The following is a 50,140-nucleotide window of genomic DNA, read 5'->3' as shown; positions in this document are numbered from 1 at the left end:
AAAAAAATAAAACAAACACCAGTATAATCGAATTAAGCGAAGGCCAACAAATCATATTTAACGTGCCTGCTAATTCTGAACTAAAAACTCAAATGGATATGCTACATATTTCAAAGGAAGATTTACAAATTGTAAAAGTATTACAGCCATTTATTTATGAAGAAATAGATTGGATAACAGAAAAATTCTACACCAACATCACAAAACAACCTAATTTAATTGCTGTTATTGAACGCTACAGCTCTATTCCAAAATTAAAACAAACTTTAAAGACACATATTAAAGAATTGTTCAGCGGAAATATGAATGAAGATTTTATTGAACAACGTGTTAGAATCGCAAAAAGGCACGTACAAATTGGTTTACATAGAAAATGGTATACTGCTGCGTATCAAGAGTTATTCCGCTCCGTCATGAAGATTTTGCAAACGAAAATTTCAACGCTAGACGACTTTTCATATTCTATAAATGTAATAAATAAATTATTCACATTAGAACAAGAACTTGTTATTGCAGCTTATGAATCCGAATATGAAAGAATTCAAAAAGAACATGAAAAAGAAAAAGAACTGACCGCTATGACGATTACACATATTGCAACAGAACTAGCGGCAGTATCTGAAAAAACAAGCTCTTCTATTCAACAGTTAACATCTAAATCAGAAAGTATCGTAGGAATTGCAAAAACAGGTACATCATTAGCTACGACATCAGAAGAAAAGGCCAACAAAGGAAAAGAACAATTAAATCTGCAAAACAAACGAATGGAAAGTATTCAAACGAATATGGAAACTATTATTACTGATACTCGTGAACTTCTTGATATTTCTAACAAAATTAACGAAATCATTGATATTGTAAAATCAATCGCCGAGCAAACAAATTTACTAGCATTAAATGCTGCTATTGAGTCTGCACGTGCTGGCGAATTTGGTAAAGGTTTTTCAGTCGTGGCGGGCGAAATCCGAAAGTTATCAGAGCAAACGAAAGAATCCATTTTCAACGTTACAAAACTCGTTGGAAAAACGAATGAACAAATTATACACGTCTCTTCTTCCGTGGAACAAATAAGCTCTCTCGTATCTGAAGGGACAGATAGTATGCATGCGACAGATCAATATTTCCAAGAAATCGTAAAAGATATGTCTAACTCTAAAGAACAAAACAAAAAAATTGAAAATGAATTAGAAACTATTTCACAAGTAATGAAGAGTATTCAAGACGATTCCTCGAAAATGGCCTTAACAGCGGATAATTTACAACTAGAACTAAACCGATAGGCAAATCGATACAAAGTGGAGATTCTTCATCTCCACTTTGTATTCATCCTTATCACCCATCTACAAAAAAAGAACCCAAAATGGGTTCTTTTATTTTCTGAAAAAGATTTTTTGGCAATAAAAATAACTCATATAAACACCAAAGCTTTGTAAAATAAACAAAGCTGGCATAATAATATTATAATATGCCATATCAACTCGAAAGAGCCTTAACGATACATATCCGGTAATTAATAATACAAACAACATATATCCTTCATTTTGCTGTTTCTTAATTAGAAAATGTAATAAAGCTATGGCCATGAATAATGTCACCACTATATATATAAGCTTTTCACATTTAAAAATAATAGAATTTATTCCCTCATCTGAAAACTGGTTAATAACTGGTTTTAACAGTTTAAATCTTTCTACTTCCATTTCTTTTAACTCTTGATCAATGTGTTCTTTTACACTTTGATTTTTGGATGTTTTTTCTTCATTTTGACTTTTTCCAATTAAAACAGATTGAACATAAGTCTGATTAGAAATTGTATACTGTGACATTCCCATCATCTTAATACCATAGCTCACACCAAAATGAGTACTATAAAACAGAATAAGTATTCCTATCATTTTTAATAGTAATTTTTGTTTCGTTGCTGATTGAAATAATTCAATTAACAGCACATATACAGCTATAAAAATAGGTAAAAATAACCCCATCGGTAAAATCATATTGCTGAGCGCAAATAAAACGGCTGAAATTACCCACATATAAGGATGATCTAATCCTTTATATAAAAGTATGTAACAAGCACAATAAAATAAAAATATTGCGAGTGATTCTGCCGTTAATACAGAACTCATAAATATATTTGGAATATATAAAGCGTAAAACATTGACGCAATACGACCACACTCTTCCCCAAAGACCATTGAAGCAATGCGATAAATGAAAAATGCAGTTCCTGTACAAAATAAAATATTAAATAGTTGTAAAGCGAATACCGTATCACCAAATATACGGATGATGATCGATTCATAAATAATAAAAGGTAACTGTGCTACATTCTCTATATTATTACCAATTGCAATCTGCTTTGCAGACTCATACATAGCTTTCATATCACCTATCATGGGAGCATCTACAAATAGAACTGTGATAAACCTTACAACTATAGATATGCTTATAAGAAAAATAAGAAACTGTTTATCTGTAAAACGATATTGCAAAATTGATGCTACTAACAAAATAAGAATAACAAAAATCACTAATACGATTGTTATACTTGTTGTACTTCCCTCAAAAAATTGCTTACTTGCTTCAAAAGCCGACCAACAACTATAAACAAAAAATGCGAGCATCGCACCAATCATTATTTTACTGAAAAAAGATGAAAAATTTGTTTGTATATGATTCATATGTCCATTGCACCTCTATTTCCATTCATAACAAAACGATTCTATCATGAATAGGCACAAGGTTAATAGGGAATTTCTATGACAAATACATAGTCATTACTTTTTCACTTGCAATGTAAGCGAATCCTCTTTTACACTACATTTTATATACGATAAATTTTCTTTCAGTTACATGAATACAAATACAGAAATTTCAATAAAGTGAAACTTTAATCCGCGGGGGTTTTGTTCATCCTCCACTGACTATTAGCCCGCAAATAGCGGGATAATCCTCTTTTGGAACACTTTACTTCATTAAATATCTAATATGAGTACTCCACTTACACATGTCACTCTGATTGAAAACAGAAAATAGGGGCTGAATATATGGAAAAGAAATTCATGCGAGAATCAAAAGCAATTAAAACAACACGTGTTTTTCCTAACGATTTAAATAATCACCAAACACTTTTCGGGGGGAAATTATTAGCAGAAATTGATAGTATCGCTTCAATTGCAGCTGCAAGACATAGCCGCAAACATTGCGTAACAGCATCTATCGATTCCGTTGATTTTTTAACTCCAATTCACCAAGCAGATTCTGTTTGTTATGAAGCATTCGTATGTTATACAGGAAAATCTTCAATGGAAGTTTTCGTAAAAGTAATTGCGGAGGATCTACTAGCAGGCGAGCGTAGAATGGCCGCAACGTGTTTCATTACATTTGTTGCATTAAAAGACGGAAAACCTTCATCTGTACCACAAGTAATTCCTGAAACAGAGGAAGAACATTGGCTACATACAACTGGTTCAGAGCGTGCAGAAAATAGAAAAAAAGGGCGTTTGAAAAGTAAAGAAATGGCTGAAGTATTAACTTTAAGTAAGCCTTGGAATATGTAACATTAGGATTTTATCTTATACATGCACAGGTTTTTTCTTCCTTGCATGTATTTTTTATTATAATAAAGTGTTGCCTTAGCATTTTTATTCGATGCCTATTCCCTAAAATCACCCATCAGCTTTTCCTTTATTTTGTTATACTATTAATGGTATATTAAATAATGTTCGTTTAAAAATAACCATAATATAATTAAGTATATAAGGGATGGTGCGGTAATGTCTATTGAGGTACCAATTTCAATACCAAAAACGTTAATTATTATTCCAGCGTATAACGAGGAAGAAGCAATTGCAGATACATTAACAAGATTATTAGAACTAAAACAGCATTTTACAGCATTAAGCATTTGCGTTATTAATGATGGATCAAAAGATAAAACAGCTCAAATCGTAAAAGATTTCCCTGTTCATCTTGTTAATTTACCATATAATCTAGGTATCGGTTCAGCTGTACAAACTGGATATAAATACGCTTATGAGAACGGATATGATATTGCGATTCAGTTCGATGCTGATGGACAACATAATCCTGATGATTTATACAAAATTATAAAGCCAATTGCCGATGATCAATGCGATATGGTGCTGGGTTCACGTTTTACAGAAAAAACAGCATATAAAGGTAGTATTTCCCGAAGAATCGGTATTTTTTATTTTACCGCTCTATTGAAAGTACTAACAAAACAAACATTTATGGATCCAACTTCTGGATATCGTGCTATCAATCGAGAAGTAATCAAGATTTTTGCACACAATTATCCAAAAGATTATCCAGAACCAGAAGTCCTTATTCATTTAAAAAAGAAAAAACTTCGCATTAATGAAATATCTGTAAATATGCAAGAGCGACAAGGTGGACAATCTTCCATCACTCCCCTTAAATCTGCATATTACATGGTTAAGGTAAGTCTTGCTATATTGATGCAAAAAATTGTGAAAGGTTGATAATGAATGCATATAATTACCTTTTCATTCATCTTTATTTTATTACTATTCTTCTCAATTCTAAATTCCATTCGTCGTGGGAATTTAGAAACAAAATATGCCATTTTATGGATTTTCGTTTGTATTGCAATGGCTATTTTAAGTTCTACGGATAAAATTATAAATTGGATTGGAAAACTATTAAAAGTAGAATATCCTCCGTCCATTTTATTCTTATTCGGACTATTATTCTGTTTTATCTTAATTTTTGACCTGACGAGAAAAATCTCCAAATTACACCACCAACTTGTAACATTAACGCAAGATTATGCATTATTAAAACAAAAATTAAAGATAACAGATAAAGAATAACTTCCTAACTAAATACTAATATATTAAAGCTCCTGAATTTTGCTTGAAAAATTCAGGAGCTTTTATCATTTCAAATTATTTCTTTCTAAATTATACGAGGTACCACAATAGAAAGTTGATTTACAAAGTTTATATGCGGTAAACTTATACAGATGTTCTTGTAATCATCTTCCTTTTAAAAGGCTTATATATAAGTGTAAAACATAAAAAATTTGAGGAGATAATAATTATATGATGGAAAAAAAACAAATCGTTTCAGTTGTTATCCCGCTGTATAATGCGGAAAAATACATCGAAGAGACGATGGAATCAATACTAAATCAAACATATAAAAATATTGAAATTGTAATTGTAGATGACGGGAGTAAAGATCAATCATCTTCTATTGTAAAAAATCTTGAACAGAAATATCCGGGACAATTAAAATATGTCCCACAAGAAAATCAAGGCGTTTCAGTTGCTCGTAATACAGGAATTGAAAATGCTAGTGGAGAATATGTTGCTTTTCTTGATAGTGATGATTTATGGCATCCAACAAAAATAGAAAAACAAATTGAAAGCATGCATAAAAACAACATGAACGCTTGTTATTGTGGCTATATGAACTTTTACGAAGAGACTGGGGAAAAAGTTGAGCATACGACAAACTTTATTAAAGGTGATATGACAAAAGCTTTCTTAACACATCAAGTTGTTGCTCAAACGAGCACTTGGATTTTCAAAAGATCTATCGTGATGGATCATAACATTCGTTTCACACCAGGATGTAGCTGGGGAGAAGACTTAGAATTTCTATTTAAATTAATGAGTGTAACAAATGTATGCTATATAGATGAATATTTAACATATTATCGAATCTTATCAGAAGGAAATCTTTCTTCAAAGTATAAAGATTATGAATTAAAAACAACAAAAGAATTAGAAGTATTTAATCGAATGAAAGATTGGGTTCATAATAAATCAAAAGACTTAATCGTGAATGATTCTACAGAACTTATTGAAATCCTTGAAACTTATCTATTCCCCTATACAGTCATTAACAATGCTTGTATATACATTAAAGGAAGCTCTAAGTTAGATAAATCACAAGTTCAATTAATCAAGGGCGATATAAATAAATACTGTCGCAAAATTTATCCGAAAAATGGAAAACGAAGCAAAAAGCTATACGCGATGCTTTGGTTTGTACGAATAAAGTTTATGTTTTCTTAAATAAAGAATACGCTTTTAAACATACTTTCCGTAAACAAAGCAAATTTACAAATAGGACGAAGTGCGTCCTGAAAAATAGAAAGGTCTTGTTCCATGAAAACAAATAAAATCCTTAAAAACGCCTCCTACCTATTTGTAGGAAATATTACTGTTCGATTTGTACTTGCTATTGCGACCATTTTCTTTGCAAGATATGTTTCACCAAAGGAGTATGGGATGTTTACAACTGCTTTAGCAGTTTCCGCTGTTATTTGTTATTTTACAGATGCAGGTTTGACACATACATTTATGCGTGAAGGAACGAGAAGCAACGCTAACATTAGCGTACTAATTAGTAGTTATTTACGTATTCGTTTAGTATTAGCTATCGTAATTTCTGTGCTCTTCGCTATTTTCGCTCAGTTCTTCTATCCTGATGCTTACTTACGTGCGATGGTATATTGGGTTGTACTGCCGACAATGTTTGGAGCCACTTTACAAGGTGTTGGGATGGCTTACTTCCAAGTAACAGAACGCATGCAATTTACAGCGATTATTTCTGTAATACAAGGTGTAACAGCCGCAGCTGCTCTTCTACTAGGAATGTCCTTTAAATGGTCACTTATGATGGTCGCTGCCATGTACGGGATATCCAGTCTCGTAACAGGACTCATCGCCTTTATAATGGTAATTCGCCATACAACAGTTCATAAGGGCTGGGATAAAGGCATTTTAGATCAATTGCTCATTTTCACAATCAATGGCATTATCATTATGCTCTTACCACAGTTAGGGCCTATTATATTAGAAAAAGTCTCAACATATGAGCAAGTTGGATTCTTTGGCGCTGCTTCCAAAATACCTGCTGTACTTTATCAAATACCCGGCGTAATTGCAGCAGCCTTTTATCCAAAATTATTTGCTTTTGGAAATGAAAAGAATATTGATGAACATAGAAAACTATCTCAGTTCGAATTAAAACTTATGTCTTTCTTAGGAATGGGAATCTCCATTCCATTTATCGCTGATCCAAGCTTTTGGATTGTTACTTTATTAGGTGAAGAATATGCACCAGCTGGTGATGCTCTTGCAATTTTAGCCTTTATGGTCATTTTACAATCCATCAACTATCCACTTGCTGATAATTTAACAACAATTGGTCAACAGTGGAAGCGTGCGACAACGATGGGGATTGGATTAGCTGTTGCCATTATAAGTTACATCGCATTAGGTAGCCAATTTGGAATGATGGGCGCTGCTGTGGCTGCTATCATTACCGAGATTACATTATTAATTGGATTTACTTTATTCGTTCGTAAAGGCTTTACATTACTATTCAAAGGAATAATATTCAATACACTAGCATTTATAATCAGTTACGCGATATACCGCACAGTATTAATTAACTTACCACCATTGGTAGCTCTAACACTTACTGGTATATTATACGGTATTATTGGCCTTGCAATTGATCCACAAATACGCGGGTTAATTTTAGGATTTGTAAATAAAAAGCTAGGTAGATAAACAGTATAAAAGACAAGTTTCTCTTCCAAATTGTGAAGATGAACTTGTCTTTTTTTACTTATATACAATTTTCTTTTATGTGCACAATCGTTCTCTTTAATCCTTCATAATAGGAAGTTCTAGGCACAACTCCAATATACCTCTCATATTTCTCTCCGCTTAATACAACAGGATTTTCTATCAAATATAGCATTTCCACGAATTCTTTCATCTGCTTATCAAATAGTCCAATTAAATTTATCATACCTTTTTTTACTGTAATTACTGGTTTTGTATATCCCGTTAATTCTTGTATATGTTGAATCATCTCTTCACCTGTAATGACACCATAACCTGGTATGTTCCAATTTTGTCCATAGGCCTCATCACGTAAGGCTAATTCAATCATTGCTTTTGCACCATCTGGTGTGAAAATATATTCACGAGCAATCTTTTTATCTCCAACAAAGCTTGATAACTTATTTGCAAGTACCCCATTTAAAGTATGATGAACAAGTGTACTTTCTGCATTTGGACCATAAAAATCAGGAAAATGTGCAATAAACATTTGTACACGAGCCTGTTTTGCCATCATCTCTAATTGTAACCGAATTTTCCCTTTCTTCGTATGTGGTGCCTTTTTAACTTCTTCCACTACAGGTTCTTCCCCTTGCCTCCCATACGCATAAATATTATCAACTATCCCTAACTTACTGTCGTAATACCTTGCTACTTCTAATATATTTTTTAATAATTTTGGTTGCTTCTTCTCCCAATCTGAATATGGAATGTTTACAGCATGAAATATAATATCAACGCCTTTCGCAGCTTCCATTATATCCTCCTGTATAAATACATCTCCCGCTACAACTTTCACATTTTCTTCTCCAGAAAATAATATCTCTAATTTCTCTTTATTCCTCGCAAAGGCCACTACATGAATTCCTCTGCTACATAATTCTTTTACAATTGCATACCCCATTGATCCAGATGCTCCTAGCACTAAAGCTTTTTTCATTATATATCCCCCCTAAATTAATTAACCGATGTTCAATTAATATTAAAAAGAAAATCACTTACATAAGAAGTGATTTTGAAATAAACTCCACGTGTACTTTAGCTAATCCTTTTACTTCTTCAAATGTTTGACCATTCCCACAATAGTGTGCCACAAACCCATGTAATGATAGAAAAACAGACCATATTGTCATTACATTTACCTTCTCATTACACAAAGAAGATACAACAGTAGCAAACTTTTCATAACTAACATTTGGGCCATCTGCTAAACATTCTTTTAACTCATCATCTCTAATTAAAAACATGATTTCATAATGACTTTGATTTTGCAAACCAAATTCAATAAAACCAAATAAAACAGCTTTCAATTGTTCCTCTTGTGGTAAATTTTGATCATTAATCTCATCTAATTTTTGATTCAGCAATTGAAAATCTTGCTCTACCATCGCATAGAAAAGCTCTGCTTTATTTTTAAAATGATAATAGATGGCACCATGGCTATATCCTAGTTCTGTTGCAATTTTACGCATTGAAGTATGCTGATAACCTAATTTTATAAATAAGTCTCTTGCTACATTCATAATCATTTCTCTCGTTAATTCTTGTTTAACTGCCCTTCTTGGCGACATTTTTCATACCTCACAATTTAATTAACCACTGTTCAATTAATATTATAACCTTTTCCCCAAAAAATACAATGAGTTTCTTACAAAAAGATACATTTTGAAAGGATAGCATTATACGCAATAATTTAGTATCATGATTCAAGGTACTATTTCAAGTTGGACGGAGGATACTATGAGCTTATTAACAGTAGAAAAACTAGGCCATACATTTGGCGATCGCACATTATTTAAAGATGTATCCATGCGTTTACTAGCAGGAGAACATGTCGGATTAGTCGGTGCAAACGGTGTTGGTAAATCAACCTTTATGAATATTATTACTGGTCAACTTATCCATGATGAAGGCCGTGTAGAATGGACACCTGGTACAAATTACAGTTACTTAGACCAACATACAATTTTAACACCTGGTCGCACAATTCGTGATGTATTAGCTGACGCGTTTTTACCTTTATTTGAAAAAGAAAAAGCTTTAAATGAAGTTGCAGAAAAAATGGGAACGGCAACACCGGAAGAATTAGAGGACCTTCTTGAGCAGATGGCAGAAATCCAAGATGCTCTCGAAGCAGGTGGTTTCTATTTACTAGATATGAAAATCGAAGAGGCAGCAAGAGGTCTTGGAATTGATGCAATCGGTTTAGATCGTGATGTTTCAGCACTAAGTGGTGGACAACGTACAAAAGTATTACTTGCAAAGCTATTACTTGAGCAACCAGAAGTGTTATTACTCGATGAGCCTACTAACTATTTAGACGTTGAACATATTCATTGGTTAACGAATTATTTAAAAGAATATCCACATGCATTCTTATTAATTTCTCATGATACGGAATTTATGAACAAATGCGTTGATGTTATTTTCCATCTGGAATTTACAAAAATGACGCGCTATACAGCGACATACGAAAAATTCCTAGAGTTAGCCGAAATTAATAAAAATCAACATATAAATGCTTATGAAAAACAGAAAGAGTTTATTAAAAAGCAGGAAGACTTTATTGCAAAGAACAAAGCTCGTTATTCAACGACAGGTCGTGCAAAAAGTCGTCAAAAACAACTTGATCGCATGGAGCGTATTGATCGCCCGGAAACAGCAATTAAGCCAGAATTCTCATTTAAAGAGTGTCGTGCAAGTAGCCGTTTCGTCTTTGAAGGCGAAGATGTAGAAATCGGATATACACATCCATTACTACCAAAGCTAACAATGACAATTGAACGCGGTGAAAAAATTGCCATCGTTGGTTGTAATGGTGTTGGTAAATCAACATTACTAAAAACGATTTTAGGAAAAATTAAACCTTTAAGCGGTAAAACAAGTCTTGGTGACTTCTTAGAGCCTGCATACTTCGAGCAAGAAGTAAAAGCTGATAATATAACACCAATTGATGACGTTTGGAACACATTCCCTAGCATGGACCAACATCAAGTTCGTGCAATGTTAGCGAAATGCGGATTAAAAAATGAGCATATCTCTCGCCCGCTAAATCAATTAAGTGGTGGCGAACAAGCAAAAGTTCGTTTATGTAAGCTAATGGGTGAAGAAAGTAACTGGATCCTATTTGATGAGCCAACAAACCATCTTGATGTTACAGCAAAGGAAGAACTTCAAAAAGCTCTGAAGGCATATAAAGGGACAATCCTTCTTGTATGTCACGAACCAGAATTTTATGAAGGCTGGATTACAAAAACTTGGAATGTTGAAGAATGGTCACAAAACAAAAATTAATATCTATGGGATAATTAGCCATATTTTTATGATATAATATACTTTGCGTGACGACACCTTATTCTGTTGTCACGCTTTTTATAGAAACAAGATTTTATTTATGCCGGAGGCAATAGTATGCTTTTTAATTCTTATGAATTCATGCTTTATTTCTTACCTGTAGCAGTAATTGGATATTTTATATTGCAAAAATTCAATCAAAATATTGCGAAATGTTTCTTAGTGGGCATGTCCCTCTATTTCTATGCATATTTTGAAGTGAAATATCTATTACTAATAGGAGTTTCATTATTTACAAACGCCTTTATAGGCCAACAAATCATACAAAAAACGAATGAAAAAACTCGAAAAATATTATTGACAGTTGGTTTATTGTTTAACATTTCATTACTAGTATATTTCAAATATTCCGATTTCTTCTTAGGCAATATAAATACTATATTTGGAACTGATATACCTTTATTAAAGTTGTTATTGCCTTTAGGGATTAGTTTTATCACCTTCCAAAAAATAGGGTTTTTAGTAGATTGTTATAAGAGAGAATTAACAAATTTTAACTTTATTGATTTTTGCTTATTCGTAACGTTTTTCCCGCAACTTATTGCAGGACCAATTGTTCATCATAGTAAGGTTCTTCCTCAATTCCAGGATGAGTCTAAGAGAAGACCTAATGTTGAAAATATTGCAAAAGGACTTTATATATTCGGGATCGGCCTTACTAAAAAAGTAGTAATTGCTGACTCACTAGCACAATGGGCCGATTTTGGCTTTAGCAATGTAAATCAACTATCTACGACTGATGCATGGATTTCATCGCTTGCATATACATTACAGCTGTATTTTGATTTTAGTGGATATTGTGATATGGCAATAGGTGCCGCGCTATTATTCAATATTACATTACCAATTAACTTCTTCTCTCCTTATAAATCTTTAAGTATTCAAGATTTTTGGAGACGTTGGCATATGACACTAGGGCGATTTTTCACTCAATATGTATATATTCCATTAGGTGGCAGTCGTAAGGGACAAGTTCGAACTTATGTAAATTTATTTACAATCTTCCTTATTAGTGGGATTTGGCATGGCGCTGGATGGACATTTGTTATTTGGGGTGTGTTACATGGATTGGCCATTGTAATACATCGATTATTTAAAAACTTAGGTGGAAAAATGCCTAAAGTGTTTGCATGGATTTTAACAATGGGATTTGTACATGTAACTTGGGTATTTTTCAGAGCAACTTCAGTAGCAGATGCATTAACCATGTTAAATCGCATGTTCAATGTAAATTACTTGCACATCCAAACAGCACTTATCCAGTTCCGTCCAGAAACATTAACCGGTGTTTCTACATTGGATAATTTAATTTATTCAATCGCTAATTTATTCCCATTCCAAGTAACTGGTAGTCAATTTAACTTCCAAACTATCTTATACCTGGCAATTGGAATGGCTATTGTATTATTTACGAAGAATTCTATAGAAAAATTAGAATCTTTTCGTCCCAAACCGATTTATGCTCTTGCATTAGCTAGCATGTTTATACTGTCTTTAATGTATTTAAATCGTGTAAGTTCATTCTTATACTTTAATTTCTAATAACCGTAGGTGAAAAATATGTATAAGCGTTTTATATGTTGGTTTATTATATTCCTATTCATTTTGTCTGGAATAGTTTGCTCTATTGTCTATAAGCTTGATCCATTATACGTATATAAATTTAAGAAAAACGATTATTTTTATGCTACTGAACGCTATCAAATGCCTGGACTTGTTAAAAATATGGATTATGATACTTTATTTGTAGGAACTTCTATGGGCAGAAATTTCCTTGAACCTGATGCTGATAAATTACTCCATACTACAAGCTTTAACGGCTCTCTTCCAGGTTCAACAGCCAGGGAGCAAAATATGACAGCTCAGTTAGCTACGCATTCAAAAACTGTTAAAACTATTATTTGGGAGCTTAATTTATATTCATTCTCTGGAAAACCTGAATGGGTATCAGAAGGAACTTCACCGTTCCCAACTTACATGTATGATACAAATAAATTGAATGATATCCAATATTTCCTTAGCCCATATTCTCGAAAAACAGCATTACAGAACATGAAATTAAAATTAGATCCAACAAAACTTCCACAGGATCCTCATTGGCTTTATAAATTTGGAGATGACGAGCCAAAATTCTCAGTAGATATAGCTAAAAAGGTTGTCGATGGAACACCTCCTCAACCAACCAGTGAGGGTTGGTATCATGAACAAATGCTTAAATCTTTTGATTCTAATATTATTGAACTTGTAAAACAAAACCCGGAAGTACAGTTTACATTTTTCTATGCGCCGTATCCAGTAACATATCACGTAGTTATGGATAAAAACGATCCAAAGCATACAGAAGAAAATATGTTATTTAAAAAAGAAGTATACAATAAATTAAAAGAACTAAAAAATGTAAAACTCTATGATTTCCAAGATCAAAAAGAAGTTACATATAATCTTTCTAATTATATGTCCGATCAAACGCACTATTACAGATATATAAATGATTGGATTGTAAAACAATTAGCGACAATTGAGCCTATTACTAATAAAAAAGATTATGACCAAAGGCTAACTGATTTCTCTAATGAAATAAAGAATTTCGATACTTCTAAACTAATAAATTCAGATGAAAGACCTAAATAATAAAAAGGGCCCATCACAAATGGTGCCCTTTTTATCTTAGAAATTTATTCCTATTTTAATTTCGTACATTGTAATACTCAGTCAACCTTAATCTAAAATCTGTTAGTTCGTCGTAACTTTTTAAATTAGCTAACATCCCTCTAATGACTGGAACCCTTGGATTTGGCAACCGCATTTCAGCCTCCAAAACATCTAGCGTAACAAGCAATTCATCATCTTCTAATTGATCCGCTAATGTACGCTTAAACACAATGATTTCTTTTAAAAAATGTTCTTTCACTTGTTCCTTAATAAGCTCTGATTTACAAAAAAACTCTCCAAGCCTTTCTTCATGTAAAACGGGTTCTTCCAAAGATTCTATGAGTCCATCTACTAAATGATCTACCCTTTTTAAAATAAACGTCGATACATAGGACAAATCAATTTCTAGTGTTTGTAAAATAATTAGTTCTAAATATCCACGACATATCCCTTCCACTATAATTACTAAATCCAATAAATATGGCATAACCCTGTCACCATAAATAGACAATAAACTATTCCGATAAAATGCATGAGATTCTAACTTCATCCGCACCATAAACTCTTCTACTTCTTTATTAAATGGAATCGCATTTTCTCTTGCATGCATAATAATAAATTCTTTATGTTTTTGCACATCAGTAAACTGAAAATATAATTGTTTTTCAAATTTTTCACGTGGTAATAACGACTCTTTTTCAATATCCAACATTTTCTTTTGGATTTTGTCATAATAATATCGAAGTGTTGCTAATAAAAGCTCATCTTTCGATTTAAAATACAAATAAAAAGCCCCTTTTGATATACCACAAGCTGTGACGATCTCTTGTACTGATGTTGCATTTACACCCTTAGTCGCAAATAACTTCATAGCCATCTCTATAATTAAGCGCTCTTTTTCTTTCATATCTTCTCTCCTAAACTTAATTTCGCATCTTATGTAAATTTAAATTCAATTTAATCTTATATTAGCAAGTAGCAAGACCCCTACCCAAAAATTTAACGGGACAAAAAAATTATTTTGAGGCCTATTATCTATATAGAAGCTCAATTAATAAAAGCTAATGATTCAGTAAGGAATAGTAAAAAATCTCCCCCCTTACAGTTTAACTTCATTATACCATCTCTTTTCATTGACTACTGACCGACCAGTCAGTTATATTATGTATTAGACTGACCAGTTGGTCAATACAATAAAAAGGGAGCGCAAACATGAACAAACTCATTAATTTCTCGTTAAAAAATAAGTTCGCGGTTTGGCTACTAACCATTATTGTTACCATTGCAGGCATTTATTCTGGGATGAATATGAAGTTAGAAACAATCCCTGATATTACAACGCCTATTGTAACAGTAACTACGGTTTATCCTGGTGCTACACCAGAAGAAGTAGCTGATAAAATTTCAAAACCAATGGAAGAGCAACTCCAAAATTTAAGCGGTGTAAACGTTGTTAGTTCATCATCTTATCAAAATGCATCTTCTATTCAGGTAGAATATGATTTTGATAAAAATATGGAAAAAGCCGAAACGGAAATTAAAGAATCGCTCGCAAACGTGAAACTGCCAGAAGGTGTGAAAGACCCGAAAGTCTCACGAGTAAACTTTAATGCCTTTCCTGTTATTTCATTAAGCGTAGCGAGTAAAAATGAATCTTTAGCTGCCTTAACAGAAAATGTAGAAAAAAATGTTGTTCCTGGATTAAAAGGACTTGATGGTGTCGCATCTGTTCAAATCGCAGGTCAACAAGTAGACGAAGTACAGCTTGTCTTCAAAAAAGATAAGATGAAAGAATTAGGTTTAAGTGAAGATACGGTAAAAAATATGATTAAAGGTTCGGACGTATCGTTACCACTTGGCTTATATACATTTAAAGATACGGAAAAATCAGTTGTTGTAGATGGTAACATTACAACAATTAAAGCATTAAAAGAATTAAAAATTCCAGCTATCCCTTCATCACCGAATGGTCAAGGTAATCAAAATGCTGATGCTGGAACACAAGCACCACAAATGAATCCAGCCACTATGAACGGCATACCAACGGTTACATTAGAAGACATTGCTGATATTAAAGAAGTCGGAAAAGCAGAGTCTATTTCTCGAACAAATGGAAAAGAAGCAATTGGAATTCAAATTGTGAAGGCTGCTGATGCGAATACAGTTGATGTTGTAAATGCAGTTAAAGATAAAGTAAAAGACCTTGAGAAAAAATATAAAGACTTAGAGATTATTTCAACATTCGATCAAGGTGCGCCTATTGAAAAATCAGTCGAAACAATGCTTAGCAAAGCAATCTTTGGTGCTATCTTTGCGATTGTTATTATTATGTTGTTCCTGCGAAACATTCGAACAACGCTAATCTCTGTCGTTTCTATACCACTTTCTCTATTAATTGCAGTTTTAGTCATAAAACAAATGGATATTACGCTTAACATTATGACACTTGGAGCAATGACAGTCGCTATCGGACGTGTCGTCGATGACTCCATTGTTGTTATTGAAAATATTTATCGACGTATGTCGTTATCAGAAGAAAAATTACGTGGAAAAGATTTAATTCGTGAAGCTACGAAAGAAATGTTTATCCCAATTATGTCTTCTACAATTGTAACAATCGCTGTATTCTTACCTCTTGGGCTTGTAAAGGGTATGATTGGTGAAATGTTCTTACCATTTGCTTTAACAATTGTTTTTGCCCTACTTGCTTCCTTACTTGTGGCAGTTACAATTGTGCCGATGCTAGCACATTCCTTATTTAAGAAGGAAAGCATGCGAGAAAAAGAAGTACATCATGAGGAAAAACCAAGCAAATTAGCAAACGGCTATAAACGTATACTTGAATGGGCTTTAAATCATAAAATCATCACATCAAGTATCGCTGTCCTTCTATTAGTTGGTAGTCTTGCACTTGTACCAATTATCGGTGTCAGCTTCTTACCATCTGAAGAAGAAAAAATGATTATCGCAACGTACAAACCTGAGCCAGGTCAAACGTTAGACGACGTTGAAAAAATTGCAACGAAAGCTGAAAAGCATTTCCAAGATAAAAAAGACGTCAAAACGATTCAATTCTCATTAGGCGGCGAAAACCCAATGAGCCCTGGTCAAACAAATCAAGCAATGTTCTTCGTTCAATATGATAACGATACGAAAAACTTTGAAAAAGAGAAAGAACAAGTCGTTAAAGATTTACAAAATATGTCTGGAAAAGGCGAATGGAAAAACCAAGATTTCGGAGCAAGTGGCGGTAGTAACGAAATTAAACTATACGTTTATGGAGATAGCTCTGAAGAAATTAAGCCTGTCGTGAAAGACATTCAAAATATCATGAAGAAAAATAAAGATTTAAAAGATATAGACTCTAGTGTTGCAAAAACATATGCAGAATATACTTTAGTCGCAGATCAAGAAAAGTTAAGTAAAATGGGGCTAACTGCTGCTCAAATTGGAATGGGACTTTCTAATCAACATGATCGCCCTGTTCTAACAACAATTAAAAAAGACGGTAAAGATATCAATGTATATGTCGAAGCTGAAAAACAAAATTATGAAACAATCGATGATTTAACAAATCGTAAAATTACAACACCACTTGGTAATGAAGTTGCTGTTAAAGATGTTATGACTGTAAAAGAAGGTGAAACTTCTAACACAGTAACACATCGTGATGGCCGTGTTTATGCGGCGGTGAGTGCAAAATTAACATCTGATGACGTTTCAAAAGCATCTGCCGCTGTTCAAAAAGAAGTAGATAAAATGGATCTTCCTTCTGGCGTAGATGTTTCTATGGGCGGTGTTACACAAGATATTCAAGAATCATTCAAACAACTTGGCTTAGCGATGTTAGCTGCGATCGCCATTGTATACTTCGTTCTTGTTGTTACATTTGGCGGTGCCCTTGCACCATTCGCAATTTTATTCTCGCTACCATTCACAATCATTGGTGCACTCGTTGCCTTATTAATCTCTGGCGAAACGTTAAGTGTATCTGCGATGATTGGGGCTCTTATGCTAATTGGTATCGTTGTAACGAACGCAATCGTGCTCATTGACCGTGTTATTCATAAAGAAAATGACGGCCTATCAACACGTGAAGCTTTATTAGAAGCTGGTACAACACGCCTGCGTCCTATCTTAATGACTGCAATTGCAACAATCGGGGCTCTTATCCCGCTTGCATTAGGATTTGAAGGTAGCGGCTTAATTTCTAAAGGACTTGGCGTAACAGTAATTGGTGGATTAACAAGTTCAACGTTATTAACACTTCTTATTGTTCCAATCGTTTATGAAGCACTAAGCAAATTTAAAAAGAAAAAAGTAAAATAAAAAAATAACCTCGCTGACTGCGAGGTTATTTTTTATTTCCGAACAAAATTAGGAAATCACCATATCCTTCTTTCTCTAAATCTTCTCTTGGAATAAAACGTAGCGCCGCTGAATTAATACAGTAACGAAGACCACTTGGTCCTGGGCCGTCTGGAAATACATGCCCTAGATGTGAATCTCCTTCCTTACTTCTCACTTCCGTACGCGTCATATTATGGCTAACATCCATTTTTTCTTTCACACTAGCTGACATAACTGGTTTCGTAAAACTCGGCCATCCACAGCCGCTATCGAACTTATCAAAAGAAGTAAATAATGGTTCACCCGAAACAATATCTACATAAAGCCCTTCTTCTTTGTGATTCCAATATTCATTTTGAAAGGGCGGTTCAGTTCCATTTTCCTGTGTTACATAAAACTGCATCTCGTTTAATCTTTCTTTTAAATGAGCATTATTCTTTGGCCAATGTTGTTTAATAAAAGCATCTCGCCCCGATCCTTTACGGTATAACTCATAGCGGAATGTGTTTTTATTATGATAGCCTTGATGATATTCTTCAGCCAGATAAAACGTAGTAGCTGGCAATATTTTTGTAGCAACCGGCTTCGAAAAACGTCCACTCTTCTCAAGCTCTTCTTTTGAAACCTCTGCCTTTTTATGTTGTTCTTCATTATGATAAAAAATCACTGTTTCATAAGACTGTCCACGGTCGTGGAATTGCCCCCCCATATCAGTCGGGTCAATCTGTCTCCAATATATATTTAACAACTCTTCATACGGCATTTTATTTGCATCAAATGTAATTTGTACTGCTTCATAATGCCCAGTTGTTTCCGAGCACACTTCTTTATACGTTGGATTCTCTTTATGGCCACCTGTATAGCCTGAAACAACCTGTATAATCCCTTCCATCTCTTCAAACGGCGAAACCATGCACCAGAAACACCCACCAGCAAATGTAGCTAATTCTATCTTTTCATTTACAGTCATTATTTCACCCCTATTCTATATTCTCCTTACAGTATGGCATAAGAAACACTTTGTTATAAAAGAAAAAGCATCGAATATCGATGCTTTTTCTTTACTCTATTGTTTTCCAACATCCTGATCCATTTCATCACTTGTCACATCTAAAACATCTAATAAGAAAATGAAGATTGGAATACCGATAATTAGTCCCCACACACCTAAAAAGTGTTCAGAGAAAATTAGTATCATAAACGTGTAGAAGATCGGTAAATTTGTTTTTTGTGACATAAATTTCGGGTTTAACACATAGCTTTCGAGCGCATGGATTACTGTTACGATAACTACGATATAAACGACATACATAATACCGCCGATATTGTAAGCAATCATACAAAGCGGGAATAACGAAATAATAACACCTGCCACTGGAATTAAACCAAGCAAGAAAATCATTAACCCTAAACCTAATAATTGCGGGAAGTCTAATATCCATAATGCGATAACAGATAAAACACAGTTAACAATTGCAATTAAAAATTGTGCTTCGATTACTTTTCCGAATGAACGTGCAAATTTCTTTCCGAAATACTCTATTTCGTTATAAAAAATTGCAAGTCGACTTTCTTTAAATTTCGAAGTAAAAGCAACAATACGTGCTTTTTCAAGTAAGAAAAATAAGCTTAAAATTACAGAAAGTAAAACTTGAAGGCCAAATTTCCCAACATTCGTAATAGATTTATACAAAATGTCTACGCCTTGCCCTACATATTTAGAAAGCTCCATATGATTCACAGCATTAACTGCATACTTAATTAATTCACTATCAGGTGGATTTCTTAAAAATACATTGAATTGATAAATCAATTGTGAAATTTGTATTGTTAATACCGGTAAATATTTAAATAGCGTAATGGCAATTCCTGCCACTAACATTACATATAAAAGCGCTATAATAATTTTCCGATTAATTGGCATGAAATGATCTAATTTACGAGAAATAAACTTTTGGAATCGATCCATTAAATACGTCAACATAAACGTAATTAAAATTAAATTTAACATACTTTGCATCCCATACAATATGAGAGCAAGTAATACTAATACGATTAACCTCTGAAATCCTTTGCTTTGAAACAGGTTTTTTATTTGCATAATCGACGAGTACTCTCTCCTGTCCTATAAAGTAAAACTTTAACAAGTAGCTCTCTCTCTATTCTCTACTTATAATTATCCTTTAATATTAAAGCCATTGCGAGCAATTTATCTTCAACCTTAACCGCTCGTTAATTGTGCTATATATTATGTTACTTCTTATTTTACAATACAATGACCTATTTCAAAACGCATTATGCACAGTATTAATGAAGATTTAAGGAAACTTTTATTCTTCAATAGGTCTTACCACTACTGTAACATAAAAAGCAAGCTATCAGTAGAAATCCGTCCTACAAATAGCTTGCTTTTATAATTTTTTAAGTAAGTTATATTACCCAATGAATGGCATAAACATCGGAATGACAACTACTGTTACAACCCCAACTACTGTTACAGCAATACTTGCCATAGCTGCCTCTACTTCACCCATTTCGATCCCTACAGCAACCCCTAATGCATGTCCCGCTGTTCCAAGAGCTAAACCTTTAGCAATCGGATGTTTAACTCTAAATGTTTTTAAGAATAAAGCTCCTAATGCGTATACGATAACTGCATTAAAGATAACTGCAAATGATGTAATTGCTGGAATACCACCGATACTTTCAGAGATTGGTAATGCAATTGCTGTTGTTGCTGCCTGCGGTAACATTGAGTTCATTACAGCTGTATCTAGACCAATTGCTTTTGCGACAATGAACACAACAACCACTGAACAAATAGATCCAACCACGATAGCCGATAAAATTTGCCACCAATATTTTTTTAACTTATCAACTTGTTTATATAATGGAATTGCAAATGCGATTGTTGCTGGTTCTAAGAAGAAACTAATCATCTTTCCGCCCGTATTATATTCCTCAAAGGTAAAGTTACCTACCTTTAAAAATACAATCCCTAATACCATTGCTACGAATAATGGTGTAAATAAGAAGAATCCTTTTGAGTGTTTGAATAAAAACGTTCCAATTCCGTATGCAATTAATGAAACGACGATCCCGAAATATGGAGTCATTGTGCTTGTCATGTTCATTACCTCCTAACCATGTATGGTCTAAAATAGTTACGCGACTTTTCCGTGTTTGCTTCCTTTGTTTACAACTTTCAACTCTTTTGTATCTTTTGTTTCTTTGTCATCTTTACCTAAAATCAATTGTGCAAATAAACCTGTTACAGCAAGTAAAATAATTGTTGCGACAACGATTACAGTTAAAATTTGTACGAAATATTGGCTCATTACACCAAGAGAGTTAATGACTGAAATACCTGATGGGACGAAAAGGAATCCGATAATACCTGTTAAAGCTGTTCCGAGTGATTCAACTTGCTCCAATTTAATAACCTTTAAACATAATAGACTAAATAAAACGACTAACCCGATTACTGATGAAGGCATCGGAATTGGTAAATGGGTTGAGATAATATTAGAAACTAACATAATAGCTGAAAAAACGAATATTTGTGATAGAAAACCATATACTTTTTTTGTGCTCATTTTGGCCACCTCTTTTGATTTGGTACCTTTATTTTATAGGATATAAAAATCAAAGCAAGCGTTTACATAACGGGATGTCAAATATATACAGCCAATTACAATAATCATACGGTGAAATACAAAAGCTGCTTCTTAAATACGAAGCAGCTTTTTAAGTTCTTTTGCATATGTACGGCTAACTGGGACTTTGGATCCCTCTTTCATAATTAAGTTATAAGTCGAATTAAACCACGGCTGTATTTCAGAAATATGATTAATATTAGCAACGAAACTACGATGAACACGCATAAAAATTGTTTGTGGTAATTTCTTTTCCAAAATGACAAGCGTATCATGTGTTACATATGTTTCTTTCATTGTTTTTACAGTTACTTTCCCATCTACAAGCCCCACATAAATAATATCTTCAATGTTAACAAGTACAATTGATTCCTCAATCGGTAATGCTAATTTATGCATTTCGGTCGTTACATCTACACTCTTTACATCTTGCTTTGTTTCTAATTTTATTTGCTTTTGTTTTTTATATTTCTTTAATGTCTGTACGATACGTTCTTCATCAAATGGCTTTAAAATGTAATCTAATGCATCTACTTCAAATGCTTGCAGCGCATATTGATCATATGCAGTAGCAAACACAATTGAAGGTGGATTTTTCATTTTCTTTAATATATTTGCGATTTCAAATCCGTTATCATCAGATAACTGAATATCTAGAAAAACAATATCTGGTTTGTTTTTCATTAATTCTTCTAATGCATCCTCTACACAATCCGCCTCACCAATTATCTCTACTTCTTTTGTTTGCTCTAATAAATATTTCAATTCATCCCGTGCTAACATTTCATCATCAACTACTAATACTTTTAACACTCCGTTTTTCCTCCTCTATTTTTTTCGGAATTACAAAGAGGATCTTTGTCCCTTGCTCCAATTCACTTTCAATTTGAAGCATTGTCTCTTTCCCAAATAACCCGATAAGTCGTTCATTAATATTATATAAAGCTGTTCCAGTCCCCTTCTTTGATGGAACTACCATTTTTCCTAATTGCTCTAGACGTTCAATCTTAATCCCTTGTCCATTATCCTTCACTTCAAAGTGAACCATTCCTTCTTTTTCAAACACATGTACCTCGACTTGGCACACTGGCTGCTTTTTCGGAAAAGCATGGCGCAATGCATTTTCAACTAATAACTGAAGCACAAATGGTGGAACTAAAGTCACCTTTAGTTCCTCTTCAATATACATCTTCACTTCATACTTATTTGGAAATCTCGCTTGCTCTAACGATAAATATGCATGTACATGATTCAACTCTTGTTCTAATGGAATAAGTAATTGTCGTGCCCCTTGCAAATTACAACGAAAATAAACGCTAAGCTGCAATAATAATTTTCTCGCCTTTTCTACATCTGTTCGGCATAAAGCTGATACTGTATTAATTGCATTAAATAAAAAATGCGGATTGATTTGTGCTTGCAGCGCTTTTATTTCAGCATCTTGCAATAACTTACTTTGTAACTCAGCTTCACCTAACTCAAGCTGTGTGGAGAATATTTTCGCCAGACCTTCCGCTAACTCTTCTTCAACACGACTTAATTGATTAGAGTTTTTAAAATAAAGTTTTAATGTTCCTATCGTATTTCCATGTGAAGTTAATGGAATAACAACTGCCGCTTGTAATGGACACCCTTCATGTTGACAATTAATAATCTCACGTGATTTTGCCTTCATTATTTCCCCTGTTTTTAATACTTCTTTTGATAAACCTGTTATTAAACTGTGTGAAGGAATATGATGATCTGATGCTAATCCAACGTGAGCTAAGATTTTCTCTGTATCTGTTAAGGATACCGCATCCGTTCCCGTAAAGCGGTGAATAATTTGTGCCACATGTTTACAAGACTCTTCTGTTAACCCTTGGCGGAAATATGGTAACGTCTTATCAGCAATTCGTAATACTTTATGCGTTTGCAAAGCTTTTGCGTTTTCTTCTTGTCGTAAAATGGCTAGTATCATCGAAAGTAAAATAAAACTGCCAAAACTATTTACAAGAATCATCGGTAGCGCAATTGTTTTCACAACACTAAGTCCATCTTCTATAATTAATAGAATCATAAGCATTTCTAAAGTAACGATAAAAACACTTAAAACCGCAGAAAATTTAGGTGTAATAGTACGGTTATATTTTTTGAAGATGTATCCAATATAACCTGTTATAATCCCAGCCAAAATTGATGAGATTGCACAACTTACTGCCGTGGTCCCGCCAAGCATATAACGATGAATACCCGCAATAGAACCTACTCCAATTCCGACGATAGGACCACCTAGCAACCCACTAATTCCCACACCCATAATTCGTGTATTCGCAATTGTGCTGGATGATGAAACACCTTGTAACCAATTTTCATTCATAATAGTATTTCCTGCTATTTCAATCCCTGTGTAATTGCTCACAATTGTAAACACTGAAAAAATACAAATAAGCTTAAACTTATCTACATATCCGTCTTGCTTATGAAGAAGACGCCGGAACGTTTTAATATGAGAAAGTAAAAATCCTAAAATAACAATAAGTCCGACGCGTTCAATCATCATAAGTACTAAATTTAGCATCTGTGATTCATTCCTTTTTATATTAGTTAGTTTTATTATGGGAAAATAATGAAGTGGGCGTCAAGAAGAATGAAATGTTTTTTGAAATATTTTACACATAACAATCTCCCCTTTATTTGACAATCTAACAGAAGAGTGCTAAAAATAAAGTAATATAATACAGTCCTTTAACCCAACCCCGTGAGGTTGAGAAGGAAGTCGGAATATAATATACGTATGTTCTTTTTTAAGGGATACGTATGCTTTTTTGGCCTTCTCATCATATCAGGTGAGAAGGCCTTTTGTTATTCTTCCATAGCGACTGTAGAAGAAAATAAGGAGGAGTAATAATGAACATTACTACTGATGTACAATCATCAACAGAGGAGACGAAAGAGAAAAGATATAAAACATTATTTGGTTCTGCGCTAGGATACGCTGCAGAAGGACTAGATATGTTGCTCTTATCTTTCGTACTTGTCTACATTCTAAAAGAATTTCACCTTAGCCCTGTCGAGGGAGGGAACTTAACATTAGCCACAACAATTGGGATGTTAATTGGTTCCTATTTATTCGGATTTATTGCTGATTTATTCGGTCGTATTCGTACAATGGCCTTTACAATCTTACTATTTTCACTAGCAACCGCACTTATTTATTTCGCAACAGATTATTGGCAATTATTAATTCTTCGCTTTTTAGTTGGAATGGGCGTTGGTGGTGAATTCGGGATTGGAATGGCCATCGTAACAGAAACATGGTCTAAAGAAATGCGCGCTAAAGCGACATCAGTTGTTGCACTTGGCTGGCAATTTGGCGTCCTAGTTGCTTCACTCCTTCCAGCATTTATCGTCCCGCATTTTGGATGGAGAGCTGTTTTCTTATTTGGACTAATTCCAGCTTTACTAGCTGTCTATGTACGTAAAAGTTTAAGTGAACCGAAAATATGGGAACAAAAACAACGCTACAAAAAGGAATTGTTACAAAAAGAAGATGAAGGTAATTTAACGACTACTGAAGCAGAACAACTAAAACAAATGAAAAAGTTCCCACTTCGAAAGTTATTTGCAAGTAAAAAAGTAACAATAACAACAATTGGTCTTATTATCATGTCATTTATCCAGAACTTCGGATATTATGGGATTTTCACATGGATGCCAACTATTTTAGCGAATAAATATAACTATACATTAGCAAAAGCAAGCGGTTGGATGTTCATTTCTACTATTGGTATGCTAATTGGAATTGCAACCTTTGGTATTCTAGCCGATAAAATTGGCCGCCGCAAAACATTTTCATTATATTATATTGGCGGTACTATATACTGCCTCATTTACTTCTTCCTATTCACAGATGCGACATCATTGTTATGGGGAAGTGCCCTACTTGGATTCTTTGCAAATGGAATGATGGGAGGATTCGGAGCGATTTTAGCTGAAAATTATCCTGCTGAAGCTCGCTCTACGGCAGAAAACTTTATTTTTGGCACAGGGCGTGGGTTAGCTGGATTTGGACCGGTTATTATTGGATTACTCGCTACGGGCGGCAATCTACTTGGAGCGTTGTCCCTAATTTTTATTATCTATCCAATCGGATTGATTACGATGCTATTATGTGTACCCGAAACAAAGGGAAAAGTGTTAGATTAAGCATAAAAGAGGAAGCATCTCACTTAAGATGCTTCCTCTTTTCAATGTTTGTTTATTATTTACTTTGATTTACTAGCTTTCTGGAATAAGAAAGCTGTTTTATCTTTTTCTTCTACAATTCCTTGCTTTAATGCTAATTCACCTGCAACTTTAGGTGCTAGCCACAGCATCGGGAATAATAGAATTGATACAGGAACAGCCGTCACTACAATAAAGGATTGTAGTGCATTAATACTTCCCTCACCCATATATAAAAGAATTGCTGCAACTGCGCCCATAATAAGCGACCAAAAAATTCGCAAGCTAATTCTAGGATCTCCATCTCCCGTCACTGCCATTGAAATGGAATAGGCCATTGAATCTCCTGTTGTCACTACAAATAAAATTGTTAATAAAAGAAATGCTGGTCCGATAATATTAGAAAGTGGTAATTGTTGCGTAATTGCAATCATAGCCGCAGGCATACCAGATTCACTTAATGCCACCGAGATAGAGCCTGGCTTCATTAACTCATAAAACACACCAGATCCACCCAGTATAGTAAACCAAAACGTTGTAATAATAGGTGCGATAATTCCAATTGCAACGATTATTTCTCGAATTGTTCTTCCTCTTGAAATTCGGCTCACTAAAATTGCCATCATCGGTCCATATCCAATAAACCATCCCCAGAAGAAGATTGTCCACGACCCTAACCAGCCTGTATCACCACGATATGTGCTTATTGGAATAAATTCATGTATATAAAATCCAAACGAAGAAACAAATGAATCAATAATAAATCCACCTGGTCCAAATAATAATACGAATGCCATTAATAAAATTGCTAGTCTAACATTTAAATCACTTATAATTTGAATCCCTTTATCAATTCCCGTTACCGCAGATATAGTAGAAACGGCCACTACACAAATAATAATTGCTAATTGAGTAGTAAACACATCAGGAATTCCAAACAATGCTTGTAAGCCATAACTTGCTTGTAGTCCTAAAAATCCGATTGGACCAATTGTTCCTGCAGCTACCGCAATAATTGCAAACACATCGATCATTGTTCCAAGCCAACTCTTTCGCAATTTCTCCCCAAAAATAGGATATAAAAGCGTTCGAGGTTTTAACGGCATACCTTTATGATAATGCCCATACATCATAACTACTGCACTAATTGTCCCTAAAATCGTCCATGCTAAGAAACCCCAGTGCATATAACTTTGTGCTAAAGCAGGCATGACTGCTTCTTGCGTTCCAGCGGATACACCTTCATGTATTGGCGGAACTGTCATAAAATGATACATCGGCTCTGCTGCTGCCCAGAAAACACCACCGCCAGCAAGTAGCGTAGCCATAATAATTGCTAACCATTTCGCCGTACTAATCTCAGGCTTATCTAGCCCCCCGAGTTTAACCCTCCCATATTTTGAAAAGGCCATACCCATCGCAACGACAAATGTACCAATTAATAAAACTTGCCAAAAAGCACCAAAATATTTAATTGAAGCTGTAAAACTGCTATTAATGACTCCCTCTACGTAACTTTTATTTAAAATAACTGCAATTACAAATAATAAAAGTGAGCCACCACTAATAAGAAATACAGGCCAATCAGTTTTTTGACTCTTCATCCTCATTTACCTTCCTCCTTCCTCAGCAATCTAAAAAAACAACTTCATTATGTTTTATTGTTTATATTCCACACACAATAATTATATAAGTATAATGTTTTAGTGATTTCACACACTTATGTTGTCCCTAAAAATATGCTAAATCCTTTATTTTAAAAGAATATCCTATTCCTCTTACATAAAAACGCAAAACAAAAGACCTTATATTTCTATAAGGTCTTCGAAACAGAAATTTGATTATAACACAAGGAAATGGCCGTTTCAAAAAAGGGCGTGCTAAAAGAGCTAGAAGTAAAGGCTTCCAACTGCTATCTAATAGGAATTAAAAAAAATTTAAATTTCACGATTGATACCTTTATATTACAAACTACTTATGGAAAAAATTAGGAGAGATAGTGTCATTTGGATACGGTTTATGATAAATATGAGTTGCAGCAGGTGATAACGGAGGAATTAACCATACCCAGTTGCCAGTTACAACCCGTCCACAAGCAACTTCTTGCTTCTCAAACTGCTGAAATTGCTGGGCGGCAGTATGGTGATCTACAATGCTAACCCCTTGTTTTTTGAAAGAATGTAAAACAGCTATATTTAACTCAATTAACGCTTTGTCTTTCCATAACGTACTATTTCTAGAAGTATCTAAATTCATCATCTCTGCAACTGCTGGAAGCAAATTATAACGGTCATGATCCGCTAAATTACGAGCACCAATTTCAGTCCCCATATACCATCCATTAAACGGGGCTGCTGTATAAGAAATACCACCAATTTCTAAACGCATGTCTGAAATCATCGGTACCCCATACCATTTTACTTCTAGTGATGAAATTGGGTACTCTGGATGTTCAATTGGTACCTCTTTCACTTCTTTTTTAGGAATTTCTTTATATACAGGATCCTTTCCATCAACAGAAAATACAAGCGGTAATACGTCAAAATGTGTACCTTCTCCTTGCCACCCAAGACCTTGACATAAATCAGTAAATGCGGCGGAGTGTGAGTCACCAATCACTCCCATTTCCGTTTTGTATCCTGCATATCGAATTAATTGATGATTATAAAGTCGTATATTATTCTCTTCACCTTGATATTGCTTAAAAATCGTAATTGTCGGTTTAACTTTCCCATCATTCGTCGCATATTTAATATGATGAATTAATGCATTATATACACCTTCCTCATCATTTACTTCACGCGCATCTAATATGTGCATCTTACTCCAAAATAATCTCCCAATGCATCTATTACTATTACGCCATGCCATTCGTGATCCATGAACAAGCTCTTCAAATGTATGCTCATACGTTCCAGTCTTTTCTATCTCTATTAAAATTTCGTTCATACGCTCTTTTATTAATTTCTCTTTATTAAGTTCCTTATAGCAAACGGTAATAAAATTACTTGCTTCCTCTATTAATTGTTTCGTTTTGCTCATAAACAATCTCCTTCTATCTCAACAAGACACTACTACTTTACAGTATAAGCAAAAAGGATACGAGTCACAAACGAAATCAAGAGTGTTACTTTTATCGTAATATTTTTCAGAAAATTTTTAGAATTTTTGTTGACTTCCGAAAAAAAAAAGTGTATTTTTTACTTAAGTAAACTATTTTTACCTAGACCAACTTTTTAGGTGGAAAGGAGGTAATTTCACGTCTTCATTTCAATTGCCCAATCTTTCATATGACTATGATGAACTAGATCCATACATTGGTGTGATACATTAGCATTCATCATACATGTAAGGTAAATTTGGTAATGTAAAACTAGTATTGTTGAAATCCTCCAGAATCCCCTGGATTGCCACCGGGGGATTTATGATTATTTCAGTATATTTATGTAATGCTGTAACACATTTTTGATTTCTGTATTTAATTCTCGGAACGGAAATCCTAATTCGCGAGCCTTTCTATTATGTAACGTACAATTAATTATTTCATTATAAGGTGCTATATTCTCTCCCGCTTCTTGAATAAGAGCTTTTGTCCCACTGTTGTCTTCTATGAAACGAATAACTTCTTCCATGGAAATCACTCCGTTACTACAAGCATTAATTGGACCTTCTATATTTTCCATTCCGCACCATGCTAAAAACTCTCCTGCTTCCTTTTCATGTATAAATGACAACTTTCCATCTACATGATCCACAAAGATAGACTCTTGTTTCATAACATGTTCAACGTAAAATTGTAATCTTTTCGTATAATCATTTTCTCCAATAACAACTGGAAAACGCACTGCAACGACTGGGAATGTTGCATGTTGAAACAACACTGCTTCCGCTAATTTCTTTCCCTCACTATAAGTGAAATTCCCTCTATCTCCATACGTAATCGAATATTCATACGGGTTGAACTCTTCTTCTTGCAAGTTTAATGCAGGCTCATATACCGCCATTGAGGATGTCATAACATATTTTTTCACTCTACCACGTAATACTTTACATATAATTTTCGCGGCGTTCGGGCTATAACATAAGTTATCGTATACAATATCATAACTTTTACCTTCTACGCGCTCTTCCAGTAATTTCTCGTCTTCTCTATCTACTACAATTCTTTTTACCGTATCCCCAAAAGAATCCTCCGTAAATCCTCGTGTTGCAATTGTTATATCGTGCCCCTCTTGTAAAAGCGCTTCTACTAATTGCTTACCAAAAAACCTTGTTCCCCCTAGAACCAACACTTTTTTCACTTTCATCATCCCCTTTTTTGTAAAATACTACCTTAATTATAAACATGAATATAAATAAAAGCATGGAATCATTATCAAGATTCCATGCTTTCTTACATATGATACTTTAACGTACTCGATATTTAAAAATACAATAGCAGCAATAGAAAATAGAAATTACTGATACATAAACCCATAGTTCATATACGAATCCCTCTCCCCATACTCCCATAAAATAAAAGAGTGAAGGCAACGTCAATGTTACCCATGATTGTACAAAAGCAATTCTGCCAAGATATTGATTGATATTCTTTTTTTGTGCATTTAACACAAAGAATAAATACCAAAGTAATGCCCACATAAACCATGTTAACGCATTAACAACATCGTGGAATTGAACAAATGAAACAACCATATAGAATAAAGCAATAATTGCTACCCAAATACAGAACCAGCCTAGTCCACTACTATCCATTCCTTTAATAAAAGTAACGCCTACATATAAATAAGTTAAACCAAATAAAAAAGTAGCTGCATACGAATATACCGTCCAATTACTTTGATCAGAAATCATAATCAAATAAAACGGAATGATAATTTGTAATGCCCCCACAAATAAATTAAAAACACCTGCGCTTTTCATCTCTACTTTGCCCAATATGACAAGACTATTTAAAAATAAAGCTGCACCTGAAAGTAATAATCCTACATAACCCATATATATTCGTGTGAAAGTCTTTCCCTTTCACACTTTTAACCTCCCCACAATATAAAGTGATCCTTTATTATTTTTCTTCCTATTTAAAACTACATACATAATTTTCAATCCAAATAAGTCAGACTTCCTACCTTAAAAAAGAACAGATTTAAAACGCTTTCAATAATAAATAACCCTATCAGAACATTAAATAGGATTCCTTGATTATAAACGTACTCTAACCATGATACAAGTATTGGAATTCTTTTCAATATTACGTTTTTTATTTCTATGAAAAATTAGTATGATGATGCATTTCCCCTACCTCACTCTACTAATTTTTAACATAGAATATTATAAAGTGAAACTTTAATCAGCCCTCACCAATCGGGCGTTTACGGGCAACCTAACTTCTTTGCTCCACCTGGACTTTGAGGTGGGAGTTTTACTGCTCACAAATAGCGGGATAAAATAGGCTGGTCAGTCATACATTCATCTTTATAAGACAATCGTATTACTGACCTAAACTGTCATAGTCAATCTTGATAGTCTCTTATTCCGAACAATTGCTATTTATCATAAATATCATTCGGATTGATTGTAGGAATAAATCCATTTATAGAACTATATTTTTTAGATACGTTATTTGGAGTAACAGTAAACGTTACAATTTTATTACTTTGTTGTTTAAAATAGCGCATCCAACTTTGACTCCATTCATCTTTCACAATAACTTGTTTATTGAAATCTTCCCACAATACACCATGTATAAAATTCAAGGATGTATTTTTGATTGTTTCAAATCCCCAATTCTGTATAAGAAGCAGGTTAGAATCAATACTTTTAATTTCTTTTAATAAATTTACATATGCTTCTCGAAATTTTCCTTGTGTAGCTGGCTGATCATAAAAATAGTCATCAATATCACCAGCTGTATCTAAAAACACCCCATTTATGCCTTTGCCAATAATTTGCTGTTTTACTTTATTAACAACAATCCCACGGTAATGTTCATCAGCTAAGTTCATAATATATGTATTCCACTGCTCAATCTTCATTTTCTTACCGTCTCTATAATAATAGTCTGATTCAACTACTTGCGATTTATGCCACGCTTCTAATTCTAAAACACTAACATAACCAAGGACTACCGTTCCTGATTTTTTTAATTGCTGAACCTGTTCTTTCGTAAATGCATATGGCTCTATAATAACCATGTCATACTTTGAAAGTCTCTCAATTACTTGCTCATTTGCTTCACCATAATAAATTTTATAACTTCGTACATTTTTTAAAGCTGGTTCCACAACATTTGCTTGTGCGGATGTACTTGAGGAAAAAATAAAAGAAAATATAGCTAAAAAGCATATAGAACGTTTCCACTCCATAGTAATATTACCCCCTATACAACTGTAATTTTCTATCGTTTTAAATTTTAACACCTTTAAATACTAATACAAACATAGTAATTCCATAACATTTTACATTTTTTTAAACTCGATATTTTTATGAAAATCCCAATAAATACAATTCATTAACAAAAATTAGGATTTATTTCACTTGAATTTACTACATCCCTGTTGATAAAATGATTTGGGCTTTATATATTATATATCTCAAAATAATTCTTTTAAATTATGTATTTTATTTCAGTGTACTATTCCTTAAAATTAAATTTGCAAATGAAAGAAGGAATTTATTTATGTACTATAAGCAATCCAATTCATTCCAAAAAATGATTGAACCTACAGTTTTATTTGTTGCACTATTTTTTCTCTCAATACTAACTGATTTTCTAACACCAACGTATGAATACTTCTTACTCTTATTTATTACATTAATTATTTCTAGCCGGTATGGCATATCTATTGCCCTTTTCGCCTTTCTGGAAGCAATGATTTATATTTTTATAAGCGGTATATATAAAGAAAATGATATATTACTGTACTTTTATTCATTAGATTACTGGATAAGTTGGATTTTCTTACTTGTTATTAGTTTATGTTGTGGACTAATGAGTACTGCACAAAAAGAACGTTATGAAGATGTACATATGATAAATAATGAGCTGAAAGCCGAAAATAAAGAATTAAAATATGTTGTGAAACAATTGGATGAAACACGTATTACACTACGTTCTCGTGTACTTGAATCAAATAACCACTTATCTAAAATGTATCATATGTTTAAAGCTTTAAATCATACACATCCTGAAATTGTACTCGATGAAGGAATAAATGTATTAAAGATGTACTTTGGAGCAAAAAAAATTGGTATCTATCACGTCGATAACAATAAACAATCGCTTCGTATTAAATTAAGATCAGAAACTGGTAAAAGTACATTATCTCAATCCATTTTTGTTAAAAACGCTTCGTTAGTCATCAAAAATGCTCTAGCACATAATCGACCTTTTTTCCGTACAGATGAAGATTTTCAAGATGCTCCACTTTTAGTTGGTCCCGTCCTATTCCAAGATGATGTACAATACGTCATTATATTAGACGAAATCGAGTTTTCAAAAGTAACTTCTGAGCAATTCGAACTTTTCACATGGTATTTACGCTGGATGGGTGATCGTTTACAGAACGCTTCTAATCTTTGGCTATCGAGTCAAGAGGATCGCACATTCCCTAAAACAAGCATTTATTATGAAGATGAATTTGAACATTTACTAAAAATAGAAAAAAAACGTTACGAAACATTATCTTATCCATATTCCTATTTTGAGTTCAATGCTCCGCAAGATTCTTTAGAAATGATAAATTCTATTTTAAAAGACCATTTACGTGATATTGATATATTCGGTTATAGTACGACCGGACAAAAAATTATGATTTTATTACCTGGCACTGAAGAAAAGTTTTTACTACAAGTTCAAACTCGTATACAAAATGCTCTTTCTTCTAAAGGAGTGATATTCTAATGATTTTACTCCTTCTTTATTTTATTTATGCTATTTTGGTTTTTCTTTTATTTCGATTTACGAAAAGTTTAATTGCTAAAGATAAAAAAGGAATTATTGAATTTTGCTTGATTATCTCTCTTCTTTTCCCGCTTATCGGACTTATTGTATCAGTAATCATGTTATTACTTAATATAAGACGATCAAAAACCGATTGGTTACAGCAATACTCTGAGTATGTTTCCTTTCAAGTTGATAATTACGAAGATATTTTAGAATCAGCAAAACAAGATATGGACTTAATTTCATTTTCTTCTGGATTAGAACTAGATAAGCCTGAATTACATAAACAACTCATTGTACAGTTAAGCTCCTCCTCTATTTCTAATGAAGGAGGCTTATTGAAAGAAGCAATTCACCATAAAGATCCTGAAACTGTACATTACGCAGCAACTACTATTAATTTACTAAATGAACGGTACGAAAAGCAGATCGAATACTTAAATAAGCAATTTCTACAAAATCCACAAAATGAAATTGCAAAAGAATTGGTTTCTAACTATTTAAGATATATAGACAGCGGTCTTCTTTCTAATCAGCAAAAAGAAAAAATAATCGATGAATTTATGAATTTTATTACACAAGGTGTAGAACTATTCCCTAACGAACCTCTTTACCCTTTCCATCTTGGAAATCTGTTTCTACACACAAAACAATATGCAAAGTCTGAAGAACAATTTTTAAATCTTATTCATTTCTATCCTGAATCATATTACGGCTATGTTGGATTACTTGAAATATATTATGAGCAACAGTTATGGGACGAGCTCTATAACTTAATTAATAATCTAACAGATGTAAAAAGAGTTCATATACTACCGCGTAAATATCAATTATTTGTAAGGCAGTTTGGAGGCGCACACATTGAAAAAGGGGATTAATATATATATCGGGATTATTAGTATCATTTTATTTCTCTTAATTTTATCCATCCTTATATATCGAACAGAAAATTTTCATCAAAAGTTTTCTGTTCCTAAAACTAAAGAAACAGATACTGTTAAAACACTCAAAGCAAAAGATGTAACTCAAAATGGACAAAAAATGCAATTATACGTTTTAAAAACGGATAATACATTAGGGCAACAAGTCGAATTTAATACGAAGAAGGCAATGGATTACGCACACCTACACTATAAAGATATTACAGCTAATGAAATTAAGGGACTTACTCCTTCTCCCTATACAGGGATTATTATTACAGGTGAAATAATGGAGCAACTTCCACAAGCTGATATTCAAAATTTTGTACAAATGGGCGGAAGGATTATTATCGCAAACCGACTTGATTCAGATCCTTCCTGGAACACATTATTTGGTATTACAAAAAAAGAAGGTTTCAAAGATGCGAAAGGATTAACCTTTGAAGAAGTTTTATTCCCTGGTTATCCAGATCTCCCAAGTTCTTCTCCATTGTTTACTCATAGCTCAATGAATATTACGCTAGATGAGAATACAACTAATACTTGGATTACAGCGGAAGATACTCCCATCCTCTGGACCAATGACTACGGTGAAGGAAAAGTCTTATATTGGAATACAACAGCATTGAACGATAAATTAGGTAGAGGTATGTTCGTTCAATCACTGGGTACTATTTTCCCGACTTTCGCTACAGCACAACTTGGAGCGGAGATTATGTATATCGATGACTTCCCATCTCCAATTCCAAGTGGAGAACTAAAAAACTTAACAACAGAAAAAATTTCTGTTGAAGAATTTTATAAAAAACATTGGTGGAAAAATATGAAGGATATCTCTGAAGAGCTTGATATTAAATATACGGGTGTTGCAATTGGGACATACCAAAATAAAGTAACGCCACCTTTTGAAGATTTCACAGGTAAAAATAGAAATACCTATTTATTATTTGGGAGAGAATTATTAAGTCACGGCGGGGAAATAGGCATTCATGGCTATAACCATCAACCTTTATTATTACCACCGGACCCAGTAGATAAAGCACTTGAATATGTTCCATGGAATTCAAAAGAGGATATGGAGAGCTCCTTAGATGCTCTACAAAAACTCGTGTATAACTTCTTTCCAAATGAAAAGTTAAAAACCTATGTACCACCATCCAATATTATAAATACAACTGGATTAAGTGCATTAAACGACGCAGTTCCAACTATAGAAACAGTTGCTTCTCTATATGTGGGGAGTACAAGTAACGGCAGTTTAATTCAAGAATTTGGACCAGATGAACATAACAAAAACATTTATCACTTCCCGCGTATTACGAGTGGCTATGCTATCACAGATGAAGAGCAATTTATCTTAACTGATGTTACCGCAAATTTAGGAGTTATCTCACATTTCGTCCATCCGGATGATATCCTTGATGAAAAACGCTCGGGTAACTTAACATGGGAAGAATTATTTAAGGCTTATAAAACGACAATTAAAGAAATACGAGAAAGATATCCTTATATAAAAAGTATGACCCAAAGTGAAGCAACTGCTTCTATGAAAATTTATCAAACTGGTGACCTAGATGTCTCTTATGAAGATGATGCTGTTCACATTGCATATAAAGGGTTACCAAATCATACTTCAACAATTATACGTGTAGAAGAAGGTAAGAAGATACAACCTGGCTCATTCTCTTACGGTACAGTTAAAAAGCTTGATTCCCAAATTTATAGCGTTACGTTAACGAAAGCCAGCGCTACGATCCCAATTAAAGGAGAATAACAGATGAGAATAGGTTTGGTCGTTGAAGGCAGCTACCCCTTTGTAAGTGGAGGGGTAGCAAGCTGGGTTCAAATGATTATCCAGCAGTTTAAAGAACATGAATTTACGATTTTTGCGATAGTCCCTCAAGTAAAAACAGAAGATGAATATCAATATGAAATTCCAAGCAACGTAAAAGATATCATTATGATTCCTTTGCAATCAGAAAATGAAGCAAAACATATAAAAACTAATTTAACTGAACAAGAAGTGCAGACACTTCAAAAATGGTTTACATTTCAAGCCAACGATACAACAGCATTACAAATATTAGGGAATAAACAAAAGCTAGGAACACTCCATTCCTTCTTCGAAAGCCGTGAGTTTTATGAGATTGTTAAAGAAAGCTATTTATATGAAGAAAGTAGTGGATCCTTCTTAAATTACTTTTGGATGTGGAGATCTATGTTCACACCAATCATTCAAATTTTACAAATTGATTTTCCTGAATTAGATCTTATTCATTCTGTATCGACAGGATATGGTGGATTACTTGGTGCTGCAATTGGTGCCAAGTCCGATATACCATTTATTCTAACTGAGCACGGTATTTACTCCCGGGAGCGTGAAGAAGAAATACTACAATCTACTTGGATACCAATTGAATACAAAAAAAGATGGGTTTCTTTCTTTCATCACTTGTCTCATCAAGCATACGAACAAGCTGCTGATGTAATTACGTTGTTCGGCCGAAATAGTGCATATCAAAAAGAATTAGGTGCCCCGGCTCATAAACTAAAAATCGTTCCAAATGGCGTTACTTTATCTGACTATAAAGGGTTACGTAAACCAAAATACAATTCGGATAAACTCATCATTTCCGCTATTATACGAGTTGTGCCAATTAAAGATGTAAAAACAATGATTTATGCAGCTAAATTATTATTGGAAAAAGACATTCCATTTATATTTTACTTGCTAGGTCCTGATACAGAAGAAGCAGAATATGCTCAGGAATGTCGTGATTTAATTCAACAATTAGGATTAGAAGAGCATGTAATAATGACCGGCAAAGTAAATATTAAAGATTACTTAAAACAAACAGATCTTCTCGTATTAACAAGTATATCTGAAGGACAACCATTAGCTATGTTAGAAGGAATGGCAGCAGGATTACCATGGGTTGTTACAGATGTCGGCTCTTGTAAGGAATTAATTTACGGACAAGATGGAGATCCTTACGGACAATGTGGATTTGTTGTACCACCTGTATCTCCTGAACAAGTTGCCATTCATTTAGAGTGGTATTATCGTCACCCTGAATCCATTCAACAATTTGGTGATAATGGGCGCAATCGTATTGAAGCGCACTATCAATTATCAGGCGTCGTTGATAGTTATCGTAAGCTTTACTTAGAAAGAGGTAAAAAAACATGGCAGGAATAGGATTTCGTTTACAAAAATTATTCCAAGAAGACTACTATTCTTCAAGAATAAAGGCGTACGGATTTTCATTATTTGTTACAGCTGGTCCGTGGTTAGTCGTTATTTTAGCAGTAACAGCTATTCGATACATTTTAAGTTTGTTCCATTCTATTCCAACCGAAGAACAGCGCCTTTTCACAATTTCAATTTCATACTGCTTTATTTTTTCTCAAATCATATATGGTGCCTTGCAACTCATCGTAACTAGATATGTGGCTGACCTTTTATACGAGCAAAAAGCTGATAAAGTATTTTCTTCCTTTTTAGGAATGACGAAAATCACACTTTTCTTAGCTATTATCTTATGGCTTTTGTTTGCAATTTTTACACCGTTAGCCTTGTATTATAAAATCGTGATGCTATTTTTATTTTTAGCTTTAAACATCATTTGGATTCAATCCATTTATTTAACAGCAGCTAAAGATTATCAGTCCATCGCTCTTGCATTTTTAATTGGTTCCATTTTCTCCTTATCTGGAATTGCGCTTATCGCTTACTGGCATCCAACACTTGGAATAGAACATGGATTTGCCCTATTACTTTTAATTTCTTTTACAATCGGGACCTTCATTACATTAGTGTGGTTAAGTATAGTTATTGTACGAATGTTTCCAAATAGTGATGCTACCGAACAATTTACCTTCCTTTCTTACTTAGATAAATATCCGGAACTATTTTGGTCAAGCTTACTTTACAATATTGGCATTTGGGTATGTAACTTTGTTATTTGGTTCGGAGAAGGGCGAGGAAATATTGAAAACACGTTTGTTTATCATCAAATGTATGATACCTCTGTTTTCTGGGCTTATTTAAGCATTATCCCAACCTATATTTTCTTCGTAGTATCCATTGAAACAAGGTTTTATGAACGGTATAAGAAGTTCTTCGGTTCAGTTAACAATGGGGCGACATTAAATACAATTTTACAATTAAAAGAATCAATGAACTTTGTCCTAAAGCAAGAAATGGAACGCATACTTCGTAATCAAGGTATTTTTTCTTTACTTATTATTTTTATAATATGGATGTTTAGTTCACAATCTGGGAACGTGACACTTGAATACTCTATTTTGCAACTGACTATAATTGGTGCTTATGCAAACGGGATGGTCCTTGTTATCACGTTACTACTCTTATATTTTGAAGATCGTAAAGGGGCATTTCGAACATCAGCCCTGTTCTTTTTTGCAAACCTATTATTAAGTCTTCTTCTACTTCCATTTGGATTCAATGGTTACGGTATTAGTTTTGCACTCGGATCTTCTATTACATTCTTATATGCTATTTCTAGACTCTTTACTTACATTAAAGATATTGATTACTACACGTTTTGTCAGTCAAATGCTCCTATAAAACGACGAACTTTCTTTACTAAATTTGCTAATAAACTTAATGGAAAATAAACAGATAAAAAATGACCTCTTGCTTATGCAAAGGTCATTTTTTTTATCTGTTTATTAAACTTCTAGATAGCCATTTTTGTTATTTGATTGCCATCTCCAAGAATCTGCACACATCTCTTCTAATCCGAGTTTTGCTTCCCATCCTAATTCACGCTTCGCTTTCGATGCATCTGCAAAACATACTGCAACATCACCAGGGCGACGCTCCGTAATTTTATAAGGAACTTCTTTGCCCGAAACCTTTTCAAATGCTTCAACCATTTCCAACACACTATAACCAGTACCTGTACCGAGATTGTATGCATCTATCCCAGTAGTGCCAAGTACCTTTTCAAGCGCCTTTACATGGCCACTCGCTAAGTCTACAACATGAATATAATCACGGACACCCGTGCCATCTTTTGTCGGATAGTCATTTCCAAATACACTTAATTCCTTTAGCTTACCTACTGCTACTTGTGTTACATATGGCATTAAGTTATTTGGAATTCCGTTTGGATCTTCTCCAATACGTCCACTTTCATGCGCACCAAATGGGTTGAAATAACGAAGTAACGCGATACTCCATCCTGCATCCGCAAATGCTACATCACGCATAATTTGTTCAATCATTAATTTCGTTTGACCATATGGATTTGTTGCACTTAATGGAAACTCCTCCGTAATTGGTGATGTTTCTGGGATACCATACACTGTTGCAGATGAACTGAAGATCATCTTCTTCACATCATGCTTCTGCATCACTTCACATAGCACTAATGTGCTTGTAATGTTGTTATGATAATACGTTAACGGAATTGCTACTGATTCCCCTACAGCCTTAAAGCCTGCAAAGTGAATAACAGCTTCAATTGTATCTTCTTCAAAAATCGTATCAAGTGCTTCTCGATTTAAAATATCTTCTTTATAAAATTTAAACTGTTTTCCTGTTATCTCTTTCACTCGATTTATAGACTCTACTGAGCTATTCGAAAGATTATCTACTACTATAATTTCGTAACCGTTTTTTAGTAATTCTACGCATGTATGACTACCAATATATCCTGCTCCACCTGTTACAAGTATTGCCATAATTATAGTCCTCCATATTTCATTCATTATAAACTTCTCAAAGTATATCACATATTTCTTATCATATGTTTATTATGCGAACACAGAAACTTACATTTTATCCCATACTTATTTTGTAAAATACACGATTCAAATCAGGTAATAAAAAAACGCCACATAACAGACATCGCGTGGCGTTTTTTGATCAAATTACGTAACAATATACACTTAGAAAATGCGCAAGACTACCTAACAATACAAAAACATGAAAAATTTCATGGTGTCCCATATATTTAAACTCCAACCATTTTGGCTTCGCACCGTAAATAAACCCACCAATTGTATAAAAAATGCCTCCAAGTACTAAGAAAATAATACCTCCTGTACTTAAATTCTCAGCTAGCGGTGCAAAGAATAAAACAATTAACCAACCCATCAGAAGATAAATTGCTGTCGATAACCATCTTGGACAATTAAACCAAAACATTTTAAAAACAATACCACAAATTGCCGTTGCATAAACTAAACAAAATAATAGTAAACCGTTTGCCGAATTTAATGTAATTAGGCAAAAGGGTGCATATGTACCTGCAATTAATATAAAAATCATAGAATGATCTAGCTTCCTAAAGAAATAAATAACACGTTCACTGGCTACGACACTATGATACACAGCTGACGCCATATAAAGGACCATCATCCCGATACCAAATAAAATAACAGCTGTAATTGCAGCAAAAGATGGCATCTTAACAGAAACTTTCACAATCATAGCTAATAATGCAATAAATGATAATACAGCTCCTCCTAAGTGAGTAAATGCATTAACTGGTTCTCTTACATAAGCATTCATATAAACACCCCTCATATAATTACATGTAGTTTTCATAACTACATGTAATTATATACACATTATTCATACGGGTCAACATTTACATTTCATTTGTTTCGTAATACCATATTTAAAGATATACTAAACATTAAGTTCCACTAAGTTATAAAAGTGAGGGGTTCTACGTGGAAAATATAAATAAATTACTTGAATCATTACATCTAGAAAAAAACATTAAACTTGAGGATATCCCAAATGTCGACTTATATGTAGACCAAGTTGTCCAACTATTTGAGAATACTTATGCAGATACAACGAGAACTGATGATGAAAAAGTATTAACAAAAACAATGATTAACAATTACGCAAAAGGGAAACTATTCATCCCTATCAAAAATAAAAAGTATTCAAAAGAACATATGATTTTAATCAGCTTAATTTATCAATTAAAAGGAGCTCTTTCCATTAATGATATAAAAAGCTCCTTAGAAAATATAAATGCACCGTTAATAAACGATGATACATTCGAATTAAATACTCTATATAAAGATTACCTTTCTCTTACTGACACCAATGTGGAAAGCTTTAAGCAAGACGTGAATAACCGTGTTAAGGAAGTAAACGAGGTTTCTTCCTTAGAAGATCCAACACTAGAAAAATTTTTATTACTAACATCCTTCGTGACTATGAGTAATATGTATAGACGTTTAGCAGAAAAATTAGTTGATGATCTCAAAGAATCTTAAACAAAAAACTATCCACCTGTTTGAAGTGGATAGTTTTTTGTTTATTTAATTGCTTCATGAACCTTTAATTGTTTCCCTTTAATCGTTGTGTTTTTCATGATTTTTAAAACAAGTGGTCCTTTTCCATTTAATATTTCAACGTAAGAAACATTGTCTTGTATTGTAATAATGCCTATATCTTCTGCTGTAACACCTTTAATTTTAGCAATTGTACCGACGAAATCTACCGCCCTAATTTTCTTTTTCTTCCCGCCATTAAAGTACAATTTCATAATTCCTTTGTTTAGGTCCGCATTTTTATCTTTCTTTATAATTGGTTTAGCATGTATCTTTTCCTCAAATACTGCTTTCCCTTTCATAACTTCTTCTTTTGAAGGTGCAAGTGCCTTTGGAATTTCAAAGCCAATGTACTCCTCAATCTCTTCTAAAAATCTATTTTCATACGGCGTCATGAATGTAATAGCTTTCCCGTTATTACCAGCTCGTCCCGTTCTTCCCGTACGATGTACATAACTTTCTTTTTCTAATGGAATGTCATAGTTAATAACATGTGTAATATTATCAATATCAATTCCTCTAGCAGCTACGTCTGTCGCTACTAAATAACGGAACTTTCCTTTTCTAAAATCGTCCATAACTTCAAAACGATCTTCTTGTACCATACCACCATGTATTTTGTCACAAGGATAGTTAACCCGCTTTAACTGTTGAAATACGTGATCTACATTTTCTTGCGTACGGCAAAAAATAATACAACTATCTGGATTCTCAATCGTTGTTACATCTTTAAGAAGTGAAAGCTTCTCCTCTTCTCTCATCTCAAAAAGTGTATGTTCAATTTTATCTGTTGTAATCCCGGCAGCCTTAATTTCAATATGCGTTGGCGAATCCATATACTTACGAGATAACTTTTCAACATCTTCTGGAAGTGTTGCTGAAAATAGCATTGTCATTCGTTTTTTAGGTAATTCGTCAATAATTGCCTCTACTTGATCGATAAAACCCATATTCAGCATTTCATCTGCTTCATCAATAACTAAATACTTCAAACACTCTAAAGAAAGGGTACCTTTTTCAATATGATCTAACACACGGCCAGGAGTCCCAACTACAATATGTGTTTTTTGCTTTAATTCTAATTTTTGACGTGCAAATGGGGATTTACCATAAACTGCAGCGGCCTTAATTCTTTTGAAGCGGCCTATATTCGTAATATCTTCTTTTACTTGCACCGCAAGCTCTCTCGTCGGTGTTAAAACTAAAGCTTGTGGCTTATTCTCTTCCCACTCCACCATTTCACAAAGTGGTATGCCAAATGAAGCGGTTTTTCCACTTCCAGTCTGTGATTTCACGACAAGGTCTTTCTTTTGCAAGGCAACTGGAATAACCTCTCCTTGCACTTCTGTTGGATGTTCATATCCTAAACCAGTAAGTGCTCTTACAATTTCTTTACTTAATGCATAATCAGCAAAACTTTTTTTACTCATATATTAACCTCTTTTTATTCTGTATTATTTTCTTTTTTCGCTTTTCCTATCAATGAATCATCATATACGTTATTATCACCTTATTCATTATACTTGAAAGCTCACATAAAAAGGCGAATCATTCGTGATTCGCCTGACTAAACAAAAGGATTTTCTATTTCAAAAAATTTATAAAAATAAACCTCTATCATTTCATATACTGTTCAACTAACTGATAACATCTTTCCCTCGTACTAGTTGCATTCGATGAAATAGTTGCTATCCCTGACAATGTTCCCTGTCCAGATTCATTCCAAGCTTCTTCCGCCTTGCGATCTCGATACGTAATCCATTCACGCTGTTTCTCTCTCAAAGTGTTCATTTCACTTGTAGAAAGTTGATTTTTCAAAACACCATAAATCTCATTTAAAGCTTGATCCCATGCATCGTATCTTCTAACTTCTCCTTCTTTCATTTCAGTTGTAATTCCGTTCTCATATAAATAATCGAGTTTCTTCAAACCCTCCTCAATACTATTTAATTTAGTAATATACTCTGCCTTCTGACCGGCAATAACACTTTCTTTCTTAGGCTCTTCTACTTTCGGCTTCTCTTCATTTTTATTTTCTTCCTTACGGTTCTCATCTTTTGTTTTATCTACATCTACTGTCCTCGGCACACTCTGTATAATTTGTTCATTCGCATTTTGATAATATACTTTAAACTGTTCTTTCCCTTTCGTTTCCCTAATAATTACATTCAGTTGCTCTTTTACATCCGCAAACTTCTGTTGGTTTTTCAACTCCTCTACTTTAGCAAGCATTTGCTTATATTTTTCTTCCTCATCTTTTTGATTAGCTAAAACTTCTCGTTTTTCTTTTGCTTGTTTGGCTAATATAACTGAACTAGCAGAATCATTTTCAATTTCCCTCAATAACGAAATTGCTCGGTCTATATTACTTTCCTGTAATGCTTCAATCATTTTATTCGTTTGATGCATCTTCAGCCTTATTTCCCGATCATCCTTCTTTTCTTTTAATGCTAATTCAAAAGATGCGACTGCTCTATCGTATTCTTTATTTTCCAATGCTAAATCTCCTTGTTTCTTTGCCTTATCAAAGGCATCATTATTGCTACATCCGGCAACAACCAACAAAGTTATTCCTATTGTTAGTATTAGCTTTTTCATAGTATTTCCCCAGCCCCCTCGCTCAAAATAAGAAGCATACATACAATCTTATGCAATTATCGCAACTTTCCTTACTTTTTTATAAACGAACGTTACGCATAATAAATCTATTTAAATTCGTTTTTAACGTTATTTTTAAAATATATTGGCTTCTTTTTCAAAAAATGTTAAGAAAATCTTTGACTTCTTACTGAAAATGATATAAATTATCCTATGGACGAACATTTTTAATCAATAAAAATAAAATATTCGTATTTTAGGGGTGCAAATGATGGAAAACGTATTTGATTATGAAGACATTCAATTAATTCCTGCAAAATGTATTGTAAATAGCCGATCTGAGTGTGATACAACTGTCACTTTAGGAAAACATAAATTTAAATTACCTGTCGTACCTGCAAATATGCAAACGATTATTGATGAAAGAATCGCAACTTATTTAGCTGAAAATAATTACTTCTACATCATGCATCGTTTCCAACCAGAGAAACGAATTTCATTCATTAGAGATATGCAATCACGTGGATTAATTGCTTCAATCAGCGTTGGTGTTAAAGAAGACGAGTACGAATTCGTACAACAATTAGCTGCTGAGCAACTTTCACCTGAATACATTACAATCGATATCGCACATGGTCACTCTAATGCTGTGATCAACATGATTCAACATATTAAAAAACATTTACCAGAAAGCTTCGTTATCGCTGGAAACGTTGGAACTCCAGAAGCGGTAAGAGAATTAGAAAACGCTGGTGCTGATGCAACAAAAGTTGGTATTGGACCTGGTAAAGTTTGTATTACTAAAATTAAAACAGGCTTTGGAACTGGTGGTTGGCAGCTAGCTGCACTTCGCTGGTGTGCAAAAGCTGCAAGTAAGCCAATTATCGCTGACGGTGGTATTCGTACACATGGCGACGTAGCTAAATCAATTCGATTTGGAGCAACTATGGTTATGGTCGGTTCTCTATTCGCTGGTCATGAAGAGTCTCCAGGGGAAACAATCGAAAAAGATGGCAAACTTTATAAAGAGTACTTCGGCTCAGCTTCTGAATTCCAAAAAGGTGAGAAGAAAAACGTTGAAGGTAAGAAAATGTTCGTTGAGCATAAAGGTTCTTTAGAAGACACTTTAATCGAAATGGAACAAGATCTTCAATCCTCTATTTCTTACGCTGGTGGAACAAAATTAGACGCAATTCGTACTGTAGATTATGTAGTCGTGAAAAACTCTATTTTCAACGGCGATAAAGTATATTAATCCTTAAATTTAACTCGAAGGACAAGCATTATTTATGCTTGTCCTTCTTTTTGCATGTAAAAAACAGGCGAATATTTTATCTTTACTGAATTTTCTAGTATTATATTTTTAGATACTTAAAATAAGGGGGATATATTAAATGAAACATGTAATTGAGAAACGTCCTATTCGCGAAGAAGTTCCTACTGAACTAAAATGGGATCTTTCTGACTTGTATAAGTCTGATGATGAATGGCACACTGCACTAAATGTATTAGAAAATGATATAAAAAGACTCGATGCATTTAAAGGACAATTACACACTGGCCCCGCTACCTTATTAAATTGCCTACTTTTAGAGGAAAAGCTTTTAATGCAGTTAACAAAACTTAGCACATATGCATATTTAAAAGAATCCGCTGATCGTACAGATCCAGTTATTCAAGCGAACTCTTCCAAAATTTCAGCTTTAGGGACGAAAGTACATGCTGCACTATCCTTTATTCATAACGAAATCCTCTCATTTGAAGAAGGAACAATTGAAAAATATTTAACTGCGGAAACAAAACTCGAACCTTTCCGTAAATCGTTACTCGAAATACTTAAAAAGAGGCAGCACACTCTCTCACCTGAAACAGAAGAAACTCTTGCTGCACTCGGCGAAGTTCATAGTTCCCCCTACAAAATTTACGGCATGACTAAATTAGCCGATATGGATTTCCCTCCTATACAAGATGAACAGGGAAATGATTTGCCTGTATCATTTGCATTATTTGAAAGTAAATATGAATTTTCTTCAAGCGCATATATACGTAGAGAAGCGTATTCATCATTTGTTTCCACATTGAAACGATATAAAAATACAGTTGCAACAACATATGCTACTGAAGTAAAAAAACAAGTGGCGCTTTCTCGTTTACGCAAGTACGAGTCCGTTACCCATATGCTTTTAGAACCTCAAAAAGTTCCACTTGAAATGTATAACAATCAACTAGATATTATTTATAACGAATTAGCGCCTCATATGCGCCGTTTTGCAGATTTAAAAAAGAAAGTATTAGAGCTTGACCAAATGCTTTTCTGTGACTTACACGCACCTTTAGATCCTGAATTTAATCCAACAATCACATACGAAGAAGCTGGTAAATTAATTCAAGAATCTTTAAAAGTATTAGGACCTGAATATAGTACTATTATTGAAAAAGGATTTAAAGAGAGATGGGTAGACCTTGCAGATAACGTAGGAAAATCAACAGGTGCCTTCTGCTCTAGCCCATATGGTTCCCATCCTTACATTTTAATTACATGGCAAAATACGATGCGCGGATGTTTCACATTAGCTCATGAATTTGGACATGCTGGCCATTTTTATTTAGCCAATAAAAATCAGCGTATTATGAATGTACGCCCATCTATGTACTTTGTTGAAGCACCATCAACTATGAATGAATTACTATTAGCCCAGCATTTACTAGCGACTACTGAAGATAAGAGAATGCGCAGATGGGTTATTCTGCAACTACTCGGCACATATTACCACAACTTCGTTACCCATCTACTTGAGGGAGAATATCAAAGAAGAGTATATGCTCTAGCGGAAGAAGGGCAAGCACTCACAGCTACAACTTTAACTGAAATAAAAACAAAGGTCCTTTCGACATTCTGGGGAGATTCTGTAGAAATTGATGAAGGCGCTGGTTTAACATGGATGCGTCAACCTCACTATTATATGGGCTTATATTCTTACACATATTCTGCGGGCTTAACGGCATCTACTACTGTAGCTCAAATGATTAAAGAAGAGGGACAACCTGCTGTTGATTGCTGGCTCAATGTACTCCGTGCAGGCGGTACGATGCAGCCACTCGAATTAATGAAACACGCCGGAGTAGATATGTCAAAACCAGATGCAATCCGTAAAGCTGTTTCTTACGTCGGTTCCTTAATTGATGAATTAGAGCGTTCTTATCAAGAATAAAAAATAAGCCCTCACTTTATGAGGGCTTATCCTATGTTTACTTTCCAAACCTTTTACGGTATCCACATTTTCTACAAAGTTCTTCAACCGCAACCCTTTTCGAAAATCCGTCTACAATATTTTGTGCCCTTTCACCTTCTATAATGTTAGAAAATGAATCATCATTAATATTTCCAAGATTAATAATGCCTTCACCGTCTAAACAACAAGGTATAACCGCTCCATTTGCTAAAATACCAGCTTGATTTCGAAGACCATGACAGAAACCTTTTCCATCATCCTCTTCTTCATGCAATGCCGGCCACTGGAATTCATAATCTTGATTAATAAAGACACGTTCCGCAATTTTTATACCTTTTCCTGGTGTAAGCTTCTCTTCAATTTGATAGGATAGATCAAACTCATTTTCAATTATGGATAATAAATCCCTATTTTTCTGGATTTCAGCATTTGTTTTATTATCCTGAGTTAAATTCCATAATCTTAGTGAAACAATTAAATCCGATTGACTCGTTGCCTCTCTAATGAAAGAAAGTATACTTCTTACATAGCCCTCTTTATCTTGCGAACCTGGGTGTCCATCAAAACTGTGTAGTGAAAAATTCATTTGTCTTAACGCAGGTTTATTTAACAGTCTATGCCTTCTCTTATTAATTAACGTTCCGTTCGTTGTAATATTAACTTTAAACCCTTTTTCATGGCTTAAATCTAACAGTTGATCTATTTTCGGATGGAGCAACGGCTCACCCTTCACGTGCAAATAAATGTAGTCTGTATGAGGTTTAATTTGGTCTAATCTTTTAGCAAAATCCTCCACAGAAATGAATTGCTTCTGCCTTTCCGTCGGCGGACAAAAGCTGCACGCAAGATTACATACACTCGTAATCTCCAAGTAAAACTTCTTAAACTTCTTCACCTTTAATTCCTCACTTCTCTGACTACTTATACTTTTTTCCTCTTCATATTACAGCACACTTTTTTAGAAATAGAAACATACTTATTTTAGGAAATCTGCATACCACCTATTAATATTTAAAAGACCATCGGTGATTTTTGTCCAATGGTCTTCCCACTATTAATTACCTTTAACCTCTTTTACATATTCCCATGTTTCACCTTGATTTTTGGACTGATAAAGTATACTACTATTACCATTGTAGTCTCCATCTGCTCCTTGCCCTACTAGCATGTTAAAAACTCCGTCCTTCTCATAAGGCATATTAGGAAAATCAAACGGATTTATTAACTGTCCACTTTCTAGTTTCACTTCATAATTCGTATAGCTCACCTTTTTAAAAGTTATACCACCATCATCTGTACGGTATAGCCTCCCTTCATTACCAGAGGGTCTGGCTGCCCTTAAAAATCCGAGCTTTTCATTAAAAAAGATGATTCCTGATGCACTACCAACCGTTTCATTGAACGGATCTTCATTTATAACTCCCCATGTTTCCCCACCATCAATCGTCTTGCTTAGTGAATAAAAGGTACTCCCTAATGCTTTATCTGTAACATTTAGTTTATAACCCACTTCTTTTGAAAAGTAAAATTGCTCATTATTATTAGTTAGATCCTTCTTTTTCTTTTTAGAACTACTTTCCTTACTCCAATTTGGGTCACCTAGTAAATTATATCTAGCAGGTACTATCTCTTTCTCTTTTCCGGGGATAAATATAGATACCGTATATCCAATTATTTCGGATTTTGCTTCTTCAAGCTTCTCTAATTTCCCATCTTTATTAATATTAATAATTCCTTCTCTATTGTAACCCCAGTTTCTTTTCCCATAATAAACCAGCCCATATTTATCTTCATTCCACTTACTGACAGTTTGTTTAACTGGAATGGCTTGAACTGTTTTAATTAAAGGTTTTACTAATTTATCTTCATTATAATCAGCGTTAATATACCCATTTAGTCCTACAAAAATATCTTTTGATTTATTTTTATTATAAGATATTAAGTAGCTTTCCTCTTTTCCAGCAGCATTTTTTCCATAAAGAAAAGTATCAAATGATGTAATTGTTCCATCTGAGTTAAATTCCAAAGCAAAACCATCCGACATATATAACTTCTTTGGCAAAGTATATTTCTTATTTATATCTTCAAAAATACCCTCTACACCATACTTATATATATTATCACGCTCAAGTTCAACTGATCTTTCGTTTTTTACGCTTTCTATAAACCATGCTAGTCTACCACCATAATTTGTTGCACTTTTATAAATTTTCATCCCATAAAAAAGCGTTATAAAAATAATGATGATAACGGAACAATATTTCCA

General features: G+C 33.8%; 40 protein-coding genes and 1 pseudogene. 19 read left to right on the top strand and 22 right to left on the bottom strand.

Translation table 11 applies throughout. The annotated features are described in order from the left end of the window. On the top strand, positions 1-1,280 hold a 1,280-nt coding region (locus V7038_RS04825), incomplete at its 5' end, for a globin-coupled sensor protein (protein WP_335469350.1). A gap of 90 nt (positions 1,281-1,370) precedes the next feature. Here V7038_RS04825 and V7038_RS04820 read toward each other — a convergent pair. Further along, positions 1,371-2,684, bottom strand: coding sequence for an ArnT family glycosyltransferase (locus V7038_RS04820; RefSeq protein WP_070129261.1), 1,314 nt, complete (start codon positions 2,682-2,684; stop codon positions 1,371-1,373). Positions 2,685-3,050: 366 nt separating this feature from the next. On the opposite strand from V7038_RS04820, the gene V7038_RS04815 reads away from it, so the two are divergent. The 5 genes from V7038_RS04815 (at position 3,051) to V7038_RS04795 (ending at position 7,577) form a co-directional block, all read left to right on the top strand. After that, the gene (locus V7038_RS04815) at positions 3,051-3,563 is read left to right on the top strand and encodes an acyl-CoA thioesterase (RefSeq protein ID WP_000412118.1); all 513 of its coding nucleotides are present in this window, start codon (positions 3,051-3,053) and stop codon (positions 3,561-3,563) included. 216 nt (positions 3,564-3,779) lie between these two features. Then, positions 3,780-4,508 (top strand): glycosyltransferase family 2 protein, encoded by a 729-nt coding sequence (locus V7038_RS04810; protein ID WP_002113170.1) that lies wholly within the window; start codon positions 3,780-3,782, stop codon positions 4,506-4,508. 6 nt (positions 4,509-4,514) lie between these two features. Then, positions 4,515-4,859: a DUF2304 domain-containing protein gene (locus tag V7038_RS04805; protein ID WP_002113172.1), complete on the top strand. Its 345-nt coding sequence runs from the start codon at positions 4,515-4,517 to the stop codon at positions 4,857-4,859. Positions 4,860-5,090: 231 nt separating this feature from the next. Continuing rightward, positions 5,091-6,071, top strand: a complete 981-nt coding sequence (locus V7038_RS04800; protein ID WP_002113173.1) for a glycosyltransferase family 2 protein — start codon at positions 5,091-5,093, stop codon at positions 6,069-6,071. 93 nt (positions 6,072-6,164) lie between these two features. Further along, positions 6,165-7,577 (top strand): oligosaccharide flippase family protein, encoded by a 1,413-nt coding sequence (locus V7038_RS04795; protein ID WP_070140182.1) that lies wholly within the window; start codon positions 6,165-6,167, stop codon positions 7,575-7,577. Between the two features lie 58 nt (positions 7,578-7,635). Here V7038_RS04795 and V7038_RS04790 read toward each other — a convergent pair whose 3' ends face one another. Both V7038_RS04790 and V7038_RS04785 read right to left on the bottom strand, forming a co-directional pair. Continuing rightward, the gene (locus V7038_RS04790; RefSeq protein ID WP_335469347.1) at positions 7,636-8,574 is read right to left on the bottom strand and encodes an SDR family NAD(P)-dependent oxidoreductase; all 939 of its coding nucleotides are present in this window, start codon (positions 8,572-8,574) and stop codon (positions 7,636-7,638) included. 58 nt (positions 8,575-8,632) lie between these two features. Further along, positions 8,633-9,205 carry a TetR/AcrR family transcriptional regulator gene (locus tag V7038_RS04785; protein ID WP_002034972.1) on the bottom strand — a complete coding sequence of 191 codons (573 nt, stop codon included), beginning with the start codon at positions 9,203-9,205 and terminating at the stop codon, positions 8,633-8,635. Positions 9,206-9,374: 169 nt separating this feature from the next. Between V7038_RS04785 and V7038_RS04780 the strand changes: the two genes are divergently transcribed. From V7038_RS04780 to V7038_RS04770, 3 genes are all read left to right on the top strand, one after another. Next, positions 9,375-10,928 carry an ABC-F family ATP-binding cassette domain-containing protein gene (locus V7038_RS04780; protein ID WP_002113177.1) on the top strand — a complete coding sequence of 518 codons (1,554 nt, stop codon included), beginning with the start codon at positions 9,375-9,377 and terminating at the stop codon, positions 10,926-10,928. A gap of 117 nt (positions 10,929-11,045) precedes the next feature. Then, positions 11,046-12,530, top strand: a complete 1,485-nt coding sequence (locus V7038_RS04775; RefSeq protein ID WP_002113178.1) for an MBOAT family O-acyltransferase — start codon at positions 11,046-11,048, stop codon at positions 12,528-12,530. An 18-nt stretch (positions 12,531-12,548) separates the two neighbouring features. Next, on the top strand, positions 12,549-13,619 hold the full coding sequence (locus V7038_RS04770; protein ID WP_002113179.1) for a hypothetical protein: 1,071 nt from the start codon (positions 12,549-12,551) through the stop codon (positions 13,617-13,619). Positions 13,620-13,674: 55 nt separating this feature from the next. On the opposite strand, the gene V7038_RS04765 is transcribed toward V7038_RS04770, so the two are convergent. Beyond that, positions 13,675-14,547 (bottom strand): TetR/AcrR family transcriptional regulator, encoded by an 873-nt coding sequence (locus tag V7038_RS04765; protein WP_002113180.1) that lies wholly within the window; start codon positions 14,545-14,547, stop codon positions 13,675-13,677. A 305-nt stretch (positions 14,548-14,852) separates the two neighbouring features. Between V7038_RS04765 and V7038_RS04760 the strand changes: the two genes are divergently transcribed. Next, positions 14,853-17,969, top strand: a complete 3,117-nt coding sequence (locus tag V7038_RS04760) for an efflux RND transporter permease subunit (RefSeq protein ID WP_335469345.1) — start codon at positions 14,853-14,855, stop codon at positions 17,967-17,969. A 25-nt stretch (positions 17,970-17,994) separates the two neighbouring features. On the opposite strand, the gene msrB is transcribed toward V7038_RS04760, so the two are convergent. The 7 genes and pseudogenes from msrB to lytS all read right to left on the bottom strand — a co-directional run bounded on the left by msrB (position 17,995) and on the right by lytS (position 24,206). Next, positions 17,995-18,447, bottom strand: a complete 453-nt coding sequence (gene msrB, locus V7038_RS29495) for a peptide-methionine (R)-S-oxide reductase MsrB (RefSeq protein WP_415858044.1) — start codon at positions 18,445-18,447, stop codon at positions 17,995-17,997. Positions 18,448-18,492: 45 nt separating this feature from the next. Further along, positions 18,493-18,960 (bottom strand): annotated as a pseudogene (gene msrA, locus V7038_RS29490) (peptide-methionine (S)-S-oxide reductase MsrA); the annotation flags it as partial. A 96-nt stretch (positions 18,961-19,056) separates the two neighbouring features. Then, the gene (locus V7038_RS04750; RefSeq protein ID WP_070129266.1) at positions 19,057-20,091 is read right to left on the bottom strand and encodes an AI-2E family transporter; all 1,035 of its coding nucleotides are present in this window, start codon (positions 20,089-20,091) and stop codon (positions 19,057-19,059) included. 334 nt (positions 20,092-20,425) lie between these two features. Then, a complete protein-coding gene (lrgB, locus tag V7038_RS04745; RefSeq protein ID WP_002113184.1) occupies positions 20,426-21,118 on the bottom strand; it encodes an antiholin-like protein LrgB in 693 nt (230 codons plus the stop codon). Positions 21,119-21,154: 36 nt separating this feature from the next. Continuing rightward, entirely contained in the window at positions 21,155-21,586 is a 432-nt protein-coding gene (gene lrgA / locus V7038_RS04740; RefSeq protein WP_002113185.1) for an antiholin-like murein hydrolase modulator LrgA, read from the bottom strand. Positions 21,587-21,718: 132 nt separating this feature from the next. Further along, positions 21,719-22,459 (bottom strand): LytR/AlgR family response regulator transcription factor, encoded by a 741-nt coding sequence (locus tag V7038_RS04735; RefSeq protein WP_002113186.1) that lies wholly within the window; start codon positions 22,457-22,459, stop codon positions 21,719-21,721. Next, positions 22,437-24,206, bottom strand: a complete 1,770-nt coding sequence (gene lytS / locus V7038_RS04730) for a two-component system sensor histidine kinase LytS (RefSeq protein ID WP_335469343.1) — start codon at positions 24,204-24,206, stop codon at positions 22,437-22,439. Before lytS ends, V7038_RS04735 begins: the two co-directional genes overlap by 23 nt. A gap of 329 nt (positions 24,207-24,535) precedes the next feature. Between lytS and V7038_RS04725 the strand changes: the two genes are divergently transcribed. After that, on the top strand, positions 24,536-25,834 hold the full coding sequence (locus V7038_RS04725; protein WP_002113188.1) for an MFS transporter: 1,299 nt from the start codon (positions 24,536-24,538) through the stop codon (positions 25,832-25,834). A gap of 59 nt (positions 25,835-25,893) precedes the next feature. Here the strand turns inward: V7038_RS04725 and V7038_RS04720 are convergent, their stop codons facing one another. The 5 genes from V7038_RS04720 to V7038_RS04700 form a co-directional block, all read right to left on the bottom strand. Then, the gene (locus V7038_RS04720; RefSeq protein ID WP_070129269.1) at positions 25,894-27,462 is read right to left on the bottom strand and encodes a BCCT family transporter; all 1,569 of its coding nucleotides are present in this window, start codon (positions 27,460-27,462) and stop codon (positions 25,894-25,896) included. A gap of 361 nt (positions 27,463-27,823) precedes the next feature. Beyond that, the gene (locus V7038_RS04715) at positions 27,824-28,894 is read right to left on the bottom strand and encodes a nitric oxide synthase oxygenase (protein ID WP_002113190.1); all 1,071 of its coding nucleotides are present in this window, start codon (positions 28,892-28,894) and stop codon (positions 27,824-27,826) included. A 386-nt stretch (positions 28,895-29,280) separates the two neighbouring features. Then, positions 29,281-30,159: an NAD-dependent epimerase/dehydratase family protein gene (locus tag V7038_RS04710; RefSeq protein ID WP_335469352.1), complete on the bottom strand. Its 879-nt coding sequence runs from the start codon at positions 30,157-30,159 to the stop codon at positions 29,281-29,283. A gap of 100 nt (positions 30,160-30,259) precedes the next feature. After that, a complete protein-coding gene (locus V7038_RS04705) occupies positions 30,260-30,850 on the bottom strand; it encodes an AmiS/UreI family transporter (protein ID WP_002159682.1) in 591 nt (196 codons plus the stop codon). Positions 30,851-31,398: 548 nt separating this feature from the next. Further along, positions 31,399-32,217 (bottom strand): endo alpha-1,4 polygalactosaminidase, encoded by an 819-nt coding sequence (locus tag V7038_RS04700; protein ID WP_002113194.1) that lies wholly within the window; start codon positions 32,215-32,217, stop codon positions 31,399-31,401. A gap of 314 nt (positions 32,218-32,531) precedes the next feature. Between V7038_RS04700 and V7038_RS04695 the strand changes: the two genes are divergently transcribed. The 5 genes from V7038_RS04695 to pelG are packed head-to-tail and all read left to right on the top strand — an operon-like array spanning position 32,532 to position 39,358. Then, entirely contained in the window at positions 32,532-33,755 is a 1,224-nt protein-coding gene (locus V7038_RS04695; protein ID WP_002113195.1) for a hypothetical protein, read from the top strand. Further along, entirely contained in the window at positions 33,755-34,675 is a 921-nt protein-coding gene (locus V7038_RS04690; protein ID WP_002113196.1) for a tetratricopeptide repeat protein, read from the top strand. Before V7038_RS04695 ends, V7038_RS04690 begins: the two co-directional genes overlap by 1 nt. After that, positions 34,659-36,491, top strand: a complete 1,833-nt coding sequence (locus V7038_RS04685) for a DUF2194 domain-containing protein (RefSeq protein WP_002113197.1) — start codon at positions 34,659-34,661, stop codon at positions 36,489-36,491. Before V7038_RS04690 ends, V7038_RS04685 begins: the two co-directional genes overlap by 17 nt. A 3-nt stretch (positions 36,492-36,494) precedes the next feature. Continuing rightward, positions 36,495-37,916 carry a GT4 family glycosyltransferase PelF gene (gene pelF, locus V7038_RS04680; protein ID WP_335469339.1) on the top strand — a complete coding sequence of 474 codons (1,422 nt, stop codon included), beginning with the start codon at positions 36,495-36,497 and terminating at the stop codon, positions 37,914-37,916. Then, positions 37,904-39,358, top strand: a complete 1,455-nt coding sequence (pelG, locus tag V7038_RS04675; protein ID WP_002113199.1) for an exopolysaccharide Pel transporter PelG — start codon at positions 37,904-37,906, stop codon at positions 39,356-39,358. Before pelF ends, pelG begins: the two co-directional genes overlap by 13 nt. A gap of 54 nt (positions 39,359-39,412) precedes the next feature. Here the strand turns inward: pelG and galE are convergent, their stop codons facing one another. Then, the gene (gene galE / locus V7038_RS04670) at positions 39,413-40,429 is read right to left on the bottom strand and encodes a UDP-glucose 4-epimerase GalE (protein ID WP_002113201.1); all 1,017 of its coding nucleotides are present in this window, start codon (positions 40,427-40,429) and stop codon (positions 39,413-39,415) included. A gap of 184 nt (positions 40,430-40,613) precedes the next feature. Continuing rightward, positions 40,614-41,261, bottom strand: coding sequence for a PAQR family membrane homeostasis protein TrhA (gene trhA, locus V7038_RS04665; protein ID WP_000995373.1), 648 nt, complete (start codon positions 41,259-41,261; stop codon positions 40,614-40,616). Between the two features lie 164 nt (positions 41,262-41,425). Between trhA and V7038_RS04660 the strand changes: the two genes are divergently transcribed. Then, on the top strand, positions 41,426-41,986 hold the full coding sequence (locus V7038_RS04660; protein ID WP_002113202.1) for a DUF1836 domain-containing protein: 561 nt from the start codon (positions 41,426-41,428) through the stop codon (positions 41,984-41,986). A 41-nt stretch (positions 41,987-42,027) separates the two neighbouring features. On the opposite strand, the gene V7038_RS04655 is transcribed toward V7038_RS04660, so the two are convergent. Together V7038_RS04655 and V7038_RS04650 are read right to left on the bottom strand one after the other, a co-directional pair. Then, positions 42,028-43,473, bottom strand: a complete 1,446-nt coding sequence (locus V7038_RS04655; protein ID WP_070129270.1) for a DEAD/DEAH box helicase — start codon at positions 43,471-43,473, stop codon at positions 42,028-42,030. A gap of 187 nt (positions 43,474-43,660) precedes the next feature. After that, positions 43,661-44,641 (bottom strand): lysozyme inhibitor LprI family protein, encoded by a 981-nt coding sequence (locus V7038_RS04650; protein WP_335469336.1) that lies wholly within the window; start codon positions 44,639-44,641, stop codon positions 43,661-43,663. A 271-nt stretch (positions 44,642-44,912) separates the two neighbouring features. On the opposite strand from V7038_RS04650, the gene guaC reads away from it, so the two are divergent. Both guaC and pepF read left to right on the top strand, forming a co-directional pair. Continuing rightward, on the top strand, positions 44,913-45,896 hold the full coding sequence (gene guaC / locus V7038_RS04645; RefSeq protein ID WP_002068771.1) for a GMP reductase: 984 nt from the start codon (positions 44,913-44,915) through the stop codon (positions 45,894-45,896). Between the two features lie 139 nt (positions 45,897-46,035). Further along, a complete protein-coding gene (gene pepF, locus V7038_RS04640) occupies positions 46,036-47,853 on the top strand; it encodes an oligoendopeptidase F (protein ID WP_070140190.1) in 1,818 nt (605 codons plus the stop codon). A 37-nt stretch (positions 47,854-47,890) separates the two neighbouring features. On the opposite strand, the gene V7038_RS04635 is transcribed toward pepF, so the two are convergent. Continuing rightward, positions 47,891-48,769: a radical SAM/SPASM domain-containing protein gene (locus V7038_RS04635; RefSeq protein WP_002113208.1), complete on the bottom strand. Its 879-nt coding sequence runs from the start codon at positions 48,767-48,769 to the stop codon at positions 47,891-47,893. Between the two features lie 159 nt (positions 48,770-48,928). Beyond that, positions 48,929-50,140 (bottom strand): WD40/YVTN/BNR-like repeat-containing protein (locus tag V7038_RS04630; protein ID WP_335469334.1); only part of this gene is annotated, 1,212 nt, incomplete at its 5' end.

Origin of the sequence: Bacillus sp. JJ783 (assembly GCF_036963225.1) — a bacterium.
In the GTDB taxonomy this organism is placed as follows: Bacteria; Bacillota; Bacilli; order Bacillales; family Bacillaceae_G; genus Bacillus_A; species Bacillus_A cereus_U.
This window is presented reverse-complemented; position numbering and strand designations above follow the sequence as displayed.

Bases quoted from the DNA above. Each gene is read 5' to 3' on its own strand.
- V7038_RS04820 (WP_070129261.1), bottom strand. From the start codon at position 2,684: ATGAATCATATACAAACAAATTTTTCATCTTTTTTCAGTAAAATAATG.
- galE (WP_002113201.1), bottom strand. From the start codon at position 40,429: ATGGCAATACTTGTAACAGGTGGAGCAGGATATATTGGTAGTCATACA.
- V7038_RS04780 (WP_002113177.1), top strand. From the start codon at position 9,375: ATGAGCTTATTAACAGTAGAAAAACTAGGCCATACATTTGGCGATCGC.
- pelF (WP_335469339.1), top strand. From the start codon at position 36,495: ATGAGAATAGGTTTGGTCGTTGAAGGCAGCTACCCCTTTGTAAGTGGA.
- pelG (WP_002113199.1), top strand. From the start codon at position 37,904: ATGGCAGGAATAGGATTTCGTTTACAAAAATTATTCCAAGAAGACTAC.
- V7038_RS04750 (WP_070129266.1), bottom strand. From the start codon at position 20,091: ATGCAAATAAAAAACCTGTTTCAAAGCAAAGGATTTCAGAGGTTAATC.
- V7038_RS04760 (WP_335469345.1), top strand. From the start codon at position 14,853: ATGAACAAACTCATTAATTTCTCGTTAAAAAATAAGTTCGCGGTTTGG.
- V7038_RS04810 (WP_002113170.1), top strand. From the start codon at position 3,780: ATGTCTATTGAGGTACCAATTTCAATACCAAAAACGTTAATTATTATT.
- lrgB (WP_002113184.1), bottom strand. From the start codon at position 21,118: ATGACAAGCACAATGACTCCATATTTCGGGATCGTCGTTTCATTAATT.
- V7038_RS04775 (WP_002113178.1), top strand. From the start codon at position 11,046: ATGCTTTTTAATTCTTATGAATTCATGCTTTATTTCTTACCTGTAGCA.
- V7038_RS04800 (WP_002113173.1), top strand. From the start codon at position 5,091: ATGATGGAAAAAAAACAAATCGTTTCAGTTGTTATCCCGCTGTATAAT.
- V7038_RS04805 (WP_002113172.1), top strand. From the start codon at position 4,515: ATGCATATAATTACCTTTTCATTCATCTTTATTTTATTACTATTCTTC.
- trhA (WP_000995373.1), bottom strand. From the start codon at position 41,261: ATGAATGCTTATGTAAGAGAACCAGTTAATGCATTTACTCACTTAGGA.
- V7038_RS04725 (WP_002113188.1), top strand. From the start codon at position 24,536: ATGAACATTACTACTGATGTACAATCATCAACAGAGGAGACGAAAGAG.
- V7038_RS04700 (WP_002113194.1), bottom strand. From the start codon at position 32,217: ATGGAGTGGAAACGTTCTATATGCTTTTTAGCTATATTTTCTTTTATT.
- V7038_RS04785 (WP_002034972.1), bottom strand. From the start codon at position 9,205: ATGTCGCCAAGAAGGGCAGTTAAACAAGAATTAACGAGAGAAATGATT.
- guaC (WP_002068771.1), top strand. From the start codon at position 44,913: ATGGAAAACGTATTTGATTATGAAGACATTCAATTAATTCCTGCAAAA.
- V7038_RS04710 (WP_335469352.1), bottom strand. From the start codon at position 30,159: ATGAAAGTGAAAAAAGTGTTGGTTCTAGGGGGAACAAGGTTTTTTGGT.
- V7038_RS04650 (WP_335469336.1), bottom strand. From the start codon at position 44,641: ATGAAAAAGCTAATACTAACAATAGGAATAACTTTGTTGGTTGTTGCC.
- V7038_RS04765 (WP_002113180.1), bottom strand. From the start codon at position 14,547: ATGAAAGAAAAAGAGCGCTTAATTATAGAGATGGCTATGAAGTTATTT.
- lrgA (WP_002113185.1), bottom strand. From the start codon at position 21,586: ATGAGCACAAAAAAAGTATATGGTTTTCTATCACAAATATTCGTTTTT.
- V7038_RS04795 (WP_070140182.1), top strand. From the start codon at position 6,165: ATGAAAACAAATAAAATCCTTAAAAACGCCTCCTACCTATTTGTAGGA.
- V7038_RS04770 (WP_002113179.1), top strand. From the start codon at position 12,549: ATGTATAAGCGTTTTATATGTTGGTTTATTATATTCCTATTCATTTTG.
- V7038_RS04695 (WP_002113195.1), top strand. From the start codon at position 32,532: ATGTACTATAAGCAATCCAATTCATTCCAAAAAATGATTGAACCTACA.
- lytS (WP_335469343.1), bottom strand. From the start codon at position 24,206: ATGCTAAATTTAGTACTTATGATGATTGAACGCGTCGGACTTATTGTT.
- V7038_RS04720 (WP_070129269.1), bottom strand. From the start codon at position 27,462: ATGAGGATGAAGAGTCAAAAAACTGATTGGCCTGTATTTCTTATTAGT.
- V7038_RS04715 (WP_002113190.1), bottom strand. From the start codon at position 28,894: ATGAGCAAAACGAAACAATTAATAGAGGAAGCAAGTAATTTTATTACC.
- V7038_RS04655 (WP_070129270.1), bottom strand. From the start codon at position 43,473: ATGAGTAAAAAAAGTTTTGCTGATTATGCATTAAGTAAAGAAATTGTA.
- V7038_RS04790 (WP_335469347.1), bottom strand. From the start codon at position 8,574: ATGAAAAAAGCTTTAGTGCTAGGAGCATCTGGATCAATGGGGTATGCA.
- V7038_RS04815 (WP_000412118.1), top strand. From the start codon at position 3,051: ATGGAAAAGAAATTCATGCGAGAATCAAAAGCAATTAAAACAACACGT.
- V7038_RS04705 (WP_002159682.1), bottom strand. From the start codon at position 30,850: ATGGGTTATGTAGGATTATTACTTTCAGGTGCAGCTTTATTTTTAAAT.
- pepF (WP_070140190.1), top strand. From the start codon at position 46,036: ATGAAACATGTAATTGAGAAACGTCCTATTCGCGAAGAAGTTCCTACT.
- V7038_RS04690 (WP_002113196.1), top strand. From the start codon at position 33,755: ATGATTTTACTCCTTCTTTATTTTATTTATGCTATTTTGGTTTTTCTT.